Annotated in this window: 51 protein-coding genes, 4 tRNA genes and 2 pseudogenes (1 of these 57 only partly in view); 32 read left to right on the top strand and 25 right to left on the bottom strand. The window is 69.0% G+C overall.

Translation table 11 applies throughout. From position 1 onward, the window contains the following. Positions 1–436: 436 nt before the first annotated feature. Entirely contained in the window at positions 437–1,003 is a 567-nt protein-coding gene (locus EAO78_RS02060; protein WP_122104215.1) for a peptidylprolyl isomerase, read from the bottom strand. 80 nt (positions 1,004–1,083) lie between these two features. On the opposite strand from EAO78_RS02060, the gene EAO78_RS02065 reads away from it, so the two are divergent. Together EAO78_RS02065 and truA are read left to right on the top strand one after the other, a co-directional pair. Continuing rightward, positions 1,084–1,521: a universal stress protein gene (locus EAO78_RS02065; protein ID WP_122104216.1), complete on the top strand. Its 438-nt coding sequence runs from the start codon at positions 1,084–1,086 to the stop codon at positions 1,519–1,521. Beyond that, a complete protein-coding gene (gene truA / locus EAO78_RS02070) occupies positions 1,521–2,405 on the top strand; it encodes a tRNA pseudouridine(38-40) synthase TruA (RefSeq protein WP_122104516.1) in 885 nt (294 codons plus the stop codon). The genes EAO78_RS02065 and truA overlap by 1 nt, the downstream gene beginning before the upstream one ends. Before the next feature lie 29 nt (positions 2,406–2,434). Here the strand turns inward: truA and EAO78_RS02075 are convergent, their stop codons facing one another. After that, entirely contained in the window at positions 2,435–3,004 is a 570-nt protein-coding gene (locus EAO78_RS02075) for an Rrf2 family transcriptional regulator (protein WP_122104217.1), read from the bottom strand. 304 nt (positions 3,005–3,308) lie between these two features. On the opposite strand from EAO78_RS02075, the gene EAO78_RS02080 reads away from it, so the two are divergent. Beyond that, positions 3,309–4,247 (top strand): NAD+ synthase, encoded by a 939-nt coding sequence (locus EAO78_RS02080; protein WP_122104218.1) that lies wholly within the window; start codon positions 3,309–3,311, stop codon positions 4,245–4,247. 28 nt (positions 4,248–4,275) lie between these two features. Here the strand turns inward: EAO78_RS02080 and EAO78_RS02085 are convergent, their stop codons facing one another. Further along, entirely contained in the window at positions 4,276–5,694 is a 1,419-nt protein-coding gene (locus EAO78_RS02085; protein ID WP_122104219.1) for a M28 family metallopeptidase, read from the bottom strand. Between the two features lie 132 nt (positions 5,695–5,826). On the opposite strand from EAO78_RS02085, the gene EAO78_RS02090 reads away from it, so the two are divergent. Continuing rightward, positions 5,827–5,897, top strand: a tRNA-Gly gene (locus EAO78_RS02090). Between the two features lie 595 nt (positions 5,898–6,492). Here EAO78_RS02090 and EAO78_RS02095 read toward each other — a convergent pair. Beyond that, on the bottom strand, positions 6,493–7,809 hold the full coding sequence (locus EAO78_RS02095; RefSeq protein ID WP_122104220.1) for a KaiC domain-containing protein: 1,317 nt from the start codon (positions 7,807–7,809) through the stop codon (positions 6,493–6,495). A gap of 120 nt (positions 7,810–7,929) precedes the next feature. On the opposite strand from EAO78_RS02095, the gene EAO78_RS02100 reads away from it, so the two are divergent. Next, a complete protein-coding gene (locus tag EAO78_RS02100; protein WP_122104221.1) occupies positions 7,930–8,751 on the top strand; it encodes an NAD(+)/NADH kinase in 822 nt (273 codons plus the stop codon). 11 nt (positions 8,752–8,762) lie between these two features. On the opposite strand, the pseudogene EAO78_RS18705 reads toward EAO78_RS02100, so the two are convergent. Further along, positions 8,763–8,897, bottom strand: a pseudogene (locus tag EAO78_RS18705) (RNA-guided endonuclease TnpB family protein); the annotation flags it as partial. 156 nt (positions 8,898–9,053) lie between these two features. Here EAO78_RS18705 and EAO78_RS02110 point away from each other — a divergent pair. The 8 genes from EAO78_RS02110 (at position 9,054) to yciH (ending at position 18,323) form a co-directional block, all read left to right on the top strand. Then, entirely contained in the window at positions 9,054–10,334 is a 1,281-nt protein-coding gene (locus EAO78_RS02110) for an RNA-guided endonuclease InsQ/TnpB family protein (protein WP_122104222.1), read from the top strand. Between the two features lie 350 nt (positions 10,335–10,684). Further along, positions 10,685–10,858: a hypothetical protein gene (locus EAO78_RS17850; RefSeq protein WP_162498044.1), complete on the top strand. Its 174-nt coding sequence runs from the start codon at positions 10,685–10,687 to the stop codon at positions 10,856–10,858. A 95-nt stretch (positions 10,859–10,953) separates the two neighbouring features. Beyond that, positions 10,954–11,631 carry a TVP38/TMEM64 family protein gene (locus EAO78_RS02120; protein WP_122104223.1) on the top strand — a complete coding sequence of 226 codons (678 nt, stop codon included), beginning with the start codon at positions 10,954–10,956 and terminating at the stop codon, positions 11,629–11,631. A 271-nt stretch (positions 11,632–11,902) separates the two neighbouring features. After that, complete coding sequence (locus EAO78_RS02125; protein WP_122104224.1) at positions 11,903–13,231, top strand: dihydroorotase; 1,329 nt, start codon at positions 11,903–11,905, stop codon at positions 13,229–13,231. Positions 13,232–13,403: 172 nt separating this feature from the next. Then, on the top strand, positions 13,404–14,480 hold the full coding sequence (locus tag EAO78_RS02130; RefSeq protein WP_122104517.1) for an AAA family ATPase: 1,077 nt from the start codon (positions 13,404–13,406) through the stop codon (positions 14,478–14,480). A 4-nt stretch (positions 14,481–14,484) separates the two neighbouring features. Continuing rightward, positions 14,485–15,642 (top strand): DUF58 domain-containing protein, encoded by a 1,158-nt coding sequence (locus tag EAO78_RS02135; RefSeq protein ID WP_122104225.1) that lies wholly within the window; start codon positions 14,485–14,487, stop codon positions 15,640–15,642. Continuing rightward, the gene (locus EAO78_RS02140) at positions 15,639–17,900 is read left to right on the top strand and encodes a transglutaminase TgpA family protein (RefSeq protein ID WP_122104226.1); all 2,262 of its coding nucleotides are present in this window, start codon (positions 15,639–15,641) and stop codon (positions 17,898–17,900) included. The genes EAO78_RS02135 and EAO78_RS02140 overlap by 4 nt, the downstream gene beginning before the upstream one ends. A gap of 129 nt (positions 17,901–18,029) precedes the next feature. Continuing rightward, a complete protein-coding gene (yciH, locus tag EAO78_RS02145; RefSeq protein WP_004046732.1) occupies positions 18,030–18,323 on the top strand; it encodes a stress response translation initiation inhibitor YciH in 294 nt (97 codons plus the stop codon). Between the two features lie 113 nt (positions 18,324–18,436). On the opposite strand, the gene EAO78_RS02150 is transcribed toward yciH, so the two are convergent. Further along, positions 18,437–19,270 (bottom strand): geranylgeranylglycerol-phosphate geranylgeranyltransferase, encoded by an 834-nt coding sequence (locus EAO78_RS02150; protein ID WP_122104518.1) that lies wholly within the window; start codon positions 19,268–19,270, stop codon positions 18,437–18,439. 233 nt (positions 19,271–19,503) lie between these two features. Between EAO78_RS02150 and EAO78_RS02155 the strand changes: the two genes are divergently transcribed. Continuing rightward, complete coding sequence (locus EAO78_RS02155; protein WP_122104227.1) at positions 19,504–20,541, top strand: disk-shape morphogenesis protein volactin; 1,038 nt, start codon at positions 19,504–19,506, stop codon at positions 20,539–20,541. 824 nt (positions 20,542–21,365) lie between these two features. Here EAO78_RS02155 and EAO78_RS18710 read toward each other — a convergent pair. Then, positions 21,366–21,779 (bottom strand): annotated as a pseudogene (locus EAO78_RS18710) (multicopper oxidase domain-containing protein); the annotation flags it as partial. Between the two features lie 133 nt (positions 21,780–21,912). Between EAO78_RS18710 and EAO78_RS02165 the strand changes: the two are divergent. The 3 genes from EAO78_RS02165 to EAO78_RS02175 all read left to right on the top strand — a co-directional run bounded on the left by EAO78_RS02165 (position 21,913) and on the right by EAO78_RS02175 (position 24,920). After that, the gene (locus EAO78_RS02165) at positions 21,913–23,223 is read left to right on the top strand and encodes a hypothetical protein (protein WP_379747843.1); all 1,311 of its coding nucleotides are present in this window, start codon (positions 21,913–21,915) and stop codon (positions 23,221–23,223) included. Positions 23,224–23,351: 128 nt separating this feature from the next. After that, the gene (locus EAO78_RS02170) at positions 23,352–23,975 is read left to right on the top strand and encodes a hypothetical protein (protein WP_122104229.1); all 624 of its coding nucleotides are present in this window, start codon (positions 23,352–23,354) and stop codon (positions 23,973–23,975) included. A gap of 243 nt (positions 23,976–24,218) precedes the next feature. After that, entirely contained in the window at positions 24,219–24,920 is a 702-nt protein-coding gene (locus EAO78_RS02175; RefSeq protein WP_136516476.1) for a hypothetical protein, read from the top strand. Between the two features lie 150 nt (positions 24,921–25,070). Here the strand turns inward: EAO78_RS02175 and EAO78_RS02180 are convergent. Together EAO78_RS02180 and trmY are read right to left on the bottom strand one after the other, a co-directional pair. Then, positions 25,071–25,143: transfer RNA gene (locus tag EAO78_RS02180), tRNA-Pro, on the bottom strand. A gap of 83 nt (positions 25,144–25,226) precedes the next feature. Beyond that, a complete protein-coding gene (gene trmY / locus EAO78_RS02185; RefSeq protein ID WP_122104231.1) occupies positions 25,227–25,823 on the bottom strand; it encodes a tRNA (pseudouridine(54)-N(1))-methyltransferase TrmY in 597 nt (198 codons plus the stop codon). Between the two features lie 50 nt (positions 25,824–25,873). On the opposite strand from trmY, the gene EAO78_RS02190 reads away from it, so the two are divergent. After that, on the top strand, positions 25,874–26,086 hold the full coding sequence (locus EAO78_RS02190; RefSeq protein WP_122104232.1) for a hypothetical protein: 213 nt from the start codon (positions 25,874–25,876) through the stop codon (positions 26,084–26,086). Between the two features lie 18 nt (positions 26,087–26,104). Here the strand turns inward: EAO78_RS02190 and pyrF are convergent, their stop codons facing one another. The 6 genes from pyrF to malA form a co-directional block, all read right to left on the bottom strand. Beyond that, entirely contained in the window at positions 26,105–26,935 is an 831-nt protein-coding gene (gene pyrF / locus EAO78_RS02195; protein ID WP_122104233.1) for an orotidine-5'-phosphate decarboxylase, read from the bottom strand. Between the two features lie 234 nt (positions 26,936–27,169). Further along, the gene (gene carB, locus EAO78_RS02200) at positions 27,170–30,394 is read right to left on the bottom strand and encodes a carbamoyl-phosphate synthase large subunit (protein WP_122104234.1); all 3,225 of its coding nucleotides are present in this window, start codon (positions 30,392–30,394) and stop codon (positions 27,170–27,172) included. Positions 30,395–30,636: 242 nt separating this feature from the next. Next, the gene (locus EAO78_RS02205) at positions 30,637–30,843 is read right to left on the bottom strand and encodes a hypothetical protein (RefSeq protein WP_122104235.1); all 207 of its coding nucleotides are present in this window, start codon (positions 30,841–30,843) and stop codon (positions 30,637–30,639) included. Between the two features lie 122 nt (positions 30,844–30,965). After that, positions 30,966–31,499 carry a DUF5815 family protein gene (locus tag EAO78_RS02210; protein WP_122104236.1) on the bottom strand — a complete coding sequence of 178 codons (534 nt, stop codon included), beginning with the start codon at positions 31,497–31,499 and terminating at the stop codon, positions 30,966–30,968. An 85-nt stretch (positions 31,500–31,584) separates the two neighbouring features. Beyond that, on the bottom strand, positions 31,585–33,807 hold the full coding sequence (locus EAO78_RS02215; RefSeq protein WP_122104237.1) for a CDC48 family AAA ATPase: 2,223 nt from the start codon (positions 33,805–33,807) through the stop codon (positions 31,585–31,587). A gap of 220 nt (positions 33,808–34,027) precedes the next feature. Further along, positions 34,028–36,016: an alpha-amylase MalA gene (gene malA, locus EAO78_RS02220; RefSeq protein WP_122104238.1), complete on the bottom strand. Its 1,989-nt coding sequence runs from the start codon at positions 36,014–36,016 to the stop codon at positions 34,028–34,030. 267 nt (positions 36,017–36,283) lie between these two features. Here malA and larC point away from each other — a divergent pair, with 267 nt between their 5' ends. Beyond that, on the top strand, positions 36,284–37,705 hold the full coding sequence (gene larC, locus EAO78_RS02225) for a nickel pincer cofactor biosynthesis protein LarC (RefSeq protein ID WP_122104519.1): 1,422 nt from the start codon (positions 36,284–36,286) through the stop codon (positions 37,703–37,705). A 172-nt stretch (positions 37,706–37,877) separates the two neighbouring features. Continuing rightward, entirely contained in the window at positions 37,878–39,182 is a 1,305-nt protein-coding gene (aspS, locus tag EAO78_RS02230; RefSeq protein ID WP_122104239.1) for an aspartate--tRNA(Asn) ligase, read from the top strand. Positions 39,183–39,226: 44 nt separating this feature from the next. Here aspS and EAO78_RS02235 read toward each other — a convergent pair whose 3' ends face one another. The 7 genes from EAO78_RS02235 to EAO78_RS02265 all read right to left on the bottom strand — a co-directional run bounded on the left by EAO78_RS02235 (position 39,227) and on the right by EAO78_RS02265 (position 45,057). Further along, positions 39,227–40,159: an ATPase gene (locus EAO78_RS02235; RefSeq protein WP_122104240.1), complete on the bottom strand. Its 933-nt coding sequence runs from the start codon at positions 40,157–40,159 to the stop codon at positions 39,227–39,229. Further along, a complete protein-coding gene (locus EAO78_RS02240) occupies positions 40,156–40,479 on the bottom strand; it encodes a DUF5827 family protein (RefSeq protein WP_122104241.1) in 324 nt (107 codons plus the stop codon). The genes EAO78_RS02235 and EAO78_RS02240 overlap by 4 nt, the downstream gene beginning before the upstream one ends. Before the next feature lie 204 nt (positions 40,480–40,683). Further along, complete coding sequence (sod, locus tag EAO78_RS02245; protein ID WP_122104242.1) at positions 40,684–41,283, bottom strand: superoxide dismutase; 600 nt, start codon at positions 41,281–41,283, stop codon at positions 40,684–40,686. A 270-nt stretch (positions 41,284–41,553) separates the two neighbouring features. Continuing rightward, a tRNA-Ser gene (locus EAO78_RS02250) sits at positions 41,554–41,637 on the bottom strand. Positions 41,638–41,702: 65 nt separating this feature from the next. Beyond that, positions 41,703–42,161, bottom strand: a complete 459-nt coding sequence (locus tag EAO78_RS02255) for a PaaI family thioesterase (RefSeq protein WP_122104243.1) — start codon at positions 42,159–42,161, stop codon at positions 41,703–41,705. 248 nt (positions 42,162–42,409) lie between these two features. Then, entirely contained in the window at positions 42,410–43,297 is an 888-nt protein-coding gene (locus EAO78_RS02260; protein ID WP_122104520.1) for a hypothetical protein, read from the bottom strand. Between the two features lie 2 nt (positions 43,298–43,299). Further along, complete coding sequence (locus EAO78_RS02265) at positions 43,300–45,057, bottom strand: sensor histidine kinase (protein WP_122104244.1); 1,758 nt, start codon at positions 45,055–45,057, stop codon at positions 43,300–43,302. Positions 45,058–45,161: 104 nt separating this feature from the next. Between EAO78_RS02265 and EAO78_RS02270 the strand changes: the two genes are divergently transcribed. The 9 genes from EAO78_RS02270 to tgtA all read left to right on the top strand — a co-directional run bounded on the left by EAO78_RS02270 (position 45,162) and on the right by tgtA (position 53,298). Beyond that, complete coding sequence (locus EAO78_RS02270) at positions 45,162–45,881, top strand: lipoyl protein ligase domain-containing protein (RefSeq protein WP_122104245.1); 720 nt, start codon at positions 45,162–45,164, stop codon at positions 45,879–45,881. A gap of 112 nt (positions 45,882–45,993) precedes the next feature. After that, a complete protein-coding gene (locus tag EAO78_RS02275) occupies positions 45,994–46,380 on the top strand; it encodes a 30S ribosomal protein S6e (protein WP_122104246.1) in 387 nt (128 codons plus the stop codon). A 9-nt stretch (positions 46,381–46,389) separates the two neighbouring features. Continuing rightward, positions 46,390–46,857: a DUF7112 family protein gene (locus EAO78_RS02280; protein ID WP_122104247.1), complete on the top strand. Its 468-nt coding sequence runs from the start codon at positions 46,390–46,392 to the stop codon at positions 46,855–46,857. 45 nt (positions 46,858–46,902) lie between these two features. Then, complete coding sequence (gene ahbB, locus EAO78_RS02285; protein ID WP_122104248.1) at positions 46,903–47,988, top strand: siroheme decarboxylase subunit beta; 1,086 nt, start codon at positions 46,903–46,905, stop codon at positions 47,986–47,988. A 25-nt stretch (positions 47,989–48,013) separates the two neighbouring features. Further along, entirely contained in the window at positions 48,014–48,679 is a 666-nt protein-coding gene (locus EAO78_RS02290) for a precorrin-2 dehydrogenase/sirohydrochlorin ferrochelatase family protein (RefSeq protein ID WP_122104249.1), read from the top strand. After that, positions 48,676–50,031, top strand: a complete 1,356-nt coding sequence (gene hemA, locus EAO78_RS02295; protein ID WP_122104250.1) for a glutamyl-tRNA reductase — start codon at positions 48,676–48,678, stop codon at positions 50,029–50,031. Before EAO78_RS02290 ends, hemA begins: the two co-directional genes overlap by 4 nt. Positions 50,032–50,068: 37 nt before the next feature. Next, complete coding sequence (locus tag EAO78_RS02300) at positions 50,069–50,833, top strand: Nif3-like dinuclear metal center hexameric protein (RefSeq protein ID WP_122104251.1); 765 nt, start codon at positions 50,069–50,071, stop codon at positions 50,831–50,833. A 112-nt stretch (positions 50,834–50,945) separates the two neighbouring features. Continuing rightward, a complete protein-coding gene (locus EAO78_RS02305) occupies positions 50,946–51,716 on the top strand; it encodes an SIMPL domain-containing protein (RefSeq protein ID WP_122104252.1) in 771 nt (256 codons plus the stop codon). A 100-nt stretch (positions 51,717–51,816) separates the two neighbouring features. After that, the gene (gene tgtA / locus EAO78_RS02310) at positions 51,817–53,298 is read left to right on the top strand and encodes a tRNA guanosine(15) transglycosylase TgtA (RefSeq protein WP_122104253.1); all 1,482 of its coding nucleotides are present in this window, start codon (positions 51,817–51,819) and stop codon (positions 53,296–53,298) included. Between the two features lie 4 nt (positions 53,299–53,302). Here tgtA and EAO78_RS02315 read toward each other — a convergent pair whose 3' ends face one another. From EAO78_RS02315 to EAO78_RS02325, 3 genes are all read right to left on the bottom strand, one after another. Further along, entirely contained in the window at positions 53,303–53,758 is a 456-nt protein-coding gene (locus EAO78_RS02315) for a pyridoxamine 5'-phosphate oxidase family protein (protein ID WP_122104254.1), read from the bottom strand. 85 nt (positions 53,759–53,843) lie between these two features. Beyond that, entirely contained in the window at positions 53,844–54,803 is a 960-nt protein-coding gene (locus EAO78_RS02320) for a zinc-dependent metalloprotease (protein WP_122104255.1), read from the bottom strand. A 73-nt stretch (positions 54,804–54,876) separates the two neighbouring features. After that, positions 54,877–55,185 (bottom strand): hypothetical protein, encoded by a 309-nt coding sequence (locus EAO78_RS02325; protein ID WP_122104256.1) that lies wholly within the window; start codon positions 55,183–55,185, stop codon positions 54,877–54,879. A 128-nt stretch (positions 55,186–55,313) separates the two neighbouring features. Here EAO78_RS02325 and EAO78_RS02330 point away from each other — a divergent pair, with 128 nt between their 5' ends. The 3 genes from EAO78_RS02330 to EAO78_RS02340 all read left to right on the top strand — a co-directional run. Then, positions 55,314–56,378 carry a M20/M25/M40 family metallo-hydrolase gene (locus EAO78_RS02330; protein WP_122104521.1) on the top strand — a complete coding sequence of 355 codons (1,065 nt, stop codon included), beginning with the start codon at positions 55,314–55,316 and terminating at the stop codon, positions 56,376–56,378. A gap of 119 nt (positions 56,379–56,497) precedes the next feature. Next, positions 56,498–56,572, top strand: a tRNA-Glu gene (locus tag EAO78_RS02335). Positions 56,573–56,739: 167 nt separating this feature from the next. After that, positions 56,740–57,069: the beginning of an outer membrane protein assembly factor BamB family protein gene (locus EAO78_RS02340; protein ID WP_162498045.1), read on the top strand. 1,140 nt of this gene lie beyond the right edge of the window; the window shows 330 of its 1,470 coding nt (coding positions 1–330); its start codon is at positions 56,740–56,742; its stop codon lies off the right edge, out of view.

Consider the following 57,069-nt stretch of genomic DNA (forward strand, 5'->3'; position numbering starts at 1 on the left):
TCTGTTCGATCTTTCACGACTACGCCGATCGGATAAGCTTCGCAAAGTCATGGATAGATCGCTTCCTATCTATTCAAAAGTTATGACTATCACTAGCGCTCTCGTGAACGTCGGGTTCGCTCGCTCACTGGGTTCGCTTCGGGAACCGCTCCTCGAAAACCCTGGAGGGAAAAGCCGACTCCGCCGTCTTCGACGGCTCCGTCGGTGAAACGCCTCGCGGTGCTCGGCGTCTGCTGGCGTCGTCTTCAGTCGATCTGTGAATCCGCTCCTCGACCCGCACGGCTCCGCACCTCACGCCTCCCCAGCCTCGCGGGCTCCTCGCGGCCTCCGGCCGCTCGGAGGCGCGCCACCGCGGATCGGTGCTTCTCTCACCTGTAACGAGCGATCTGGTTAACGGAGAACGGTCGGGAGAACGCGTACGATCCCTTCGGGAGTCCTACTCCTCGACGGTGACCCGGTCGATCGAGACCGTGTCGCGCGGCTCGTCGTTGCGGCCGGTCGGCACCGAGCCGATCTCCTCGACGACGTCCATTCCCTCGATCACCTGGCCGAAGACGGCGTGTTTGCCGTCGAGGTGTGGCGTGGCGTCGAGCGTGATGAAGAACTGCGAGCCGTTGGTGTTCGGCCCGGAGTTGGCCATCGAGAGGATCCCGGGGCCGTCGTGAGTCAGATCGTCGTGGAACTCGTCGTCGAACTGGTAGCCGGGGCCGCCGCGGCCGGACTCGAGCGGGTCGCCGCCCTGGATCATGAAGTCGTCGATGACGCGGTGGAAGACGTTTCCCTCGTACAGCGAGTCGCCGCGGACCTCGCCGCTTTCGGGGTCCTCCCACGTGTTGGTGTCGCGGGCGGGGTCGGCGTCGGCGGCGGGGTCGTGACGGGCCAGCCCGAGGAAGTTCTCGACCGTCCTCGGCGCGCGGTCGGCGAACAGCTCGATGACGACGTCGCCGTGGTTGGTGTGGAGCGTTACCTGCGGATTGTCTGGGTCGTGGACGTCTCGTGCCATGGTCCGAGACAGGACGGCCCGCCGGAAAACGCTACCCATCCGCCGGTAGCGTTTTGCGCCCGGCGGGTCCATCTCCGACCATGTACGACGACATCCTCCTGCCGGTCGCGCCGGGCAGCGCCGCGAACGCCGCGGTGCCGCACGCCCGGAGTCTCGCCGAGCGCTACGGCGCGACGGTCCACGTCGTGAGCGCGGTCGACACGCTCGAACACACGCTCGCGGGTCCGCGCGCCGGCGCGTTCTCGGAGCGGGTCGAGAAGAGCGCGGAGCGACGCGTCGAGACGGTGACCGAGGAACTCGAGGCGGCCGGGATCGACGCCGTCGGCAGCGTGATCCACGGCGAGCCGCTCGCCGTGATCGAGAACGCGATCGAGGACACGGGAGCCGACATCGTGGTGATGCCGACCCACACGCGGACCGGGCTCCGACGCGTCCTCCTCGGGAGCGTCACGGAGAAGGTCGTGCGAACGTCGTCGGTGCCGGTCGTCACGGTTCCGATGGCCGAAAGCGAGGCGTGATCCGGGCGTTCCGGGTCGCGTACGACGGCCGCGAGTTCGCCGGATTTCAGCGACAGCCCCACGCCGAGACGGTCGAGGGAACCCTGCTCGCCGCGCTCTCGGAGCACGGATTACTCGAGCGCGGCGACGGCCCGACCCACGCGACGCCGCCGGGGTACGCCGCCGCGGGTCGGACGGACGCCCGCGTCTCCGCGGTGGCACAGACCGTCGCGTTCGAGGCGCCGGCGTGGCTCACGCCGCGCGCGTTCAACGGGCAGCTCCCCGGTTCGATCCGGGTCTGGGCGGCCGCCGACGTCGAGGCGGGCTTTCACGCCACCCACGACGCGGTCCGGCGGACGTACCGGTACTTCCTGTACGCGCCGTCCGGCGGGTCCGACGCGGACCTGGTCGGATCTCGGGCGACCGCCATCGACGACGACGCGGTTCACGGGGCGCTCGCCCGGCTCTCCGGCGAGCACGACTTCCACAACCTGACCGGCGACGACGACGGAACGGTTCGAGACCTCCGGGCGAGCGCGACCCGAGCGGGCGACTTCCTCGTCATCGAGGCGACCGCGGGCGGGTTCCCGCGGGCGCTCGTCCGTCGCCTCGTCGGAACGGTCGCGGTCGTCGGCCGAGGGACCGCGGCTCCGGAACTCGTCGACCGACTCCTCGCCGCCGATCCGGTCCCCGGCGAGTACGGCGTCGGTCCCGCGCCGCCGGAACCGCTCGTGTTGTGGGACGTCGAATACGACGGCGTCGACTTCGAGACCGACGAGGAGGCCGCCGAGAGCACGGTCGCCGCGTTCGGCGAGCGTCACCGTGACGCCCGACGGGTCGCGGCGGCGACCGGCGCGATCCGGGACCGGATCGAGGGATCCGCCGACGGGTCACTCGGGAGGTAGCGCCGAGCGGATCGGAGCGAGGCGAGCGATCAGTCGCTCGCGGACCGTCCGCCCATCGGGCCGACCGTCGCCTCCGTCGGGTCGGCGACCGTCTCCATCGACTCGACGCGTACCATGAGGGTGTCGCCGTCGACGTCGGCGGCGTCGACCACTCCGGAGACGCGGAGCCCCGAGGCGGGCGTCGGCCCCACCGTCACGCGGTCACCCTTCTCGAAGGGCCGGGCAGAACCGCACAACACGACCTCCGCGCGGCACAGTTCGGGGTTGTTGACGCTGGAGAGCTCGATATCGCGGACGGTGATCCCGTCGACCGGCGACCCGTCGTGAACGACGGGGACCGGCTCGGCGTCCTCCATCCGGTCCAGACCGAGGGTCTCGTAGGCGTTCCGGGTCGGCGTGTACCCTCCGTCCGGGCCCGGAACTCCCTCGACCAACTGGAGCGAGCGGAGGCTCCGCATCCGATTGCGAACGGTTCCGGGATTCCGGTCGATCGCCTCGGCGATCTCCCGCCCACAAACGACGCCGTCCTCGTCGTCGACGAGGTTCACGAGCGAGGTGAGGATCCGCTTCTGACTCGAACTCAACTGTATTGTTGACATGTGCGTTAGGTGGCCAGATTCCTGTATAAACGTTTGGTTATAAACACCTAATACACTTGTATCTGTATTCAATATCGCATAATTCTTTACGAATAGGTTCCATCGTCCGGAAAGCACGAACGTGTGGTTTTCCTCGTCCCACGGAGCGGTTTCCGTCGACCTCGGACGGGAACCCGCCGGCTCGTGATCGACCGGCCGATCGGGGAGCCCTCCGGCGCGTCGGATCCCTCCGATCCGTCGAAGAACGACCTTAAACGATACCCACGGAGCGTATTTATGCCTCCGTTCGGGACGGCGAGACGCCATGGACACCTCCACGCGTGCCGACCCGGAGAGCGGAACGGAGAAGGACGGTGACGGCCCGTACCCGTCCACGCGGGTCGGATCCGACCGCGATTCGAATCCACGTCCCGACGACAGGGGGTCGGCGGCTGCCCCGGCCGCCCCGGGCGATGCCGTCGACCCGGCGGCTGAGCTCGAGGATGCCGTCCCGTTCGTTCGCGAGACGGTCTCGTCGGCGGGCGCGGAGGGCGTCGTGATCAACATGAGCGGCGGGCTCGACTCGACGGTCACCGCCGCGATCGCCGTCGAGGCGCTCGGTACCGACCGGGTCTACGGACTGATCCTTCCGTGTAACAAGATCGGTGCCCATCACGCACGGGACGCCGAGGAGCTCGCGGAGGCGCTCGGGATCGAACACGACACGGTCCACCTCCAGCCGCTTCTCGCGCAGTTCGGGAACGTCGCGCCCGACCGCTTCGGCCTCCACGACGAACCCACGCTCGTCGGGAACGCGATCGCGCGGCTGCGCATGACGCTGGCGTACCTCGCCGCCAACGCGACCGATCGTCTCGTCTGTGGGACGACTAATCGGACCGAGCACCTCCTCGGCTACCTGACGAAGCACGGCGACGGTGCGGCCGATCTGCTTCCCATCGGACACCTCTACAAGACCGAGGTCCGGGCGCTCGCCGAGACGCTCGAGGTTCCCGGGTTCGTCCTCGAGAAGCCGCCGACTCCGGGACTGCTCGCCGGACAGCGCGACGCCGACGACCTCGGAGCCGACTACGACGTGATCGATCCCGCGTTGCGGCTCGCCGTCGACGAAGGGCTGGCGGCCGACGAGGTCACCTCGCGGCTCGACCTCGACCGCGAGGTCGTCGACGACCTCCTCGCGCGGTACCGGACGACCGAACACAAGCGGACGGTGCCCCCGATGCCGAGCGACCGGCGATCGGCGTGATTCGCCCCGTTACTCCCGCTCCGCCGGCTTACTCCCACGCCGCCGGCCACAGGTCGGCCGCGCGCATCCCCTCCTCGAAGTCCGTCTCGCGGAACGCGTCGGCGAGCGCGTCCGGGTCGAGTCGCTCCGGATCGCGGTCGGCCGCCGCGAACTCGGCGACGAGCAGCGCCGTCAACGTCGCGTGTTCGCGCACGTTCCGGTCGTCCACCTTGTCGCGCGTGTCCGCGTGGGTGTGTCCCCACCCGCGGCCGCGCTCGTCGGAGTCGCTGTGGAGCTGGAGCGCCGGCACCCCCCAGCGGACGAACGGCCACTGGTCGGAGAACGGGTGCGGGTCGGACTCCATCGAGATCGGTCGGTTGGTCGCGTCCGACACCGCCGCCGCGACCGACCGCGCCGTCTCCGAGGTGTGTGTCAGCGCGCGGAGGTCGCGGAACCGTCCCGCACCGTCGACGTTGACCACCCCGCGGACCGAGTCGAGACCCGTCGTCTCCGCCAGCCGCTCGGCCCCGAGCAGGCCGACCTCCTCGCAGCCGACCGCGACGACGTCGACGCCGATCGGGAGATCGGCCGCCGAGAGGATCCCTGCGGCGGTCACGACCGTGGCGATCCCGCAGCCGTTGTCGAGCGCCGCCTCCGCGATGTCGTGGCCGTCGTAGTGGGCGAGGAGGAGGAGCCGTTCGTCGGTGTCCGGGCCGGCCCGTCCGATCACGTTCCGCGACTCCGCGGCCCGGAACGACGCCTCCACGCCGAGTTCGACGCTCGCGACCGGACCCTCGGCGTTCGCGGCGTACTCGCGGAGCCAGTCGCCCGTCTCCGCCGAGACGCCGACCGCCGGGGCCGCAGCCGGCTCGCCGAACGTGAGCGAGCCAGTCGGGGGAAGCTGTCCCTCGACGTGGTTGACGAAGACGAACCCGACCGCGCCCGCCGCGAGCGCGTGCCCGAACTTCTCCATGCGATGGACGAACCGTGAGTCCCCGGGAGTGGTCGTCGACGCGACCGCGACGTTCCCGGCCACGTCCGCCTCGTCGATCTCCTCCGGCGTCCCGTATCCCACGTCGACGAGTTCGCCCGTGACCGTCTCGGCCGGCGAGTACGGGAGCGCCAGCGCCTCGAACTCGCGCGTCCGCTCGGTCCCGTCCCGTCCGGGAACGGCGACGCGGAGGTCGGCCCCGCCACGCTCCCACGCCGTCAGCTCGAACGCGTCGGTCCGGACGTCGCGGAGTCCCGCGCGCTCGAAGGCGTCGTCGACGAGTTCCGCCGCCCGCCGTTCCCCGTCGCTGCCGGCCATCCGGCTCCCGATCGCGGTGAGGTCGGTGAGGAAGCGCCAGGGCTCGTCGGCCGCCCACGTTCGCGCGAGTTCGGGCGCGAGTTCTTCGTGCCGCTTCCTCACCCGATCGACCGCGTCCGGGTCCACGCCGTTCGGGTCCGAACGGTCCGAGTCGTCCATGCGAACCCGTTCCGGGCGTCCGGGTTAACCCTGTGGGAATCGGCGGCAGGCGGTGTGGACGCCGTGAGAGCGGTCGCCCGACGGCCAGCAAAACGCTACGTTAAAGTGACGCCGTCGGGTATCTCGAATCGAGCACCGTTGGTCCAGTGGTAGGACATTAGCTTCCCAAGCTAATAGCCCGGGTTCAATTCCCGGACGGTGCATTTCTCGAACGTTGTGAGAGAGGTCTCTGGACGGGAATTGAACCGGAATCAGGCGTGCCCGCTTCGCGGTATTCGACTGGTGGGTCCAATTGCCGAACGGTGGTTCCGTTGAACCCCCAATGGGCGACAGATCTTGGCCCGTTGCGGTCAATATAGGCGAAGAAACGGGCGATCCGTTTTGCGGTGGCGCGCCTCCGAGTACCCGGGAGGGCACGAGGAGCCCGCGAGGGACGTCGCGAACGAAGTGAGCGACGAGGCTGGGGAGGCGTGAGGTGCGGGGTCGTGCGAGGTGGGACTCAAAGGGGCACTCGCGAGGGCGACGCTCGAGGAAGTAAGGACCGCAGGAGCGAACGAAGAGAGCGACGAGGACCGCAGCGAGTCGCGCAAGCCCTCGCGAGTGGGGCTTTGGAGACGGCCACCGCGCCAGCAACGATCCACTCTCGATCAAACGATCCGTCCTACACGCACGCTTCAATCATCGGTTGTTTCAGAGTAGTCTGTGACGGAGAGGACTTCAACGGAGCGTGGTCGGTGTCACACTCCGGCTGTACCCCGTTGGCCGCGCGTACGTGCATGATCCGGCACCGCGGAGTCCTCAGAAGATGTTCGCCTGCCGGTAGACGGAGATCCCCTCGTTCGTGATCTCGTAGGGTTTCGTCTCCCGGGAGTGGTTCGCGTCGCGGATCTTCTGGATCTCGACGGCGAGGCGCGTCTCACGGAAGTCCGACCCGCGGACGTACTGGAGGACGAACACGCCGTCGGTCAGGTACTCGACGAGGCCGTACCGCGAGGCGTACGGCGTCCCGTCGCTCGCCTCGGAGGTGAGAAGCGTCGTCACGCCCGCCTCCTTCAGCAGCCGGGTGAACCCGAACACCTCCGAACGCCGCTTGGCGGGGTGGTCGTACATCATCTCGAGCAGCGAGACGGAGTCGAGGACGAGCCGGTCCGCGCCGAAGTCCGCGATGAGTCGGGTGAGGTCGTTGCGGATCGACGCCAGCGAGTTCGCCATCTCGATGGGGTCGAGGGAGACGACCGCGAGCGTTCCCTCCTCGGCGTACTGCCGGAAGGGCCAGCCCTTCTCCTCGGCGGTCGAGAGGATCGACTCCCGGCTCTGTTCGAGCGTGATGTACACGCCCCGTTCGTCGGACTCCAGCGCCTCGTTGAGGAACTGTAACGAGAACGTGGTCTTCCCGGTCCCCGCGCCGCCGATGACCGTCAAGAGCGACCGGCTCGGGACGCCCCCGAGGATCATCGCGTCGAGCCCCTCGATCCCGACGTCCGTCCGCTCGATGTCGGAGTCGAACTCCTCGGCGTCCGCCTCGTCGAACCCCGTCGGCCCGTCCGCCGTCCCGTCCCCACCGCCGCCGCTTCCACCGCCGAAGGGATCGCCCTCGCCGAAGGAGCCGCCGCCACCTCCGAACGGGTCATTCTCACCGAAGGAGCCGCCGCCACCTCCGAACGGGTCGCCCTCGCCGAAGGAACCGTCTCCCCCGCCGCCGAAGGGATCGTCGCTGACGTCGGAGCCGTCCGCACCACCCCCGCGGCCCGGATCGTCGTTCTCGTCCCCTCCGTCGACCGCCTCGCTTCCGTCGTCACGATCGCTCCCGTCGACCGCCTCGCTTCGATACCCACCGAACGGGTCGCTTTCGGCGGTTTCATCGTCCTCGTTCCCATCGACGTCCTCCGGGAGAGCCGACTCGTCGTCTCGGCCCGTCCCGTCGTCGGCCGTCACTTCGGCTTCGTCGGATTCGTTCCGTCCTCCATCATTGCCGTCGTCCTCGTCGTCGTCCTCGTCGTCGTTCTCGTCGCCGTCCGTCTCGTCGGTACCGTCCCCCTCTGGAGCGTCGTCACCCTCGGATCCCTCGTCGAGTTCCCGCAGCGCGCGCTCGAACCAGTCTTCCTCCTCGCTCATGGTTCGGGGCGTCCGTCCGGGATCGCCATGTACCGGGCAACGGGGGCCGCCGGCTTGAAACTTTCCGGCGGCGGCAACGAGGTCCATACGCTTTTACTCGGGGCGGCGAAACTCGCGAGCATGGAAGTCGGCATCGTGGCGCGGAAGGGAAACCCCGAGGCCGCGTCGGTCGCGGCCGGGATACGCGACGTCGTTCGGGACCGCGGGGAGGACGTCTGGATCGACGAGGAGACCGCGAACGATCTGGACGTCAGGGGGCGCCCCGTCGACGCGCTCGCCGACTGCGATCTGGCGGTCGCGGTCGGCGGCGACGGGACGTTCCTGTTCGTCGCGCGCAACGCGGGCGACACGCCGATCCTCGGCGTCAACCTGGGCGAGGTCGGGTTCCTCAACGCCGTCCCGCCCGAGACCGCGGAGGAGGCGGTTCTCACGGCCGTCGACGGGTTCCGTGAGGAGGCGATGGCCGTCCGGGAGGTCCCCAGACTCGCCGCCCGGACGGACGAGTGGGAGTCCGTCCCCGCGGCCAACGAGGTGGTCGTCCAGGGGGACCGCCGCGGCCCCGGGGGTGGTGTCGACTACGAGCTGCGCGTGGACGGCTCGCCGTACGCGAGCGGGCACGCCGACGGCGTCCTCGTGGCGACGCCGACCGGCTCCACCGCGTACAACCTCTCCGAGCGGGGGCCGCTCGTCCACCCGGACGTCGCCGGCCTGATCGTCAACGAGATGGCTCCCGAGGAGGGAATGCCCCCGCTCGTGGTCGACGTCGACGCGACGGTCTCCGTGACGGTGTCGGACCCCGACGGCGCGGTCGTCGTCAGCGACGGCCGAAACGCCCGAAACCACGACGGTCCGGTCGAGGTGACCGTCGAACGGACCTCGCCGCCGATGCGGATCGCGGGTCCGGAATCCGACTTCTTCGAGGCGCTGAAGAAGCTGTCGTAAACTACCCCACCCTACTCGCTCACGGCTTCGCCGTTCGCTTCGTGGAGGGTGGGGCTTTCGCGTGGACTCCCGTTCTGTCCGCCGTCGACGGCAGGCGAATGCTCGCCGTTCACGCTCAACGTCCCGCGATTCAAGCGCACGTTTACGCGGGGATGAATCGGAGAATCGAGGAGAAAGCCTCGCGCTTTAGCGCGGGGATGAATCCGACAACACCTCCACAGCCCACCGCTCGAAGGCATGGCTGGATATTCCACGCCATCTGAATGGCTACTATTAAGTAGGATTATTGTCATAGGTTACATATGGCAAAACAGGTCGTCACACGCACCTATTCTGCTTCCATTCGGAATCAGTCACGGGTGTCAGACGATCTTGATGCCCTCGGGTTCGCAGCCTCGAAACTCTGGAACGTCGGGCGGTGGACGTGCAGCCGGATTTGGGACGAGATCGGTCACATCCCAAACCACAACGAGCTCACCACCTACCTCAAGAATCACGAACGCTACGATGACCTCCATTCTCAGTCGAGTCAGCGAGTCCTTCAAGAACTCGCTGAAGCGTTCGGTGGGTGGTACGGCAAACGACGCAACGGAGATCTGAGAGCGAACCCGCCCGGCTACCGAAAACGCAACGACGAACATCCGCGTTCGACGGTCACGTTTAAAACCGCCGGCTTCAAGCTCGACACTCAGTACAACCGCGTCCGACTCTCTCAAGGGCCGAACCTCAAAGAGTATTGGTCGGACTTCATCCTCTGCAAATTCCAAACACGGCCTGACGTTGACCTCTCCACTGTGGAGAACGTCCAACAAGTGAAGGCGGTTTGGACAGGCGATGAGTGGGAACTTCGCTTCGTCTGTAAGGTTGAGATTGATGTCTCTGAGTCGCCCGGCGAGAAGACGGTTGGCATTGATCTCGGTATCAACAATTTCGCCGCACTCGCGTACGAAGATGCTCACAGTGAGCTGTACCCACTCAACTGTCTGAAGCAGGATGACTACTACTTCAGCAAGCGGCTCGCGCGGTGTGACGACTCAAACTCTGAGCAGGCTACACGGCTGAATCAAAAGAAATCGAGTCGGCGCACGCACTACTTCCACACGCTCTCGAAACACATCGTCCAGCGGTGTGTTGAGGAAGATGTCGGCACGATAGTGATCGGCGACCTCTCTGGCATCCGCAAGGACGACGAGGACGGTGAGTCGAAGAACTGGGGCAAGCATGGTAACCTCGATCTTCACTCGTGGGCGTTCGACCGCTTCACGGAGCTACTCACCTACAAGGCCGAGACGGAAGGCATCACCGTCGAGGAGGTGTCTGAGCGCAATACGTCGAAATCATGTTCGTGCTGTGGTCGCAAGCGCGATGCAAACCGTGTCGAGCGTGGGTTGTACGTGTGCGAGGAGTGCGGAACGACGGCGAACGCGGACGTGAACGGAGCCGAGAACATTCGACAGAAAGTATCTCCAAGTTCACCGAACCTGTCGGTGAATAGGAGTAACGGCTGGTTGGCACAGCCATCGACGTTCCTGTTTGACACGGAAACTAGCGCATTCGCGCCTCAAGAACAGGTAACATCGTAAACCACAATATCCCAACTCAGCGGCGCGGTGCCGTGGGAATCCTCGCGCTTCAGCGCGGGGAGGATGTCAAAGGTGCGTCTCCGCCCGACGACGTTTGCGCCGAGCGGAGATGCTTCAGGCCGATGTTCTTCGCCGCGTTGTAGTCCGCGTGGGGTGAGTACCCACACTTCAGGCACTCGACGGTGACGGACGTGCTCGCGTACCCGTTCGCGACGGTGGCGACCGTCCCGTTCGCGACCCGCTGAGTCGCCTTCGGTCCGGCGTGGGCGGCACTTCGGGACCGGCTCGGAGTCATTCTCTTCCGTCCGGACCTCCTCGGTGACGCGGCCGTCCGCGTCGTTCCCGGCGTCGTGTTCTGTGCGTGCCTGCTCACCCTCTGGGCGAGCCGGCTCGACGAAACGCAGATCCGTGAATGGCAGCGACGGACCCTCCCCGCGGAGTTCCGCGGGACCTTCCTCGAGGAGAGCGACTTCGAAGGGCGACAGCTCGAGAGTGACGACCGGGAGGGGACGACCCGGGAGTGACGACCCTGCAGCGACGGCTCGGTCGACACGTCCACGGGTCGCGTTCACCCCGTCGGTCCCACAAGGCGTTTATCGGGGGGCTTCGTCTCCCCGGCGTGAACCGCCGGTATCTCCTCGAGGGTGTCGTCGTCGCGGCCGCGGTGGTCCTCGCGTGGACCGCGTCGCCGGCGGCAGCGCTCTCGATACTCGAGTGGCTCGCCGCCGATCCGCTCCGGTTCGGGGTCGCGATCGTCGCGCTGGCGGCGATCCGGCCGTTCCTGGCGTGGCCGACGACGCTACTCGCGGTCGCAGCCGGGTTCGGATACGGCTGGGCCGGCGTCCCGGTCGGCGCCGTCCTGCTCACCACGACGGCAGTCCCGCCCTACTGGCTCGCCCGAGCCGGGCGCGTCCGGCTCGTGAACGACTCCCGGGCCGTCGAGCGCGTTTCCGCGGCCGGCGGCCGTCTCGTCGCCGACGCCGGGGGGCTCCGGGCGGTCGCCGGGACTCGGTTCCTGCCCGTCCCCGCCGACGCGGTCTCGGTGACCGCCGGCGTGTCGGGCGTGACCCCGCGCGTGTTCCTCCTCGGGACCGCGATCGGCGAGTTTCCCTGGGTCGTCGCCGGTGTCGCCGTCGGCGTCTCCGCCGACCGGCTCGTGAGCGAGGAGTTGTCCGTCGCCGATCCGACCCTGTTCGTCGCGTTCGGGCTGATCGGCGCGCTCCTGCTCGCGCGTCCGCTGTATCGAGCGGTCCGAAACGACTCGGGGGACTACGATGACGACGTGCCGGGGATCTGAACGCGCGGTCGGTTCCGCCGAAACTTCCGGAGGAGAACACGCCGACCCGAGTGTGATCGGTACCCGCCAGGAAGCGCGAACGGCGCGAGCGTCCGGAGCCAGCCGACGGCGTGGCCGACGAGGGAGGGGAGGAGAAGGGAGGGAAGGGGAGGGGAGGATCGTGGTGGAACGGGTCCCGCGCGAATCAAAGGTTTCGTCGGCGGGGAGGACCACCGCGTCGCGGTCGGACGGGACCACTACGGTTTAACCGGCGCGCCCCGAGCGCGTAGGCATGCTCATCACGGGTGCGGAACTGGCCGACGGACGGGTCCGGGACGTTCGGGCTCGGGACGGAACGATCGTCGCGGTCGGGGAGGGGCTCGATCCGACCGCCGGGGAGCGCGTCGTCGACGGACGCGGGAGACACCTGCTTCCCGGCGCGATCGACGTCCACGTCCACTTCCGGGAGCCGGGCGGAAGCCACAAGGAGACGTGGGAGACCGGCTCGAGGAGCGCGGCCGCGGGCGGAGTGACGACCGTGGTCGACCAGCCGAACACCTCGCCGCCGACCGTCGACGGCGACGCCTTCGACGGGAAGGCCGACCTCGCGGCCGCCTCGCACGTCGACTACGGGATCAACGGCGGCGTCGTCCCCGAGTGGGACCCGGACGCGCTGTTCGACCGACCGCTTCTCGCGCTCGGCGAAGTGTTCCTCGCGGACTCCACCGGCGAGATGGGGATCGACGCCGACCTGTTCGCGGAGGCGGTCGAGGCGGCCACGGCCCACGACGTGCCGGTGACGGTTCACGCCGAGGACGCGACCCTGTTCGACGAGTCGGCGCTCTCGGGCGACCTCGGAGGGGCCGGCACCGCCGCGAACGCGGACGCGTGGTCGGCCTACCGCACCGCCGAGGCGGAGGCGGCGGCCGTCGAGCGCGCCCTGGCGGTCGGCGACGACGCCGGCGGGCGGATCCACGTCGCACACACCTCGACGCCGGAGGGGATCGACGCGGTCGCCGAGGCGGCCGACGCGGGGGCGGACGCCACCTGCGAGGTCACCCCGCACCACCTCTTCCTGTCGCGGGAGAACGCCGGACGGCTCGGTACGTTCGGACGGATGAACCCGCCGCTCCGGTCGGAGGAGCGACGGTCCGGCGTCTTCGAGCGGCTTCGCGACGGCGACGTCGACGTGGTCGCCACCGACCACGCGCCCCACACGGTCGACGAGAAGCGAACCGGGCTCGCGGACGCGCCGAGCGGGGTTCCGGGCGTCGAGACGATGTACCCGCTGCTCCTGGAGTCGGTCCGGACCGGCGAGCTGTCGCTCGAGCGCGTCCGCGACGTGATCGCCGCCAATCCGGCCTCGATATTCGGGCTCGATCGGAAGGGCCGGATCGCGGAGGGAGCCGACGCCGACTTCGTCCTCGTCGATCTCACGAGCCCGCGGGAGGTCGAGGCGGGCGCGCTTCACTCGAAGTGTGGCTGGACGCCGTTCGAGGGCTCCCGCGGGGTGTTCCCCGAGCTGACCGTCGTTCGCGGGGAGCCGGTGTACGAACGGGACCCGATCACCGGCGCGGAGGAGTTCGGCGACCCGATAGGTCGGAACGTCCGGGAACGGTAGCGGGGCCGTCCGGAACGACGACCGATTCGAAATCGGAACGATCCTGCGGCGGAACGCCTATGCCGTTCCTGGCCATAGGATCGTCTACGAGACATATCATGCGTCGTGTTCACATGGATCGATACAGTTGGTACTCGACGGCCACCGCGACCGCGGAGGGGTCCGAACGCCGATGAACGACTCGGGGGATCGAACCGACGCGACGGAGTCGATCGATCGAACCGACGGCAGCGGATCGGCCGGGCGGACCGACGGCAGCGGATCGACCGACCCGGTGGGATCGGTCGAGGCGACGACGAGGGAGGACGCTCTCACCGACCGCCCGGCGCTGGACGTCGACGCCGCGGCCGACCTGGTGGACCGGCTCGTCGAGAACGTCGAATCGGTGATAGTCGGGAAACGCGACGCGGTCGAGCACGTCCTCGTCACGGTGCTCGCGCGCGGACACCTGCTCGTCGAGGACGTTCCCGGCGTCGGCAAGACCACCCTCGCGAAGGCGGTCGCTCGCTCCGTCGACGCCTCGTTCAAACGGGTCCAGTTCACGCCGGACCTCCTCCCGTCGGACGTCACCGGCGTGAACGTGTTCAACCAGCGGACCGACGAGTTCGACTTCCGGCCCGGTCCGGTGTTCGCGAACTTCGTGCTCGGCGACGAGATCAACCGCGCCCCGCCGAAGACGCAGTCGGCGCTGCTCGAGGCGATGGAGGAACGACAGGTGACGACGGACGGCGTCACCCGGACGCTCCCGGACCCGTTCTGTGTGATCGCGACGCAGAACGACGTGGAGCCCGGCCGGACCTACGAACTCCCGGTCGCGGAGATCGACCGCTTCACGAAGAAGATCCGGCTCGGCTACCCGGACGTCGAGGCCGAGGCGGCGATCCTCGACCGAACCGTCGGCGACCATCCCATCGAGTCGGTCGAGCCCGTCGCGACCCTCGAGGACGTCCGCCGGGCTCGCGCGACCGTCGCGGCCGTCGAGGTCAGAGAGCCCGTCCGGACCTACGTCGCCCGATTGGCCGAACACACGCGTCGGAACGCGGCGCTCGGCGTCAGCCCGCGGGGGAGCCTCGCGCTGTTGCGAACCGCACAGGTGCGCGCCGTCCTCAACGGCCGAGGCTACGCCATCCCCGACGACGTCCAGGCCGAGGCCCCGACGGTGCTCTCCCACCGGATCCGAACGGACGCCGGCGCGGCCGACGGAGCCGACGTCGTCGCGGATGCGCTCGACCGCGTCCCGGTGGAGTGAGCGCATGTCCTCCGCCTCGCTCACCCGCCGCGGCCGGGTCGTCCTCGCGGTCTGTATCGTCGGCGCGGTCATGGCCGTCGCGGCCGGGGGGCGATCGCTCAACGCCGTCGTCCTTCCGGGTGCCGTCGCGCTCGCCGCGGGCTACGTTCAGATGTCGCGGTTGACTCCACCGGGGTCCCGTCGTTCGGGCCTCGAGGAGGGGTTCGTCGGCGAGGAGCGTGAGGTCCGGATCGATTTCGACGGCGGCACGCCGGGCACGCCCGTCGATCGGCCGTTCGTCGCGAGCGTCAGGGACCGGCTCGATGAAGGGTTGGGCGGCGTGTTCGACTCGGGCGAGGCGGTCCGGACCGCGGTGGGCGAGGAGCCCGCCACGTATCGTCTCCGCCTTCTCGAACGGGGCGATCGGCGGCTCGGACCGATCGAGCTGTCGGCGACGGACGTGCTCGGCCTCTTCGAGCGGCGACTGGTCGTCGACGATCGCGATCGGGTCGTCGTCTACCCGGCGATCCACGCGATCCCCGCGTGGTTCAGACGCGGGCTGTACGCCGACGAGACGCTCGGCACCAGCCGCCAACGCGAGGAGTTCGACCGGCTTCGCGAGTACGCGCGCGGCGACTCGCTCCGGGACGTCCACTGGCCGGCGACGGCGAAACACGACGAGATCGTCGTCAAGGAGTTCGCCGCCGAGACCGACCATCGGCGCGTGTCGATCGCGGGCGGGACGCGCTACTCGGCGGACGCCGACGCGGCCGACGTGCTCGCGAGCGCGACCGCGAGCCTCGCCTGCTCGCTTCTCGACGACGGCGTGCCGGTCGACGTGTGGCTTCCGGCCGGCGAGGTCACGGTCGAACCCGGCCCTCGCGGGCGCCGTGAGCTCCTCGAGCTCGCCGCACGCACCGGACCGGGCTCGATCGACGACGGCGACGAGGCCGACGTCCGGATCGTCGCCGAGCGCGACGACGCGCGGATCCGGACCGAGGACCGAAGCGTCCGGTTCTCGGAGATGAAGGCGGCGGCTCGCTCCCCGGCCCGCGGCGGCTCCCCGGTCGCCCGGGAGGAGGCCGGACGGGACGAAGCCGAAGGCGGGCCGACTGCGGCGGTCAGCGACGGCGGTCACGGGACGAACCCGCACAGCGCGAACTCGGAGGGACCCGGTCGATGACGGACCGCTCGGCGGCCGGGTCGACTGGAACGCCCCGCGGCATCGGGCCGTTCGGCGTGGTCCCCGCCGGCCTCTCGGAACCCGCCGCTCTCGGGGTCCTCCTCGCGTTTCTCGCGTACATGAGCGCCTTCGCCTCGATCACGAACGTGGTCGGGGGGACGACGAGGCTGGTGGCGGTCGTCGCGGTCGCGGCCGTCTGTGGGGCGGCGCTCGCGCGGCTCGTCGCCCCGCGGACCGCGATCCGATTGACCGCGGGGCTCCTTCTCGTCGGCCTGTTCGGGTACTACCTCGCGATCCCCGGGAGCCGGATCGCGCTCGGATCGCTCGTGACCGTCGCGCTCGACGTCGTCTCGCTCCTGACCGGGCTCTCCGTGCTCCGGCTCGTGTTGATCGACGTGTGGGTTCTCGTGGTCGTTCCCGTCCCGACGTTCCTCGTGGCGTACCTCGCGGGACGGGGACGCCACGTCGCCGCCGCCACGGTGGCGGGCGGGACGCTCGGCTTCCTCGTGCTCACCGGAGACGCGGGTGACGCGGTGACGCTGGCCGGCGTGATCGGCGTCGCGGTCGCGGTCGGGCTCTCGACCGTGTCGGTTCCCGGCGGGCTTCGGAGCCACGGCGAGACCCTCGCCGCGGTGCTCGCGGTCATGGTGCTCGCGAGCGCGACGGTGACCGTGGTGCCGGCGGGCGCGGCCCAGCCCTGGGCGGTCGACCGCGGCGCGCCCGGGATCGAGTCCACGGTCGTCGGCGACGACGAACTCGAGATCGTGGGGACGACCAGGCTCTCCCCGGAGGTGCGGTTCACGATGGAGAGTCCGGTCGAGCGGAACTGGCACGTCGGCTCCTACGACACCTACACCGGCGACGGATGGGTTCGTTCGGGCGAGGAGCGCCCGCTCGACGGCACCCTCTCGGGTCCCCCGGGCGAGACGACGACGGTCGAGTCGACGTTCACGGCCGAGACGGAGCTCGAGACGCTCCCGGCGCCGTGGCAGGCGGTCGGGGTCGGCGGCGTCGTCGGGGGGGCGGCACAGGTCGACGAGCGCGGGACGATCCACCCGAGTTCTCCGGTTCTGCCGGGCGACCAGGTCGCCGTGGAGAGCCGCGTCCTCGACGCGTCGCCGTCGGAGCTCCGGAACGCGAGCACCGACTACGACCCGGCCATCGAGGAGCGGTACACCCAGCTCCCCGAGAGCACGCCCGACCGCGTCGGGGAACGGACCGCGGAGATACTCGCGGAGGCGGACGCCGAGAACCCCTACGACCAGTCGGCGGCGATCGAGTCGTACCTGATCGAGGAGTACGACTACTCGCTGACGATAGACCGGCCCGACGGCGACATCGCCGACGCGTTCCTCTTCGAGATGACGGCCGGCTACTGTACGTACTTCGCGACCACCATGGTCGCGATGTTGCGCTCGCAGGGGGTTCCGGCACGGCTCGCGACCGGCTACTCCAGCGGCCAGCAGGTGAGCGGCGACGAGTACGTCGTCCGGGGACAGGACGCACACGCCTGGGTGATGGTGTACTTCCCCGAACACGGCTGGGTCGAGTTCGACCCGACTCCGAGCGCCGAACGCGATCTGGCCCGCGACATCCGGCTGGCGGAGGCGCGCTCGGACGGGGCCGAGAACGTCGACACGCAGGACTCCGGGTTCGATATCAGTCCGAGCGTCCAGGAGGAGCCGAACGAGCTTCCGGAACCCGACGACACGAACGGAACCGAATTCGATTCGAACGGGTCGGACACGGAACTGAACGGCTCGGACTCGACCGTGAACGACTCGGTACCCGAGGAGCTCCGACCGGACGGTCCGTCGACGGCGACCGGGTCCGACGGGGACGGACCGTCGCTCCCCTCGCGGGAGGTTCTCGGCTACTGGCTGTTCGTCGTGGTCGTCGCGACCGCGGGCGCGCGGCACGTCGGCGTGACGGACCGGGCGTACCACGCGGCGCGTCTCAGGCTGCCGAGCCGCTCCCGGACGCCGCGTGCCGACGCGGAGCGCGCCTTCGAGGACCTCGAGCGGATCCTCTCGCGGCGGTACCGCGCGCGACGTGCGGGCGAGACGCCGCGGGCGTACCTCGACGGACTCCGGGCGCGCGGCGTCGACGACCGGGTCCACGCGGTCGGGGAGGTCTACGAGCGGGCGGCGTACGCGGGCGAAGTGACTCGCGAGGAGGCCGACGAGGCGAGACGGACCGTACGCCGGCTCGCGCTGGAGTCGAACCCGCTCGTCGGCGGGCTGTTCGAGCGGACGTGATCCGGTCGCTCGAACCGACATGATCCGCCCGTTCGTGTGATCCTTCCGCGGGAACCGTTCGCGATTCGGCTTGATCCGGGACGGGTGCCGACACTATTTAATACGGGCATCCTGTACTCTCAGACTGTAATGTCGGAAGTCTGCTCGACGTGCGGGCTGCCCCAGGAACTCTGCGTCTGCGAGGACGTCGCGAAGGAGTCCCAGCAGATCAGCATCCGCATCGACGAGCGCAGGTACGGTAAGGAGGTAACGGTCATCGAAGGGTTCGACCCGAAGGACGTGGACATGAGTTCGCTGTCCTCGGACCTGAAATCGAAGTTCGCCTGCGGCGGCACCGTCGAGGACGGCGCCATCGAGCTCCAGGGGAACCACTCGGGTCGCGTGGAGGACTTCCTCCGCGATAAGGGATTCAACGTCGCGTGACCGTCACCTGACCGCCCGTCGTCGAGCGCGTATCTCGTCGTTTTTCAAGACTCGCGAGCCGTGCGGCCGTTCGGTGGGTCACGTCGCACGCCTTCGGGTGAACGATCGCGTCCTCACACGACCAGAACGAGCCGCCCGACGACGAACGCGGCCGCCGCGAGGAACGTCCCGTACTTGAAGTGTCCCTGTGCGGCGGCCGGGTCGGCGAAGGACTCGTACGTGGCGTAGAGCATGACCGCGTCCGCGACCGCGACGAGGACGAGGTACGTCGCCCCGAACGTCCCGAGCAGGTACGGGAGCGGGCTGACGCCGACCGCGACCGCGAGGGTGGCGACGCCGACCCACAGCGACCGTCGTGCGCCGATCGCGACGGGCAGCGTCCGGAGTCCCTCCTCGCGGTCGCCCGCGAGGTCCTCGACGTCCTTGATGACCTCGCGGGTGAACGTCGAGAGCGCCGCCAGCACGGCCAACACCAGCGGGGCGTCGAGGCTCCCGACGGCCGCCCCCCCGAAGAGGAACGTCGAGCCGACGAGGTAGGAGACGAGCGCGTTCCCGAACCCGGGCGTCCCCTTGAACACCGTCGTGTAGGTGACGAGCGCGACGAGGTTGACCGCGGCGATGGCGAGCGCCGCGAGCGGGAGGAGGGCGGCGAACCCGATCGCGAGGCCGAAGAGCGCCGCCGAGAGGACGAGCGCGCCGCGCGGGGAGACGGCCCCGCGCGGGATCGGGCGGTCGGGACGGTTGATCGCGTCGATCTCGCGGTCGAAGTAGTCGTTTATCGCGTTGCCGGCGGCGACCGCGACCGCGGTGGTCGCGACCGCCAGCGCCGTCGGAACGGTCGCCCCCCCGATCCCGGCGACGAACGCGCCCGTGCCCGTCAACACCCCGGCGGCGACGCAGTTCGCCGGCCGCGCCAGCTCCAGTCCCCCGCGTAGCGTGTCTTGCAACTCGTTTCCGTTCACCGGCGCGCGCGACATAAACGACGCGGGATCGGTCGGAGCGACGATGTGGGATCAGCGAGAATGACGACGCGAGACCGACCGGTACGGCGGCGTAGGACCGACCGGGTCGACGATGCGGGACCGACCGGGTCGTCGGTGACACGGGAGGAACGCCGAAGGGTTCGATCCGCTTTCACGTCTCACTAACGTTTATGCCATGAGCCATGGAACGTGCGCACATGGCTAAAGGCCTGGACGTCGGTACGATGAACATCCTCTCGGGTCGACAGGAAGGCTCCGAGACGGTGTTCGTACAGCAGCGCAACTCGTTCGTCGAGATCGAGTACAGCGACATGGCCGAGCAGATGCTCTCCCGAAGCGAGGTCCTCCACATCCGCAAGGACGACAAGGTGTACGTCGTCGGCGACGACGCCCTCAACTTCGCGAACATCTTCAACAAGGAGACGCGTCGACCGATGCAACACGGGATCCTCTCGAGCGACGAGTCCTCGGCGATCCCGATGATCAAGCTCATCACCGAGCAGGTGGTCGGCGAGCCCTCGAAGCCCAACGAGCGGCTGTTCTACTCCAGCCCGGCGGACCCGATCGACTCGCCGCTCACGACGCTGTATCACGAGAAGACGCTCGAGTCGATGCTCGGCGACATGGGGTACGACCCCGAGCCGATCAACGAGGGGATGGCCGTCATCTACTCCGAGCTCGCGGACAACAACTTCACCGGCCTCGGGATCAGCTTCGGCGCGGGGATGACGAACGTCTGTCTGGCGTACTACGCCGTGCCCGTGATGAAGTTCTCCATCGCCCGCGGGGGCGACTGGGTAGACGAGCAGACCGCCCAGGCGACGGGGACGCCCGTCGACAAGGTCACGAGCATCAAGGAGGACGACTTCGAGCTCGACTTCCGGACGGACGTCGGCGGCGTCGAGGGCGCGCTCGCGATCTACTACGAGAACCTGCTCGATTACGTGATCGAGAACATCACCCGCGAGGTCGACGAGGAGGACGTCGAGGAGGGCCTCGACGTGCCCGTCGTCGTCACGGGCGGTACCTCGAGTCCGAACGGCTTCGAGGACCTCTTCGCCGACCACCTCTCGGACGCGAACATCCCGTTCTCGATAAGCGGGGTCCGCTCGCCCGACGAGCCGATGTACAGCGTCGCGAGCGGCGCGCTGGTCGCCGCCCGCTCCGAGGAGGGCGCGGACGAGGACGCCGGGTCCGCCGAGGCGGCCGAGGCGGCTCCCGAGTCCGAGGACTGATCGAACCAAGCCGGGACGGTCCTTATCGGCTCGAGACGGTCCCCACCGGCCGATCCGTCACCGTCCCGACCCTCGCGAGCGTCCGGAATCCCGCGAGTGACGTGGCGGCCACGACCTCCCCACTCCTCGGCAAGATCCGTATTAACACGAACAATTATGAAGGATAGGTGAATAGGAGTGAGCGTGGCATCCGTAGTACACGACTGATCCGCGATCGGACCCCGGGCCGGCGGGCACGATTCCCCCCGGGGACGAGGACCACGAGACGGAGGGCACGGAGGAGGAACTACCGACGGCGGCCGAGGCGGTCGCGCGCTCGGCCGCGACGTTCGACCCGACCGACACCCGGCGGATCCCGAACGGGACCGACGAGTGGAACGGGTACGCGGGGTCGCTCCACGTCGAGGAGTGACCGCGACCGGCGGCTTTTATTCGACCCGGACCGTAGCGCCGCGTGGCCGATGACGATCGACCGCTCCGAGTCGGACTCGGCACCCGACGACGACGAGCCCTATGAGTACCGAGGCCATCGACCCCCGTAGCTCGATATCCCCTTCGACGGGCCGGCGTGACCCGCGTTTCTCACCCACCGACGCCCATCCTGCCGGAATCCATCGTTCCCGCCCGAAAGCCACCGCTAGTCGGTCGAAGACCGGGAGAAGTGAGCCGGGGCGACATCGGATCGGACGAGCGTCAGCGATGACGAAACGGTCGGGGTCGTCCATCGGACGTCCGAGTCGAGCCACGAAGAAACGTGCGACGTCCGCGCCGTCGACACTCCACGTCCGGTCTCGCCGCCTCGCCGGTCGACGTTGAAGACGACGTACGTGGTGGTCCATCGCGGGCACCGCGCAGTGGTAGGTGAACAGCCCGGGGTACGCCGCGCGGAACCGTACCTCCGCCGCATCGTCGCCCGGAACGAGCGTCGTGTCGACGGCCCCGCCGCCGGGGCCGTACACCGCGTGGAAGTCCACGTTGTGGAGGTCGCTGTTGTCGTCGGCCGGCACCTCGAACCGGAGGTTCACGATGTCCCCCCGCCGCACGCGGATCATCGGTCCGGGAACCTGTCCCTCGAAGGTCATGTACTTGAACGTCACGCCGGGCTCGATCTCCGCGACCAACTCCCTCGTGCGGAGCGTCACGCCGTGCTCGCGCGGTTCGTCCCAGTCCACCGGCGCCGGCACGTCGGTCCGATCCGCCGCGATCCGGTCGACGTCCACGTCGCGTGCGGGGTCGAGTTCCATCGATGAACCGAAGAACTACCGTTGGCGGGAGGGGAACATGTTCGGTGGTCCTGTCAGGTGTATGGAGAACGTACCCTAGCACATGGGTGCCATCCCGGGTAATATCGAAACGGACCAACAGCCCCCGATGACGGTCCCATTACGGCATTTCGTCGTCGGTCTCGTCTTTCTCGTAGCGGGGATCGGACTCGGGATCGGCTTACACCTGAACGTCGTTCCGGGACTGGGACGGCTCGCGCACGTTCATCTCCTCTTAGCCGGGTGGATCTGTATCACGATCATGGGAGCGATGACACAGTTCGTCCCCGTCTGGTCGGGTGTGACGTTACACTCGCGACGTCTCGCGAACGTTCAGTTAGGGCTGGTCGTCGTCGGTCTCACCGGGTTCGTTGGCGCGTTTCTCCTGCTCGAGACGACGTGGTTGATCCCGTTCGGGGCGCTCATGCTCGTCGGCTTCTGGACCTTCGCGTACAACATCGTCCGAACCTTCGGTGCGGTCAAGGAGTACGACGTCACCGAACGACGCTTCCTCGGTACGCTCGGATTCCTCCTCGCGTTGACCGTTCTCGGCCTTCTCCTCGCGATCGATTTCACGATACCGACGCTCTCGCGGATCGGGGTGAGCCGACCTGAAGTCGTGAGAGCCCACGCGACGCTCGCGGTCTTCGGTGCCGTTCTGACGACGGTGTACGGAGCGTTGTACCAGCTCGGAACGATGTTCACGCGGACGGAACTGCACGGGATCGATCACCGGCTTCGGGCCGTCGAAGAGGTCGCGCATCCGACCGGCGTGGTCGTGCTCGCTGTCGGTCGGCTCACGACCAACGCCCCCGCGGCACGGATCGGCGGGCTGTTGGTTCTGTTCGCCGCGTCGGCGTTCTGTCTCGTCTTGGCACGGAAACTGTACGAGATGCGAGTCGAATGGACCCCGATGCACACGCGGTACATCGTCGCGGTGGGCGCACTCGTGCTGTGGATCGTCGTCTCGGTGCCGGCCTGGGTATCCGACCCGTTGGCTCGGGGACATCTGCTCGGTGCGGCGAACGCCGGCCACCTACTGCTGTTGGGAGCGATCGGGTTCGTCGTGGTAGGGACGCTTTACCACATCATTCCCTTCGTTATCTGGGTCAACCGATACAGCGATCTGTTGGGACTGGAGGACGTTCCGATGATCGACGACCTCTACGACGACCGGATCGCTGCGATAGACGGGGTGCTGCTCGGAGGGGGTAGCGCACTGATCGTGGGTACGAACCTGCTGGAAGTCGTCGGAACGCCGGCGCTCCTCGGCGGGGTACTAGTGGGTGTCGGCGTCGTGGCGTTCGTGTTCAACATGGCCCTCGTGTTGGTCCGTCACAGCCCCCACTCGATCGATCGGATCGTGCTGGGGTCGTTCTCGCCACGTCGAGCGCGCAGTCTCAAGGAGGCGGACGACTGACGTTTCCCGTCGGAAAAACACGGGGCTCATCCGTTCGAACACGAGCGCCGATCGCACTCGAACGACGAGGGCTACATCCGAACATGTACGGGAGCAGGAGTACCCCTCACGACCTCGAACGGACGGACATGCCCGGCTTTCCGTCCCCCTTCGGATCCGATGACGGCGATCTGTTCGACGGCTACGACGAGTTCGTGTCGGACCACCTCCCGAGACCGGGCGAGTTCCTCGAGTCCCACCACCTACTCACCGGAACGGACCACGTCGCGTTTCACCGACTCACACGCGACTGCTTCGAGGAACGAAAAGTGTACGATATGACGTTCAACTACAACCTCGCCCGGCTGAACCTCGACACGCGTCACGAAAACGCCGGCTACCGTTACGCCGTCGAACGCGACGACGCAGACGACGCCGTCGGATCGGACGATATCGACCGCGTGCTCCGTGCGGAGTTCACGCCGACGACCCCGTTCTGTCCACAGACCCACACGCTGACGATCGGGTCGTTCCGGGCGTGGAACGGTCTCGCCGACGGACACGAATACGAACTCGTTCGCGTCCGTGCAGCGCCGATGCACCATCAGAGCGGGGCGATCAACGAGCAACTCGCCGAACTCGAACGGACCTATCTGGAGACGGGCGACGTGACCGCCGACCCGGAGGGCGGTACCGAGATCGGGTCGAACCCGATGGAACGGTCGATGGAGAACGACGGACCGAGCCGTGGATCGACGGACGCCCCGTTCTGAAGGAGGTTAGCCGGTCGGGACGACGGCCACCGCGTAGTCGGTGACGCGATCCGCGGTCTCGCTCCGAATCCGTCCATCCTCGTCCTCACACGTCCGTCTCCGACAGCGGCGGGGACGAGACAACGGTGTCGTTCGCCCGGTTGGAGGAACGCGTGTTCCCGGGACTGACTCACCGGGGTTCGGACCCAGGTGATGAACATGTTCGGGAAACGGAACGCGGGAGACGGGGGGCGAACTCGGGGTATGGATCGACCACGGCTCACGACGCTTTTGATCTGGTCAGCCGTGGGGACGTACCTGCTCGTCGCGCTCGGTGCGACCGCTGCCACGGACGCCGGCTCCGCGGTCGTCGCGGTTCACCACGCCTCCGCCGTGGTCGTCGGCGTCCTGCTCGCCGTTACGGCTCTTCTCGCCCATCGAACGCCGGTCTCGCGCGGCGTCCGGGTCGGAACGGCCGCGGTGCTGATCGCGTATCTCGCACGGGCCGGCATCGGACTCGCGGACCGAACCGACGTCGTTCCGTTCGACGGGAGGATCCACCTCCCGGGCGGGATCGCGGTCTTCACCGTTCTCCTCGTGACGCTCGCGGTCAGAGTGGAGAGGAACGCGGGCGTGTGGACCGACGACCGCGCGCCGAGCGGTCGTACAGTGCATTCCGTCGACTGCCAGATAGGCCTCAGTGACGCTCGACGCGAGCGCCGTCCCGACCGCCGAACCGTCGCTTTCGGCGGTTGCCTCCTCCGGCGACGGTTCGACGTCGTCCATGTCGTCGAGCCGGCGAGTCACCTCCAAGCAGCCGCGGCAGCGAAACTCGCCGTCGACGTCGGCCGTCCTGACGGGAGGATCAGGGACCGGGAGATCACAGAGTCGACAGTCGGCCATCAGCCGTGGTCGTTCGGCCACCCGGGAGTCGTTATCCACGAACGTGTTCGGGTCTGGTGTTGAAATCCGTCGAGTCACTCTCGTCCGGACGGATCGCGATCGTCTCCCGGAGGAACGCCCTCCGCTCGTCTCGCTGGCTCCCCTTCGTTTCGCTCGCGAGGACGTGGTTACGGCCACTCGAAAGCCGTCGCTTAGGTAGTGAAATGCGGGAAGTGGGCCGGCACGAATTTGAATCGTGGTTACGGCCACCCGAAGGCCGAAGGATACCAAGCTACCCCACCGGCCCGCATCACAAGGGAGGCCGTTCGTTCTTTTAATCCTTCCGAAAACGGGGTGATCGGGTGACCACGATCGACGGGAGACCGAAACTCAATACGACGTGTATCCGTCCGTATCGAGCCAGTTGTGGACGACCGAGACGGTGTGGTCGGCGTGGAGACGCTCGGGACCGACGCGAAGCCGCCGAGCGCACGCGTCCGCGAGGAGCGACGACTCCGTTTCCGAGAAGTCGTGATGGTCCGAGAGGACGAACACCGGATCGTCCGGCGGCTCCGCGTCGACGAGTGGCGCACCCTCCTCGTGGAGCTGGACGAGCGTTCCGGCGGCGGCGAGTCGCTCGAGCGTTGCCGACAGCCCCATCCGACGCAACTCGACGCCGGGGGAGACGTCCGCGGGCATGTGGCCGATCGCGTCCTCGCGGGCGGCGAGCGCGTCACGGACTCGAGCGGCGACGTTCCGCTCGTCCGGATGGAGGTGGCGGAGGGTCGCGGCGTCGAACGTGACGGTGAGCTCGTCGGCACAGACGAGGTGGACCCTGGCGTCCTCGCGGATGCCGTGTGAGAGGAAGACGCCCGTCGACACGCACCGACAGAGGAGGTCGAGCCGGCCCGCGCCGGGGATGTCGGAGAGGGAGATCGCGTCCGGGTCGGTGGGCGCGTCGTGGCCGACGACGACGAACTGGCGCATACGCCTCGGTCCGCCCGAACCGTCATAAGCGACGCGACCGACGGTCGGACGTGAGCGTCACCGGACTCTGTCAGATCTGTGAGAACGCCCCGGCCCGACACGCCTGCCGGTACTGCGGACGACAGGTCTGTAAGGACCACTGGAACGATACGGTCGGCACGTGTACCGGCTGTGCGGAGGTCGGCGGCGGCGACGCCGACCGCAACACCGACCGCGACCGCTTCGACGGGGACGATCCTCCGGAGAGGTTCCGAGTCGACTGAGATCGACGCGACGAGCGACTACCGGTGTCGATTCAGTCGCCGTTTGAGCCGCTTCGCCGAATCGCCGGCGGCCCCGAAGTACGTCGCCTCGTCGTCGGGACGGGTCGCCTCCTCGCCGGCGAAGATGATCCCCCGCGAGGAGTTCACCAGTCCCACGTCGACGTCGATGTCCGGATACGCCGCGAGCCCGTGTTCGACCGCCGCCTCGGCGTCGCCGCCCTGCGCGCCGACGCCGGGAACCAGAAACGGGACCTCCGGGACGATCTCCCTGACCGCCGCGAGCTCGTCGGGCGTCGTCGCGCCGACGACGAGGCCGACGTTGCCGTTCGCGTTCCAGACGTCCGCGAGCGCGGCGACGCGTTCGTACACCGGCTCGCCGGAGGCGAGCTCGAGGTCCTGGAGGTCGCTTCCGCCGGGATTCGACGTTCGGCAGAGCACGAACACGCCCTTCTCCTCCCTATCGAGGAACGGCTGGAGCGAATCGCGACCCATGTACGGGTTCACCGTGATCGCGTCGACCCACTCCAGCACCTCGGCGTACTTCCGGGTGGTGTTGCCGATGTCGGCGCGTTTGGCGTCGAGAAGCACCGGTACGTCCTTGCCGGCCGCGTAGGCGACGGTCTCTCTAAGCGCGCGCCAGCCGTCGGCGTCCTCGTAGAAGGCCGCGTTCGGTTTGTAGCAGGCGGCGTGCTCGTGGGTCGCGTCGATGACGCGTCGGTTGAACGCCCAGCGCGGGAGGTCGGCGTCGGAGAGGAACGCCGGGATCCGGTCCGGATCCGGATCGAGTCCGACCGACACGACGCTGTCGACCCGTTCGATCCGGTCCGCGAGCCGCTCGAAGAAGCGCATACCCGGAGTGGGACGGCGTCCAGACTAAACGTTGTGTTCCGTTCCGGCCGGTCCCGTGGCGGTTCCCGTCCCCCGGAGACGATAGGACGATTCAAACGACATGACGCGCCACACTCGCCGTGACCTGAGGACCGACCCACGGTGGTCAAGGCGGGTGTGTGGCGAGCCGTCGTGGGATGCCGTGCAAGATAGAAACGCCACCTGTTCGCTAGCGTTCGTGGCGCTCGAGCGGCGCTACTCGCCCCAGTTCTCGACGCGCTTCGGACGGTCGGACACCGCCATCACGTCGAGGTCGTCGCCCGCGTGGTCGATCGCCTCGAGCGCCGCGTTCGCGCTCGCGTGCGTCGAGAAGTAGGTTATCTCCTCCTCGACGGCCACCTCCAACAGTTCGCGCTGGCGCGAGACGATGAGGTCGATCTCGCCGCGACGCGCCGCCTCGATGAGGTCGGTCGCCGTGGACAACTGGAAGTGCTCGGAGAAGCCCTCGACGAGCGCCTCGCCCTCGTCCGTGTCGGGATCGGGGAACTCCTCCGCGGAGAGGTCGACCACGGCGGTACCCGACTCGGGGATCGGCTTGCCGGTCGCGTCCTGGGCCTTGTCGTACGCCCTCCCGAACGAGCGAGCGGTGCCCATGACCTCGCCCGTCGACTTCATTTCGGGGCCGAGCCGGGGGTCGGAGCCCGGCAAGCGGTCGAACGGAAGGACGACCTCCTTCACGCTCAGATGCTCCGGGACCTGCTCGTCGACGTCGAGATCGGCGAGCGTGAGGTCGTCGGTCATCACCTTCGCCGCGAGCTTCGCGATCGGGACGCCCGTCGCCTTCGAGACGAACGGAACGGTCCGCGAGGAGCGAGGGTTCGCCTCGAGGACGTACACCTCGGCGATCGTCTCGGGATCGTGAACGCCCGTGACCGCGAGCTGAACGTTGAGCAGTCCGACCGTGTCGAGTGCGCGAGCGATGTCCTCGGTCACCTCGCGAACCCGTTCGAGCGTGTCGTCGTCGAGCGAGCGCGGCGGGATCATACACGCGGAGTCCCCCGAGTGGACGCCCGCGCTCTCGACGTGCTCCATCACGCCGCCGATGAGGACGTCCTCGCCGTCCGCGACCGCGTCGACGTCGAGTTCGACCGCGTCGTCGAGGAACTCGTCGATCAGGATCGGCTTGTCCGGGGAGACCCGGACCGCCTCCTCGATGTACTCCTCCAGTTCGGCGTCGTCGTCGACGACCCGCATCGCACGTCCGCCGAGGACGTAGGAGGGGCGCACGAGTACGGGGTAGCCGATCCGGTGGGCCAGATCGAGCGCCTCCTGTCGGCTCGTGGCCGTGCCGCCCTCGGGCTGTGCGACCCCGATCTCGTCCATCAGGACGTTGAACCGGTCGCGGTCCTCGGCCAGATCCATCGCCTCGACGCTGGTCCCCATGACCTCACAGTCGAGGCCGCGACGCTCGATCTCGTCCTTCAGCGGCTCGCCCACGTTGACGGAGGTTTGGCCGCCGAACTGGACCATCACGCCGTCCGCGCCCGTCGTCTCGATCACGTCGGCGATCTCCTCGGCGGAGATCGGTTCGAAGAAGAGCCCGTCGGAGGTGTCGTAGTCGGTCGAGACGGTCTCGGGGTTGTTGTTGACGACGTGGGCGTCGATCCCGAGTTCGCGGAGCGCGCGGACCGCGTGGACCGCACAGTAGTCGAACTCGACGCCCTGCCCGATCCGGATCGGGCCGCCGCCGACGACGACCACGCTCTCGACGTCCGGATCGACGCGGACCTCGTTCGACGCGCCGGCCGTGTCGGCACCCGCCAGGAACTCGGGGAGCCGCGCGGAGTAGTAGTACGGGGTCGACGCCTCGAACTCGCCCGCACAGGTGTCGACCTGTTTGAAGGTCCGGTCGGGGACCGCGGATTCAACCTCTCCGACCGCCGCCTTCGCGCCGCCGTCACCCGCGACCGCAGCGATCTCGGCGTTCGTCCGGCCGGCCATCGCGGCCGCCGTGAAGTCGCCCTCGGCGGCCGCCGCGGTCGCGTCGGCGACGTTCTCGAACCGCTCGACGTACCACCGGTGGATGTCGGTGAGTTCGACCACGTCGTCGACGCCGTAGCCGCGGTCGAACGCCTCGAACATCGCGTACGGGCGGTCGGGGCTGGGCCGCTCGAGGTACTCCGTCTCGAGTTCCTCGTCCGACACCGCCTCGAAGTCGACGGCGGGATCGTACTCCGAGGAGCGCAGCGCCTTCGTGAGGCTCTCCTCGAACGTCCGGCCGATCGACATCGCCTCGCCGGTCGACTTCATCGCCGTCCCGAGCTCGAAGTCGACGTCGTCGAACTTGTCGATGGGCCAGCGCGGCACCTTCGTCACCACGTAGTCGATGGCGGGCTCGAAGGCGGCCGTCGTCTCGCCGGTGATCTCGTTGTCGATCTCGTGGAGCCGCTTGCCCAGCGCGACCTTCGCGGTGACGCGGGCGATCGGGTAGCCGGTCGCCTTCGACGCGAGCGCCGAGGAGCGCGACACCCGCGGGTTCACTTCCACGACGCGGTACTCCCCGCCGGGGGTGCCGTCGTCGTGCCACGCGAACTGGATGTTACAGCCGCCCTGAATGCCCAGGTCGCGGATGACCTCGAGCGCCGCGTCCCGCATCTCCTGGTGGCCGTCGTCCGGAATGACCTGCGATGGAGTGACGACCGTCGACTCGCCCGTGTGGATCCCCATCGGGTCGATGTTCTCCATGTTACAGATGATGATACACGAGTCGTCGGCGTCGCGCATCACCTCGTACTCGAGCTCGACCCAGCCGGCGATCGATTCGGTGATCAGCACCTCGCTGTTCCGCGAGAGCCGAAGTCCCTTGCGGACGCGCTCGACGAGTTCGTCGAACTCGTGGACGACGCCCGATCCTGACCCGCCGAGGGTGTAGGTGGTCCGGGCGATGACGGGGAGGCCGCCGACCGCGTCGACGGCCTCCTCCACGCGGTCGACGAGGTCCGCCTCGGTCAGCGCGGCGACCGACTCGTCCTCGTCGAGCGAGATGGTCGTCGACTTCGGAACGGGCTGACCGAGGTCCTCCATCCGCTGCCGGAAGAGGTCGCGGTCCTCCGTCGCGTAGATGGTGTCGAGCGGCGTGCCCATCACGTCGACGTCGTACTCCTCGAGGATGCCCTGTTCGGCGAGCTCGGCGGTGACGTTGAGCCCGGTCTGGCCGCCCAGTCCGGCGATGACGCCGTCTGGCTCCTCGATCCGGATGACCTCCGCGATCGCCTCGGGCGTGATCGGTTCGATGTACACTCGATCGGCAGTCTCGGGATCGGTCATGATCGTCGCCGGGTTCGAGTTCACGAGGACGACTCGTGCGCCCTCCTCCTGAAGCGCGCGACACGCCTGCGCCCCGGAGTAGTCGAACTCCGCCGCCTGTCCGATCTGGATCGGCCCGCTACCGATGAGCAGTATGGTGCGGTCCTCGCTCATTATCGCGACGGAGTACGCTCATCGTAATAAGGTCGACGATAAAGTACGAATCTCGCAGGTGATTTGCGATTTTCGCAAGACACACGTCCACACGAGACATGGTATCGGCTCGAACGTCCGCGGCTATCGGTCGTCGTCGGACGGCGCGTTCCGCAGCGCAACGGCTCGTACGCGACGCTGCTCGTGACTACCGCTCCCGGCCGTTCCGGTAGCCGGGATCGCCGGTGAGCGCGGGTCGACCGCTACGTGTTCAACTCGTAGCGGTACGGTCTCCCGGCGATAACGTCCACTTCGCCGCGTTTCGCCCACCGTCCCAACACGGTCGCGACGCGATGCGGGCTGTCGATCCCCTCGGTCTCCTCCAAGAGCGACAGGATCTCCCGCGCCGTCAGCGGCTCCTCGGCGTCGGCGAGCACACCGCGGATCCGCTCGTACTCGTGGGTGTGCATGTGTCTTACGTACGGCCGCCGAGGGTATAGGCTTCAGTGAGACAGGAGTCGGACGCATGTCCGACACACGGGGTCGCTACCGGCCGATCCGGGATGAATCGATGATGCGGTCCCGGCGGGGATCAGGCGTATGGATCCTCGGCCTCGAGGTCGCGTTCCGCACGGTACTGGTCGACGAACGTCCCGACGTCGAACTCCATCATCTCCCGTTCGAACCGCGAGAGGGCGTCGTCGTCCTCGGCGTGACTCACCGCGTGCTCCATCAGCTCGACGACGAGTTCGACGATGACCTCGTGGAGTCGACGGGAGTCGAAGTCCGCCACCCACACCATCGCGTAGCCGACCTCGCCGTCGCCGCTGGCGTCGTGTGTGACGACGGACTCGGGGAACTCCTCCAGTACGACCCCGAGGAGGTGGGGCGTGTCGAACTCGGGCATCTCCTCGCTCGTCGTCTCGATCGCCTCCCGGAGGACGTCGACGAGGAAGTCGGGGAGGAAGCGCTCGGGCGGGTGGACGTCCATCACGACCGCGTGTGTCTCGCCGCAGTCGCACTCGAACTCCCGCATTCCGAGGTCCAACTCGCCGAGGCCGACGGTCTCGCCACACGGCAGCTCCAGCGTGTGGTCGTCGTCGCCGGGGACGCGCGGCTGGGCCATGAAGCGTCTTGGCCGTTGCGGAGGTTAAAAGGCGCGGAAACGGACCCGACCCCGGTAACGACGCGGCCGCGTACCGCGACGATCGCTACTGGAACCCGACTCGACCGCCGGTGTCGCGGAGGGCGTCGCGGCCGCCCCCCTTGAACTCGCGTTCGACCTCCTCGTAGTAGGACATGATGTCCTCGGTGATGGTCGGCCGGACCGACTCCATCGCCCGCCGGAAGTGTTTCATCTCGACCTCCTCGGCGTCGTCGTCGTCGCGGAGCGCCTCGATGGCGGCCTCTCGGGCGATGCCCTCGAGGTCGGAGCCGACGTAGCCGTCCGTGATCTCCGCGACCTCGCGCAGGCTCACGTCGGGCGCGAGCGGGGTGTCGTCCGTGTGGATCTCGAGGATCCGCTCGCGACCCTCCTGGTCGGGCTGACCGATCATCACGAGCCGGTCGAACCGGCCGGACCGGATCAGCGCGGGGTCGATCATGTCCGGTCGGTTGGTCGCGCCGATCACCATGACGTCGCCCATCTCCTCCAATCCGTCGAGCTCGGTCAACAGCTGGTTGACGACCCGCTCGGAGACGTTGTTACCCATCTCCTGGCCGCGCGAGGGCGCGAGGCTGTCGAGCTCGTCGAAGAAGATCACCGTCGGGCTCACCTGCCGGGCCTTCCGGAAGGTCTGGCGGATCGCCTTCTCCGACTCGCCGACCCACTTCGAGAGCAGTTGCGGACCGCGGACCGAGATGAAGTTCGCGTTCGTCTCGTTGGCGACCGCCTTCGCCATCAGCGTCTTTCCGGTCCCCGGCGGTCCGTACAACAGCACGCCCTTCGGCGCCTCCACTCCCATCCGTTCGAACTTCTCCGGGGACGTGAGCGGCCACTCGACGGACTCCTGGACCTGTTGTTTCGCGTCGGTCAGGCCGCCGACGTCCTCCCAGGAGACCTTCGGCAACTCGACGAGGACCTCCCGCATCGCGGAGGGTTCGACCTCCGTGAGCGCGCCCGAGAAGTCGTCGCGTTTGACGATCATCCGGTCGATGAGGCTCGGAGGGACCTCCTCCTCGTCCAGGTCGATCTCGGGGAGGTACCGGCGGAGCGCCTTCATCGCCGCCTCCTTCGTGAGGCTCTCCACGTCGGCGCCGACGAATCCGTGCGTCTCGTCGGCGAGGTGGTCGAGCGAGACGTCGTCCGAGAGCGGCATGCCGCGGGTGTGGATCTGGAGGATCTCCTTGCGGCCGACCTCGTCGGGGACGCCGATCTCGATCTCGCGGTCGAACCGCCCCGGCCGACGGAGCGCGGGGTCGACGCTGTCGACGCGGTTGGTCGCGCCGATCACGACCACCTGTCCGCGGGTCTCCAGGCCGTCCATCATCGTCAGCAGCTGGGCGACGACGCGGCGCTCGACCTCGCCCGTCACGTCCTCGCGTTTCGGCGCGATGGAGTCGAGCTCGTCGATGAAGACGATCGAGGGCGACTCCTCCTTGGCGTCCTCGAAGATCTCGCGGAGCTGCTGTTCGGACTCGCCGTAGTACTTCGAGATGATCTCCGGGCCGGCGATCGAGAAGAACGACGCCGAGGTCTCGTTGGCGACCGCCTTCGCGAGCAGGGTCTTCCCCGTTCCCGGCGGGCCGTGAAGCAGGACGCCCTGCGGGGGCTCGATCCCGAGCTTCGAGAAGATCTGCGGGTGTTTCATCGGGAGCTCGACCATCTCGCGGACGCGCTGGATCTCGCTTTGAAGCCCGCCGATGTCCTCGTAGGTGATCCCGCTTCCGGTCTTCTCGAACCCGGATATCGGCTCCTCGCGGAGTTCGACCTCCGTGTCCTCGGTGATCAGACAGACGCCGTCGGGCTCCGTCTCGACCGCGATGAGCGGGATCGCCTGGCCCGGCGAGCGCATGAACGGGTGGTTCGTCGAGGACATCACGGGCACGATGTCGCGCTCGACGACCGGGCGCTTGAGGATCTGGCGTTTCACCATGCCGGCCGCGTCCGACCCGAACTGGACGGACGCCTCTTCGGGCGGGGCCAAGACGAGCTTGTCGGCCTTCTCCGCTTCGGCCTTCCGGATCGTGACGCGCTCGCCGATGCCGACGTCGGCGTTCTGACGCGTGAACCCGTCGACGCGGACCGTGTCGGTGTTCCAGTCCTGTCGGTCGGCACGCCACACCTTCGCGGCGGTCGTCTCAGCACCCTCGATCTCGATGATGTCTCCGGGCGAGAGCTTGAGGTGGAGCAGGGTGTCGGGGTCGAGCCGCGCGATACCTCGGCCCGAGTCGTTCGGGTACGCCTTCGCCACTTCGAGTTGGACTTCGTTCATGGTTCCTCGCGGGGGATAGCCGTACCTGCACTCGGTTCGGGAATAAGCCTGTTGCTCCGAGGGATCGATCCCGCCGGCCGGGCGATCGATGGCCCGCCCGAGATGCAGTGTGTCATCTTATCTCATGGTAAGCCGTCCTCGTTTAAAACCCCGTCGCCACCGTGCGTTTTCGCCGGGGAAGCGGGTTTCCGTTTGAGCGGCGCGCCGTCGATCCGGTCGCTCAATCCGCCGTCTCGAAGACCGCGACGTCCTCGACGGTCAGTCCGCCCTCCGCCGCCCGCGACTCGCCGGAGACGAGGTCGGTCGCGTCGACCGTCTCGTCGATCCCGACGGTGACGGGTTCGGACCCGAAGTTGAGCAGCACGACGTAGCTCGCGTCCTCGCCCTCACGGCCGAAGGCGACGACGTCGTCGGCGTCGGCCTCGCCGGCCGTCTCGTACTCGACGCGAACGAGGTCGCCGTGGAATCCGAGCGCCGGATGCTCGTCGTGGAGCGCGAGCAGGTCGTCGTAGTGTGACCGCACGTCCTCGCGGGCGTGGTCCCACGCGAGCGGGTCGCGGTTGCCCCGCTGTCCCAGCTCCTGGCCGCCGTAGAGCATCGGGATCCCGGGGAGGGTGAACAGCGCGCCGGCGGCGGCCTTCGCGGCGGCGTCGCCGCACTCGACGACGTATCGCGTCTCGTCGTGGTTCTCTAGATACAGCATGAACGCCGCGTGGTCGGGGAAGCCGGAACTCGTCCGCCCCTCGATCGCGTCGAGGACCGCGTCGGCCGGCTCGTGGCCGCGACCGACCTGCCGGAGGGTGAAATACAGCGTGGTGTCGAAGTGGACGTCGAACATCCCCTCGTGGAAGTCGGCGATGTACGGGATCGTCTCGTCGAGAAGCAGGAACTCGGGGTCGCGCGCCTTGAGCCGCTCCCTCAGTTCCTTCCAGAACGACTCCGGCACCGCCCACGCCATGTCACACCGGAAGCCGTCGGCGACCGCCGCCCACGTGTCGGCCGCGTCGAGGAGGTATCGACGGACCTCGAGGCTGGCGAAATCGAAGTTGGCGATCAGCTCCCAGTCGAAGTAGGTGCCCGGCTCGCCGGACTCCTGCCACTCGTAGCGGTCGCGGTACGGCGAGTCCGGGTTCCCGTAGGCGTCCTGGAACCACTCGTGATCGCGCGCGGAGTGGTTCAGGACGAGGTCGAAGAGCACCCGCATCCCGCGGTCGTGGGCCGCGTCGACGAACGCCTCGTAGTCCTCGCGGTCGCCGAGGTCGTCGGCGATGGAGAGGAAGTCCGTGATGTTGTACCCGTGGGGCGCGCCGTCGTGTTGGAGCACCGGCGTGAGCCACAGCGTGTCAACGCCGAGGTCGTCGAGGTAGTCGAGCCGCTTCTCGAGCGCCTCGAAGGTGGTCTCGGCCTCGTCGTCGTCGGCCGCGTATCCGCGAACGTAGATCTCGTAGAGCGTGGCGTCCTTCGCCCACGCCGGCGGCTCGTTGAGTCGCGTGACGCCGACGTCCTCGCCGTCGCCGAGCCGCTCGACGCTGACCGCGTCGGCGACGCTGTAGCTCGCGCCGACGGCGACCCCGTGGACCCGGACTCGATCGTCGATCGCCGCGAGCGGGATCCGAAGCTCGCGGTCGCCGACCGTCACGTCGCCGCGGGTCACGCCGTCGCGGTCGTCGAGGAGGAACTCCACGTCGAGGTCCCCCGCGTCCCGTGCCGACTCCGGATGCGGCGTCGGCGTCGCGCGAACGATCGCCTCGTCGCCAGCGATCTCCGCGTCGAGCCGGACTCGGGGACGGCCGTCCTCGCTCCCGGCGGGCTCGGTGCGCGCGCCCGACCCGGAGCCGGAGGCGAAGCCGCTTCGTCCCCCGCTCCCGCGAGCAGAGCCGCTCTGGCCACTGTAGCCACTATAGCCGCTGTAGCCGCTTCTCCCGGCGATTCCGGCGGTTCCGGCACCCTCGCCGGTGGGCCTGTGGTCGCCCGGAAAGACCCGGACTGTCAGGTGATGACGTTCCTCGGGGGTCGCAAGCGTGACCCTGTACCGTCCGGGCGTGTCCGGAACGAACTCCTCGACCGCCTCGTCGCCGACGGCCGCCTCGCTCGCGATCGGGGCCTCGGTGACCGACCACCGGTAGGTGGCCTCGGGGTCCGGGTCACGGGGCGCTAACTGTACCACGTCGCCGACGGCGACGAACTGTGGGGGGCCTGGATGGTCCATCGTTACTTCCCGACTCGGCCACTTCGGGCTTAGGTGTTCGGAAATCACAGCCGGTAGACATACTGAACGTCCCTGATCGATGGAGTCGCCGAGAATGGCTCGCTTCGGTGTTTCATCCCCGTTCACGGATCCGTCGTCGTTCTCGAGATCTGATTGATACCGGGTGTAGTGGGGTTCGATCCGTTTCGAACGGCGAACCGGTCACCGGCCGCCGCCGGCGGCGTCGAGTGGAACGGCTCTTTATTCGTCGACCGCGTTCGTGTTCCCATGCGTACGCTCGCTTTCGACGGTCGGACCGGCGCGGCCGGCGACATGATCTGTGCCGCGCTGATCGCGGCCGGTGCCGACGCCGCAGCGCTCGATCCGGTCGAGGAACGGCTCCCCGTCCGCTACGAGGTCGGCGAGACGACGAGAAACGGGATCCGGGCGACGACCGTCGACGTGTTCCTCGAGGAGGAGCGGGACGACACCGACGTTCACGGCCACGACCACGACCACGATCACGCCCACGACGACCACGATCACGCCCACGACGACCACGATCACGCCCACGACGACCACGATCACGCCCACGACGACCACGATCACGGCCACACCCACGCCGAGGGGGCCGGCGTCCACCGGACCTACCCGGAGGTCGTCGACGTCGTCGGGTCGATGGATCTGCCCACGGCGGTCGAGACGACAGCGCTCGACGCCTTCGAACTGCTCGGCCGCGCCGAGGCGTCGACCCACGGCACCGACCTCGAGGACACGGCGTTCCACGAGGTGGGCGCTGACGACGCGGTCGCCGACGTCGTCGGCGCGGCGCTGCTCCTCGACGACCTCGACGTCGACCGCGTCGTCACCACGCCTCTGGCGGCGGGCGGCGGCGGGGTCGAGATGAGCCACGGCGTCTACCCGATCCCGGCTCCGGCAGTCGTCGGGATCGCCGAACGCGCCGGGCTCACTCTGGTCGGCGGCCCGATCGACCGCGAGCTCCTGACGCCGACCGGCGCCGCGATCCTCGGCGCGGTCGCCGAGGGCGTCGACGCGCTTCCGGAGCTTCGCGTCGACGGCGCGGGCTACGGTGCCGGCGACGCGACGTTCGACCGCCACCCGAACGTGATCCGCGCCGTCGTCGGCGAGGGCGGCGGAGGCGGTGACGGCGAGGAGGAGGAAACGCCGGTCGGCGAGCACGGCTCCGAGGGGCTCGTTCACGACGAGATAGCGGTCCTCGAGACCAACCTCGACGACGCCGCGCCGGAGGTGCTCGGCGGCCTCCAGGAGTCGCTCGCGGAGGCGGGCGCCCGCGACGTGACGATCGTGCCGACGACGATGAAGAAGTCGCGACCGGGTCACCTCGTGAAGGTGGTCTGTAAGCCGGCGGACGCGGCGGCGGTGGCCGAGCGGCTCGCCCGGGAGACCGGCACCCTCGGCGTGCGGCAGGGCGGCGCGAGTCACCGGTGGATCGCCGAACGGTCCTTCGAGACCGCGACGCTTCGGATCGACGGAACCGACCACGAGGTGGCGGTGAAGGTGGCTTCGACCGCGGACGGTGAGGTCTACGACGTGAGCGCCGAGTACGACGAGGCGGCCGTGGTCGCCGCCGAGACGGGAGTGCCGGTCCGTGACGTGCTCCAACGGGCGGAGGCGAGGATCCGCGACGAACTCGCCGACCTCGACACGGACGCCGACGCGGGCGAGTGAGTTGGGCGGGTCGGCGAGGAACGGGCGGATCGACGACGCGGTCGGCCGGGTTCGCGGGAGGCGTCCCGGATCCGCGAGTACGACGGGGTCACCGGCGCGAGGACGCCGGACCGCCGACGCGAAGACGACAGGCCTATGACCGACGCCCGGCCACTCGGAGGTAAGCTAACCTATGATCGAGCGTATCCACACGTCGGAGGTCGACCCGGACGCGGACGAGGTCGCGATCGCGGGCCACGTCCACGAGATCCGGGACCTCGGCGGACTGGTGTTCCTCATCGTGCGCGACCGGGAGGGACTCATCCAGGTCGTCTTCAAGGAGGAGCGCGAGCCGGAGCTGTTCGAGGCCGTTCAGGACGCGGGATCCGAGGACGTCGTCCGGATCGTCGGCGAACCCCTCGAGAGCGACCAGGCCCCCGGCGGGGTCGAACTCGCGCCGACCGCGTACGAGGTGCTCGACGAGGCGAACTCGCCGCTCCCGCTGGAGATATCCAAGGACGTCGACGTCGACCTCTCGACCCGGCTCGACAACCGCGCGCTCGACCTCCGCAAGCCGGAGACGCTCGCGGTGTTCTCGCTGCGCTCGAAGCTGATGACCGCGATGGAGGACTGGTTCGACGAGGAGGGGTTCGTCGACATCAAGACGCCGCTGATCTCGAAGGGCGGGGCGGAGGGCGGCGCGGAGCTGTTCCCGATCCTCTACTACGACCGCGACGCGTTCCTCTCCCAGAGCCCGCAGCTCTACAAGCAGATCCTGATGGCGGCCGGCTACGAGGCCGTCTACGAGACCGGCACCGCGTTCCGCGCCGAGGACTTCGCGACCTCCCGACACGTCTCCGAGATCGCGATGTTCGACGTCGAGCTGGCCTACATCGACGACCACCACGACGTGATGGACGTCCAGGAGGAGTCGCTCCGACACGCGGTCCGGACGGTCGCCGAGGAGGCCGAACGCGAACTCGATCTGCTCGACGTCGACCTGACGGTCCCCGAGGAGGACTTCCCGCGGATCACCTTCGACGAGGCGCTCGACCTGCTCGAGACCGAGTTCGGCCACTTCCCCGAGGACCCGACCGACCTCGACACCAAGGGCGAGAAGCTGCTCGGCGAGCACTTCTCCGAGCAGGGCCACCCCGCCTTCTTCGTCGTCGGCTACCCCGACGAGAAGTTCTACTACATGCAGGACGTCGAGGGCGACGACATCGCCTCCCGGAAGTTCGACCTCATCTACGAGGGGCAGGAGCTGTCCTCGGGCGGCCAGCGCGAGCACGACGTCGACCGCATGGTCGAGGTCATGGAGGCGGAGGGCGTCGAGCAGGCGAACTTCGAGTTCTACATCGAGGCGCTGAGCTTCGGGACGCCCCCGCACGGCGGGTACGGGCTCGGGATCGACCGGCTCGTCCAGCAGGTCGCGGGTCTGGACAACATCAAGGAGGCGATCATGTTCCCGCGCGACCCGAACCGGCTGGAGCCGTAGGACCCGAGTTCGCTCGCGGTCCGAGCTCTTTTATCGAATCTCCGTCACGCCGACGCCGCGTCGAGAAGCGCCTCGTACGCCGGCTCGTACCGATCCGCCACGATCGTCGGGTCGCCGCGTTCCTCGCCGGCTACCGCCGGCAGGGGTACCGTCGAGAGCGGTTCGATCATCCCCGTCACCGTCCCCGTGTGCTCCTCGAGGCTTCCCTCCCGGGGACTCCCGGAGGCGACCGCGCGGGCCCTGCGGTACCGGTCGCCGGCGTAGATCCGCGCCCGCCCCGGCTCCACGACGGCCACGGCGTCGTACTCGGCGGACAGCGGCGCGGCGACGTCCCCGTAGGACTCGACGACGACCGGGACCGTCGCGCCGTCGACGCGATCCGCGAGCCGTTCGAAGGCGGGGAGGTACGTCTCGGCGGTCACCGCGTCGAGTTCGGTCACGTCGTCGACGCGGGTCGCCTCGGAGAGCGGGAGGCGTGCCCGAAGCGACTCCGGGATCAGCCCCGCGTCCGCGGCCGGGCCGTTGAGCACGAACCGCGATCCGGTATCGTCGCCGGCGGGGGCGACCCGGTCACAGAGGAAGGTCCGATCCGACTCCCCGAGCATGCCCGTCCGGCCGGGCGTCGGCCGCCACAGGCGGTGGAGCGGATTGATCGACTCCGGAGTGACGGCCCCGTGGCCGGCCACGTCGTCGCCGGCGGCCCTCTCGTCTCCGGCGGCGAGCGCGCGCGTGCTCGCGGCCGCGAGCTTCCGGGCGTCCTTGCCGTACAGCCGCCCGGAACCGGTAGCGATCCGAACGTCGTCGTGGTCGAACCAGTAGTCGTTGCCGGCGCGGGGTTTCACGCCCACCGCGTCGCCGGTTCGCGCCGCGAGCGTCGCGAGCAATCCGGTCGAGAAGGTCGTCTTTCCGGCGTCGACGCGCGCGCCGCCGGCGACGAGCAGGGTCGGAGGATCCCCTCCGGACGGTCCCGCGCTCACCGTCCCTCCACGTCGTCGCCGGCGGCGTCGGCGGCGTCGGTGGCGTCACCCGCGTCCTCGGCGAGCCCGTAGTAACCGGGGGCGTCGTCGGTCGGGGGCTCGGCGACGACCATGTCGTCGCCGTGGACCATCACCCACGGGATCGCCCAGTCGATCAGCACGGCCTCGGTGTCGGCGTCGATCTCGGCGTCGGGATCGAGTCCCTGGAGCAGCCGCCCGATCTCCGGGATCGTGTACAGCAGGTCCGGCTCGAACAGTTCGGCCGGCTCGTAGAAGTCACACGGGAACGTCTCCTCGAAGGCGGATCTCGGTTCCGGCATGTCCGACGCGTAGGGGTGCGGTTCCGTAAACGCTGGCGATGTCCGCCGAGCCCGACGCGCCCGTCGCGTTCGACCGCTTCGACGTGTCCGCCGAACCGTCGCGGCGTTCGGCTGCCTTCATCCCGGTCGGACGGCCGTCGCTGGCGGACGTGGCGGCGCGAAAAAACGTCGGGATTCGACGCGCGAGTCGCGCGTTCCGGCGGGTTACTCGAACAGCTCGACGGCCTGCTCGTAGCGGGCGGACGGCTCCTCCCAGTCGACGACCTCGAAGAAGTTGTCGACGAACTCGCCGCGGGCCGGGCCGTAGTCGTGGTAGTAGGAGTGCTCCCAGACGTCCAGCGCGAGGATCGGGTGGCCGCCCCAGATCGCTCCCTGGTCGTGCTTGTCGACCACGACGTTGCGGAGCTGGTTCGAGAACGTGTCGTACACGAGGAGCGCCCAGCCGCCCGCCGCGGAGGCCGCCGCCTCGAACTCGCCCTTCCAGGCCTCGTACGAGCCGAAGTCCTCCTCGATGCGGTCGGCGAGGTCGCCCTCGGGCTCGTCGCCGCCCTCCGGCGACATGTTCTGCCAGAACAGGTCGTGGAGGATGTGACCCGAGGAGTTGTGGGTCACGTTGCGGATCGCGCCGCCCGACGAGGAGAAGTCGCCCTCCTCGCGGTTGGCCTCGAGCGTCTCCTCGGCCGAGTTCCAGCCGTTTACGTACCCCTGATGGTGGGTGTCGTGGTGCCATTCGAGCACCTGCTCGGAGATGTGCGGTTCAAGGGCGTCGTAATCGTACGGAAGCGGATCGAGTTCGTAGCTCATGACTGTATCACCTGTCTCTAACATGAACAGGAAACCTGTTAAAGATGATGCGGTACCTGATACCACACGTCACTGGACGAGAGTGTTACCGGGATCCCCGAACGTGAACGGTGTGATCGCGGTTCAGGCCGGAATGACCGACCGGTGGAGGGAAACGGGACGGCAGGGACGAAACCACGACGTAATCACTCCTAGTTACAAACGGTTCGGGAGACCGGCGGGTGGTGATGGCACGACACTCGCCCGGTGGGACCCTGCACCGCGTTCGGACGGTGGGACTGGGATTCGAACCCAGGAAGCCGTGAGGCTACCGGTTTTCAAGACCGGCGCAATGGGCCACTCTGCCATCCCACCTCGATATCACGTGTCGTGACCCCCCGACTAAGGGGTGTCGGTGTGGGGCGATTCCGGCGGACCGTTCACCGGAAGAGCCGGAACGACCCCTGGCCGACGACGACCTCCGAGGAGCCGTTCTCGGTCGTGCTCGTCACCGACATCTCGCTGACGCCGATGGAGCCGCCCGACCGGACGACCGTGGCCTCCGCCTCGAGGTCGCCGTTCGCGGGCCGGAGGTAGTTCGTGTTGAGGTTCACCGTCGCCACGCCGCCCGAGAGCGGGTCCTCGAACGCGGTCCGCTGGGCGAGCCCGCCAGCGGTGTCGATCAGCGTCGCCGCGACGCCGCCGTGGATCGTCCGCCCGTCGGCGTTCGTCAGCTTCCGATCGAACGGGATCGACAGCACCATTCGCCCGCGCTCGACGACGTCGACCGACGTGTTCAGCCACGAGAGATACCCGTGCTCCTCCTCGATCCGGCGTTCGATGAGCGACACCGCCTCCGCGGGAAGCGGCTCCATGTCCGCGACGTCCTCTTCGTCCATGTCCCGAGGTCGCCGCCGACCGGTTTGTATCCCGGGGATCCTCACAAACCATCCGTCGATTCATCCGTGATGCCGCGGCAGTCACACCGTGACCTGACGAGCCGTCCGCGGCGGTCGAGGCCGGCGTCCGACACGCCGCCGCGGAGCGGGACAGCGAGTGTCGGCTGTTCGCCAGACGTGCCTCACCGTTCCGATCGTCGGCCGCCGAGTTCCCTCCCCTCGACCGTCCAATGCCGGCCGTCGAACGCTCATCCGACGCCGAGTCGGATCGGATCGTCGCTCCGCTCGATCCCGACGGTGACGGCGTCGCCGACCGCGAACTCGTGGTCCGGATGGACGACCTTCGCGCCGTAGTCGCCGTCGCGGGCCGCGAACAGCGACAGCCCAGTGACGCGCGTTCCGTTCACGGTCACGTCGATCGGCTTCCACTCGATCCCCCGGTCGGTCGCGCTGCCGACGCGGGTTCCCCACAACGAGACGGTCCCGTCGGGGTCGACGGCCGTGAACGAGCCGCCGCCCGCGTAGTGAGCCAGCCCGCCGTCGAGGGGAACGCCCTCGTCGCTCGCGATCGCCGCGAACCGCTGGCCGGGAGCCGGGTGAGTCGGCGCGTCCAACACGACGTGGCTCGGTCCGCGCTCGACGACGGTCCCGGTTCCGTCCCAGGGAACGCTCGCGACGCTCACGTCCACGTCGACCGGGAGCGACCCGCTCGCTCGAAGCGCGTTCGTCCCCGGCGACCGGAAGCCGAGATGGACGTGGTCGTCGACCCACCGGCCGAAGAAGCCGGAACGCGTCATCGGTCCCAGCGAGTCGCCGACGGCGACGCGATCGCCCGGATCCACGCTCGGGATCACGTGAAGGACGCGCGCGACGGTTCCCGGTTCCGCACCCGTTCGGCGGCACCACTCCTCGTCGAGGTCGACGACGATCAGATGGTCCTTCGACGCGGCGTACGATCGGTCCGGACAGCCGACGGTGTGCGTCTCCCGGACGACGCCGGAAACGGGTGAGACCCCTTCCTCGCCGACCGGATAGAGATCGATCGCGCGTCCGGCGTCGTGTGCCGGATACGGGGAGTTGAACCGTGAGAATCGACGGTACCGGGAGACGATCCCGGACGGGAGTCGGATCGACATCGTCACTCCGCGACCTCGATCCCGTCGATCTCGAAACACGCGCCGCCGGTCGGGCCGTCGACGGCCCGGACGGACCAACCGTGCGCCTCGACCACGTCGCCGACGATCGCGAGCCCGAGTCCGGTCCCGTCTCCGAGCGAGACGCCGCGTTCGAAGACGCGCTCTCGGTCCTCGTCCGGGATCCCGGGACCGTCGTCGGCGATCCGGAGAGTGACGTGGCCGTCCATTCGTTCGATCCCGACGCTGACGGTCACGCCATCGCCAGCGTGTGCCACGCTGTCGTCGGCCTGTGGCCGACTGCTCGTGGAACCGTGTTCCACGCTGTCGCCAGGCCCCGTCCGGTTGCCCGTGGAACCGTGTTCCACGCTGTTCCGAAACAGGTTCGCGACGAGCTGACGGAGCCGGTCTTCGTCGGCCAGCACCGTCTCGTCGGCGTCCTCGACGACCAGCGTCGCCGATCCGGTCTCGAGGCGCGACCAGACCGTCCGGACCGCCGCCTCGATCGAAACCGGCTTCACGGCGTCGACCGCCTTCCCGGCGGTCGCGAGCGAGAGGAGTCCCTCGATCAGCTCGTCCATCCGTTCGTGGGCGTCCGCGGCCCGTTCCAGCGCGTCGGCGTCGCCGTGACGCGCCAGCTCGACGGCCGCGGTCGCGGCCGCGAGCGGATTCCGGAGGTCGTGGCTGACGACGCCCGCGAAGTCCTCGAGCCGTTCGTTCTGGCGTTCGAGTTGCGCCTCTCTTCGCTCCAACGCCGCCTGCCGACGCTCCCGTGCCGTCACGTCCCGCAGGAGGAAGACGTGGCCGCGGTCCGTCCCGCGAGGATCGGTGATCGGGTCCTCCTGGATGTCGAACTGCCGGCCGTCGATGGTTATCGGATGCTCGTCGCCGGATTCCAAGCGGGGAAACGCCGTCGACAGCGATTCACCGACCGCGTCGTCGGAGAGGATCCGCTCCGCGGCGGGATTGAGATCACGGATCCGTCCGTCGGAGCCGGCCACGATCACCGGGTCCTGCATGACCTCGACCGCCGTGTCCCGCGCGACGACCGCGGCGTCGAGGGTTCCGAGCCAGAACACCACGCCGTAGAGGAACACGCCGTGGACGACGAACGCCGCCGGCGTCCAATCGACCGTCGAGTAGCTCCCGAAGTCGACGATCGTCGCGACCCCGGCGAGAAGCGGGAACAGCGTTCCGAGGAGGGCGACGAACGTCTGGAGTCGGTACCGGTTTCCGGTCCGGCGGTAGAGGTCGACGATCACGAGCGTGCCTCCGGCGTACAACCCGTAGGCGTACAGGACGAAGGCGAGCCCCGCCGGACCGATCCCGGTCTCCACGAGCGTGAACGGGCCCTCGACGATCGGTTCGAAGGACACCCGTGCCAGCCCGTGCGTCCGGCTCGACCACGCCAGAAGTACCCAGAGGAACGCCGGCGTCGCGAGCCCGATCAGCCGGCGCTCGGTCCGCCACTCGTCCACCCCGGCGTACGCGAACGCGAAGGCGATCCAGAGGACGGGCATCGTGGCGAGAAAGGGGGTCGCGATCTGGAGCGCCCCGATCATCACGAGCGGATCGGCGCTCGTGACTCTGATCGCGTACAGGAGAGCGAGGACGCCCGCACAGCCCAGGTAGAGCGAGACCTCGAGTCCGCCCGGCTCGTCGCGCTCAGTCCACGCGACGCGACCGAGGAGGAGTCCGATGACCCCGGCGAGCAGACAGGCGAGGAGGTACGCCTGAACCGGCAGTACGGACGGGTCGCTCATCGATACCGGAACGAATCGCAGGACCGGCAAAACGTTTGCGCCGTTCCGGTACCCGTCCGGTCCCGGGCGCAAGCCGTTTGGCCGTCGACCCCCTCCCGGGAACCATGCAGGTGCTCCGGGGCCGTGACGCGTCCCCCCGGATCGACCGCGACCACACGGCTCGGCTTCTCGACGATGCGGCCGAGGGTCGGCCCGGCGTTCGGGTCTGGGCACCCCCCGGGCAGATCGCGTTCGGGCGGCGTGACGCGCGGGAGCCGGGATACGGTCGGGCTCGTCGGGCCGCCGCGACGGCGGGGTTCGCTCCGATCCGGCGCGACGTCGGCGGCCGGGCGGTCGCGTACACCGGCGACACCCTCGCGTTCGCGCTCGCGATCCCGATCGACGACGATCGGGGGAGCATCGACGAGCGCTACGCGACGGTCACTCGCGCAGTTCGATCGGCACTCGAGGCGAGTGGAGCCGGGATCTCGTCCGGCGAGCCGCCGGATTCGTTCTGTCCGGGCGACCACTCCCTCCGGGTCGGCGGCGGGGAGTCGGAGGGCGGAAAACTGGCAGGGATCGCCCAGCGGGTTCGTTCCGACGCCGCGCTCGTCGCGGGCTGTGTCGTGGTCTCACGGCACGATGCACGCGGGATCGCGACCGTCCTCGATCCGGTGTACGACGCTCTCGACGTCCCGTTCGACCCGGGCTCGGTCGGGAGCGTCGAAGCGGCCGACGGATCGAGCGACGTCGGCCGGATCGCTCGAGCGGTCGAGCGCGCGCTGGTCGAGCAGGCTCCCGGCGACTCTCGACGGATCGAGCGCGTGGGGATCGAGCCCTGGTGACCCATCGGTGGAAGAAGGCGGCACCCAGGTGGGACCGAGACGACGATTCCTCGGGCTTTCGGCGTGTCGTGCTTTCGACGTGCTTTTTATTCGCGGGCGTCTCGGTCCGCCCATGGCCGAATTCAAAGTCGTCGTCGCCGATCCCGAGACCGGCGAGACGTTCCAGCGAGAGGTCGACGGACAGGACGCGAACCGGTTCCTCGGTCGAGACGTGGGCGACGAGATCGGCGGGGACGCCGTCGGTCTCTCCGAGTTCACCGTCGAGATCACCGGCGGCTCCGACGAGACGGGTCGTCCGATGCGCGAGGACGTGTCCGGGACCCGCCTGAAGGAGCTGCTCCTCGAGGGCGGCGTCGGGTTCCAGCCCTCGCGCGAGGGCGAGCGCAAGCGGATCACCGTCCGCGGTCGCGAGATCGCCGACGACGTGGCCCAGATCAACGTCTCCGTCGTCGACGGCGAGGGCGACGTCGCCGCCGCGTTCGAGGACGACGACGAGTAATTCCCCTTCATGGTCCGGGTTCCCTCCGACGACGATAGCGTCGCGTCCGTTCGCGTCGACGTCGCCCGCAGCGGCGGCACCCGGCGCCCCTGCGTCCGTCTCCCGGACGACGACGACCTCGATCGTCGTGTCGAGTCGGGGTCGTGTGCGTCGCTCTCACTCGCGCGTGGAGACTTGATCCGGGTCGTCATCGACCGCGAGGAGTACCACGCGCGGATCGTCGCGGACGCGACGGGACGGTTGATGCGCGGCGCGTTCGACTCCCGGCGGCTGGCACGGACGCCCGGAGACGGGGAGAACCGGCTGGTCGAGTGGCTCGCCGAACACGACCGTGAACCGGGGGACAGCGTCGTCCTCGACGTGGTCGTCCCCGGCGACCAGTACGGGCTCCGGATCCCCGGAGAGCGGACCGTCTACGACGCCCGTCGCGGCCCCCGGTCGTCGCTCGCGGACATCGCCGAGGACCTCGACGGCTGAGTGCGGGCCGGATCCCTTATTCTCTCGCGACCCCGATCCCCGGACATGAAGGAGGTCGACGCGGACCTGACGGCGCTCGACCGGGGCATCATCAACGCGTTTCAGGGAGGATTTCCCGTGACGACGCGCCCGTTCGAGCCCGCCGCGGCCGCGCTTCGCGAGCACGGCCTGGCGGTCACCGGCCCCGAGCTCCGCGAGCGGGTCCGGGAGCTCGACGAGTCGGGCGTGCTCTCGCGGTTCGGCGCGCTCGTCAACGCCGAGGAGATCGGCGGCGCGGCGTCGCTCGTCGCGATGCACGCGCCGGAGGACCGCTACGAGGAGATCGCGGAAACGGTCAACGACTTCACCGCGGTGGCACACAACTACGAGCGGGAGCACCCCCACCTCAACATGTGGTTCGTCGTGAGCGTCGCCGACCACCCCGACCCCGACAAGGACGGGAACGACCGGGTGGAGGAGGTGCTCGCCGATATCGAGGCCGCCACCGGCCAGGAGACGTACAACCTCCCCAAACTCCGGGAGTTCCACGTCGGCGCGAGGTTCCTCGTCGACGGTCCGGTCGCCGACGGCGACGTGGACCTCTCGAGGGTGGCCCCCGACGTCGAGCCGTCCGGTCGGTCGACGCTGACCCCGGACGAGCGCGACCTCGTCGTCGAGATCCAGGGCGGGCTGCCGATCACCGAGACGCCGTACGCTGACGTGGCGGCCGCGCTCGACGCCGACGTCGACTGGGTGATCGAGACGATAGAGCGGTTCCGACTCGAGGGGAAGGTCCGCCGGGTCGGCGTCATCCCCAACCACTACGCGCTCGGGTACACCGAGAACGGGATGACCGTCTGGGACGTGCCCGAGGAGGTCTTGGCGGAGGTCGGACCCGTCGTGGCCGACCTCGAGTTCGTCACCCACTGTTACCAGCGTCCCCGCCACGCCGGCGTCTGGGAGTACAACTTCTTCGCGATGACTCACGGCCGAACCGAGGCCGAAAGCGAACGTCGGGTCGCGGAGGTGAGAGAGACGATGGCGGACTACTGGGACGTCGGCTCCGACGACTGGGACACGCTGTTCTCGACGCGGATCCTGAAGAAGACCGGGATCCGGATCGCCGAGCGCGCCGACAGCAACACGACGTGAGACCCGTGTTCACGAGGGTCATTCGATGATTCCACTGTATCACGACCTCTCCGACGAGACCGTTCTCGTCGTCGGCGGCGGGGCAGTCGGCCGGCGAAAGGCGCTCCGTTTCGCCGAGGAGGCACGCGTCGTCGTCGTCGTCAGTCCGGCGTTCGACGACCGCCTGTGCGAGGCGGTCGCCGAGGGCGACGCCTCGGTCGAACTGGTCCGGGCCGCCCCGGACGCGGCGACGGTTCCGGAGTGGATCGACCGCGTCGCCCCCGCGCTCGTGGTCGCCGCGACCGACGACCGGGCGGTGAACGCGGCCGCGGAGGCGACGGCGCTCGATGCGGGCGTCCTCGTGAACCGAACCGACGTCTCCGGCAACCGCGACCCGGGAAGCGTCGTCGTTCCGGCGACGGTCGCGGACGACCCGGTTCGGGTGGCGGTCTCCACGGGCGGGCGGAGCCCCGCGCTCTCGAAGGCGCTCCGCGAGCGGATCGGCGCGGAGATCGAGGGAGCGGGCGCGATGGCCGAGCTCTCCGGAGAGCTTCGCGAAGAGCTCTCGGAGGCCGGCGTCGACCCGATGCTTCGACGGGAGGCGATCCGTCGAGTCGTGCGGTCCGAGGGGGTTTGGAAGGGTTTACAAAAGGGGAGATCCAACGCTCGCAGAGAGGCAGAAAACGTGATCGAGGAGGTCGTCGACCGATGAAGGAGCCGGGTGCCATCACGGGCGTGAGCGTCGCCCACGGTGCCGCGACGATCGACGAGATCGAGTCGGCGGGCGGCGAGAGCGTTCGAGGAACCGTCTCGGACCTCCTCGCGCGCGACGGGGTCGAGGAGGCGTTCGCCGTCCGGACCTGCAACCGCGCGGAGGCGTACGTCGTCACCGACCGGACCACCGAGGGCCGTGAGGCGCTCGAGTCGTTCGCGCCGTCGGTTCGCGGGGCGGCCGTTCGGCGGCTCGACCACGAGGGGAGTCTGGAACACCTGATGCGGGTCGCTTCCGGGCTCGAATCGCTCGTGCTCGGCGAGGACCAGATCATCGGCCAGATGCGTGAGGCCTACGAGGAGTCACGGTCGGCCGGCGGGATCGGCCCGGTCCTGGAGGACGCCGTCACGAAGGCGCTTCACGTCGGCGAGCGCGCCCGCACGGAGACGGCGATCAACGAGGGCGTCGTCTCGCTCGGCTCCGCGGCGGTCCGACTCGCGGCCGGCGAGATCGACCTGACCGACGGCACCGCGGTCGTCGTCGGGGCCGGCGAGATGGGCACGCTCGCGGCGCGGACGCTCGACGACACCGCCGTCTCGGAGATCGTCGTCGCGAACCGGACGGTGCCGAACGCGGCGTTCGTCGCCGAGGAGGTGGACACCGAGTCGTCGGTCGTCCACCTGAGCGACCTGCCGGCCGTGGTTCCCGAGGCCGACCTCGTGATCACGGCGACCGGCAGCCCGGAGCCCGTGCTCGATCCGACGGCCTTCACGGATGCGGACCGGGTCGTCTGTATCGACATCGCCCAGCCGCGCGACGTCGACCCCGAGACCGGCGACCTGTCGGGCGTCTCCCTGTACGACATCGACGCCCTGGAGGACGTCACCCGCAGGACCCGAGAACGACGGGAGACGGAGGCACGCGAGGTCGAGTCGATCATCGACGAGGAGCTGGACCGGATCCTCCGGTCGTACAAGCGGAAGCGCGCCGACGACGCCATCTCCGCGATGTACGCCGGCGCGGACCGGGTCAAGGCCCGCGAGCTCGACCGCGCGCTCACGAAGCTCGACGCACAGGGGGGACTGACCGACGAGCAGCGCGAGACGGTCGAGGCGATGGCGGACGCGCTGGTCGGCCAGCTGCTCGCGGCTCCGACCCGGTCGCTCCGGGACGCGGCCGGGGAGGACGACTGGGAGACGATCCGGACGGCCCTCGAGCTGTTCGACCCCGAGTTCGACGCGCCCCCGGAGACGCCGGGGGAACGCGGATCCGCCGACGACGCCTCGAAGGCGCCGTCCGGCGCGCCGTTCGGCGCGATCCCCGACTCGGCGACCGAGGAGCTCGACGACTGACGGGAACGCTTTTCGTTCGGAGTCCGTACTGACGCGCATGGAGCTTCAGACCTTCGTCGACCGGCTGGACGACCGACTCGACACCGACGCGTACGCCGACGTCGACGCCAGCGCGAACGGCCTCCAGGTCGGTCCGGACGCGGGTTCGATCGAGCACGTCGCGTTCGCGGTCGACGCCGCGACGGCGACGATCGACCAGGCGGCCGACGCCGGCGCGGACGCCCTCGTCACCCACCACGGAGTCTCGTGGGGCGGGATCGACCACGTGACCGGTAGGACGTACGACCGGATCGCCGCGCTCGTCGAGAACGACCTCGCACTGTACGTCTCACACCTCCCGCTGGACGGACACGCGGAACTCGGCAACGCTGCCGGCGTCGCGGAGGCGATCGGACTCGCGGATCGGGAGCCGTTCGGGGCGCTCGGCCCGGTCACGATCGGGACGCTCGGCGGGACGGGCGAGCCGCTCCCGCCCGAGACGATCCGCGACCGGCTCGACGGGTTCGAGGGGAGCACGGGCGGCACTCGCGTCCTCGAGTTCGGACCGGACCGGATCGAGCGGGTCGCGGTCGTCACCGGCTCCGGGGCCGACTGGCTCGACGAGGCGGCCGCGGCGGGCGCGGACGCGCTCGTCACCGGCGAGGGGAAACAGCAGGTCTACCACGACGCCCGGGAGGCCGGAGTCACGGTGTTCCTCGCGGGCCACTACGCGACGGAGACGTTCGGGGTTCGGTCCCTCCAGTCGCTCGCCGAGGAGTGGGGACCGGAGACGACGTACGTGAGCCATCCCACGGGGCTCTGAGGCGGTCTCTACGAGGACGTCTCGGCGGTTCGACGATTCGAGGGGAGCGATCGGACAAACGGTTCTTTGTGTATTCGCTACGTTATAGCCCTCTCCCGGCGTTCCCGACTGTATGACACGACGGAAACGGCTCGTCGCCGGCGTCGGGGTAGCGCTCCTCGTCCTCCTGGCCGGCTGTTCGGGAGTCACGGGAACGTTGGGCGACACCGACTCGGACGGACCGGAGATGACGGAGGCCGACGACCTCGAGCGGTCCATCGAGGTGGCCGCGAACGGCGAGGCGTCCGCGGAGCCCGATCGCGCGACCGTGTTCGTCGCGGTCGAGTCGACCGCGGCCGACGCGGGAGCCGTCCGCAACGACCTCGCCGAGAGCGACGACGCGCTCCGGAACGCCCTCTACGACTGGGGGCTGAGCGAGGACGACGTCCGCACCGAGCGCTACGACATCCGGCAGACGCGCGAGACGCGCCCGGACGCGAACCGCAGCGAGTACGTCGGCGTCCACGTCTACGCCGTGAGCGCCGACGACGTGGACGCGGTAGGCGAGGTCATCGACGTCGCGGTCGACGCCGGCGCGGACGGCGTCCAGCAGGTCCGGTTCGGGCTCTCGGACGAACGCCAGGACGAGCTCCGCGAGGAGGCGCTCGGCGACGCGATGGACGACGCCCACGCCGAGGCCGACACGCTCGCCGCCAACGCCGACCTCGAGGTGACGGGCGTTTACACCGTCTCGACGACGAACGTCCGAACCAGCCCGTACACGAGTACGGCCCTCGCGGCCGAGGCCGACGACGCCGCGGGCGGGGCCGGAACCGGGATCGAGGTCGGCGACGTCGACGTCAGCGTCACGGTCCGGGTCGTGTTCGGCGCGGAACGGGCGTAGGCGAACGTCGACTGGGCAGTAGTCGGGTAGTCGTCGGCGCGGAGGTATCCGCTTCCCGCCCGAACGCAACCCTTACCGCCCGGCTACCCGCAGTCCGGGTATGCGCGATCACTTCGAGATACGGGACCACGACGCCGCCGGGCGGATCGGTCGGCTCGAGGTCCCCCGCGCCGGCGTGACCGTCGAGACGCCGGCGCTTCTGCCCGTCGTCAACCCCAACGTGCTCACGGTCGAGCCGGAGCGGCTCCGGACCGAGTTCGGCGCGGAGATGCTGATCACGAACTCCTACATCATCCGGAGCACCGACCGGATCCGCGACCGCGTGCTCGAGGAGGGCCTCCACGACTTCCTCGGGTTCGACGGCGCGATCATGACCGACTCGGGGTCGTTCCAGCTCGCCGAGTACGGCGACATCGACGTCACCACGGCGGAGATCCTCGAGTTCCAGCGCCGGATCGGCAGCGACGTGGCGACGCCCGTGGACGTGCCCACCCCGCCGGACGTCGACCGCGACCGCGCCGAGCGCGAGCTCGAGACGACCGAGCGGGCGCTCGCGGACGCGGAATCCGCCGACACCGGCGAGATGCTCGTCAACGCCCCCGTCCAGGGGTCGACGTACCCCGACCTCCGGGAGGCGGCCGGCCGCCACGCCGCGGGAACCGACCTCGACGTGTTCCCGGTCGGCGCGATGGTTCCCCTCATGAACGGCTACCGCTACGACGACGTCGTCGAGGCGGTGACGGCCGCGAAGCACGGGCTCGACCCGGACTGTCCGGTCCACCTGTTCGGCGCGGGCCACCCGATGACCCTCGCGCTCGCGGTCGCGATGGGCTGTGACCTGTTCGACTCGGCCGCCTACGCGCTGATGGCGCGTGACGGCCGCTACCTCACGGTGTCGGGGACCGAGCACCTCGAGGAGCTGTCGTACTTCCCGTGTTCGTGTCCGGTGTGTTCGGCGCACACGCCCGCGGACCTCCGCGAGGGCGACGACGACCGAGCCGAGCGGCTGCTCGCCGAGCACAACCTCCACGTCACCTTCGAGGAGGTCCGTCGGATCAAAGCCGCCATCCGCGACGGCTCGCTCCTCGAGCTGGTCGATCGGCGCGCCCGCGGGCACCCGGCGATGCTCGACGGGTACCGCGCCCTGCTCGACCACGCGGACCAGCTCGAGGCGACCGACCCCGTCTCGAAGGACGCCTTCTTCTACACCTCCCACGAGTCCGCGCGTCGTCCGGAGGTCGGCCGCCACCACGACCGCCTCGCGCGTCTCGATACCCCCGAGGACCTGCTTCTCACGGAGTCGAAGCCGCCCTCGAGCCACGACCACGACGCGGTCTGGCGGGTGAAGCCGCCGTTCGGCCCCTTCCCGCGGGCGCTCTCGGAGACGTATCCGCTCACCGCCGAGACCCCCGACCGGGTCGACGCCGCGGCCCAGACCGCGGCCGCCGAGGGCGTTCGCCGGCTCGCCGAGGCCAACCCCGGGACCGGGATCACGCTCGGTCACGACGGGTGGGCGGCGACGGCGCTCGACCGCGTCCCCGACCGCGTCGAGGTCGACGACCTCCGTGACATCGGGCGGTAGGCGCTCAGTCCGTCCGGTCCGGCCCCGCGGGCATCCGTCCGGTGAAGTCCCACGAGTGGAGCCGCTCCGGGTCGATCCGAACGTGGACCTCCTCGCGGTCCGGCCGCAGGAGCCGGTCGCCGAGCTCGTTGTCGGTTCCGCCGAGGTACCGCTCCAGGAGCGACCGGAGGATTCGCTTGTCCTCGTCGGCGGTCACGGTCGCCCGGCCGCGGCCGCGGACGCCCATGTACGGCGGGTCGTTCGTCGATATCTCGAACGAGACGCGGTCGTCGGACTCGAGGAACCCGACCACGTCGGCGTCCGCGCCGGTCGCACAGTGGATCGCCCCGTCCCACCGGAACCACAGCGACACCATCCAGGGATCGCCCGCGGGCGTCCGACACCCGATGCGGACCGGGATCCGCGCGTCCGCGAGGAACTCGTCGACGCGCGGCCGGTCCCACGGGCCGGTGAGGTTCATGTGATCCATCCGGGCGGAATCGGCCTAAAACCACCGTCCGGTTCGACGGGTCGGCGCGGTCGACTCACGACTCGCATTCGCACCGTCACGGGTCGACCCGCGCCAGCCACGCGTCCGGGTCGTCTATCTCCCCGTCCGTCGGGAGGTGCTCCGGGCGCTCCCACACCGCGCTCGCGGCGGCCAGCCCGCGCTCGTCCGCGACCCGTTCGAAGAAGGCGGCCCCGCGCTCGTACTGCCGGCGTTTGAGCCCGAGCCCGAGGAGACGCCGGGCGATCCGCGTCACCGGCCCGCCGCCGCCTCGCCGCTCGTCGACCTTTCGGCGCAGGTCGGCGTACTCGTCGTCGAAGGCGCGGTCCATCAACAGCTCCGCGTACCCCTCGACCGCGGTCATGGCGGTCTGAAGCTCGACGAACGCGTCGGGGTCGAGTCCGCTCGCGCTCAGGCCGTCGATGCCGCGTTCGACGCGCGACTCCAGATATCCCGACAGCCACGGGGCCGCGCCGAACTCCGCTGCGTGGGTCACCTCGTGGAAGGCGATCCAGCGGCGGAACCGCGGGTACGCCACGTCGAGGTCCGCGGCGACCGCGACGACGTTCGGGTGAACGAAGTAGAGTCCGTGGTCGGCGTCGGGCTCGTCGGCCAACAGGAGGGGGTCGTACTGGCCGAGCACGTTTCGCGCGAGGAATCCCAGCACGAACGCCATCGATCCGGTGTTGACGACCCGCGAGAGTCCCGGCATCGCCGGGGTCGCCGCCGACTCGATCGGCCCCATCACGTTCCGGAACGTCTCGAGGTTCGCGTCGATCCAGTGGTGTCGGTTCTGGACCTCGATGGCGTCCGGGACCGCGAAGTCGACGCCGGCGACCTCCCGGAGCCGGTCGCGCGCGTCCCGCACGTCCGTCGCGTAGCCCCGCCGGTCGGCGGGCGTCAGATCGAGCGTCCCCGGCGCCGTGCTCGCCCTCGCGGCCTCCCCGGCCTTCGCCCAGTCGACGACGCCGGTCCCGGACGCCTCGGAGACCGCACGGAGGCTTCGGAGGATGTCCATGTGGACGGGAGGCGCGCCGCCCTCAAGTCCCTTGTGTCGGCCGACCCTTCCCGGCCCGTGTCCACTCGACTCCTCACGTCCCGAGCTCGTCGATCTCCGTGGCGTCCTCGAGGCCGTCGTCGCCGAGCAACCGCGCGGCCGCGACGCCGAGGGCCGCGAGGAGCGCGACGACCGCCAGGGCCAGGCCGACCGATCTCGCCGAGAGCCCACAACACGAGAACGAACCGCCGCTCGCGTCGGCGGCGGTCGCGTCGGCGTCTACCTCCCCGTCCTCGTCGGTCCCGTCGTCGGACCGCCAGCCTCCGAGGAGGCCGTTCTCACCGATCCGGATCGCTCCCTCGTCCAGGTGGACCTCGAGCAGCGTGAGTGACTTGTCGCTCATGGGAGACCCTTCTCGCGCCCAGCGCTTAACCGTGGCGTCGGGTGCAGGACCGAGACGGAAGCGAACCCGTCCCCGTCGTTCGCGGGCGGAACCGCGACCTTCTTTTCTTCCGACACGAACGGGAACCCATGGACGAGTCTCGCCGAGCGTTCCTCGACGACCTGCTCGCGACGCCGAGCCCATCGGGGTTCGAGACGGCGGCCCAGCGCGTCTGGATCGACTACGTCTCGGCGTTCGCCGACGACGTCACCACCGACGCGTACGGCAACGCCGTCGCGGTCCACGAGGGCGATCCGGACGCGCCGACGGTCGCCCTGGCCGGCCACGCCGACGAGATCGGATTCATCGTCCGGGACGTCCTCGAGGAGGGTTTCCTCCGGATCGCGCCGGTCGGCGGCTCCGACCGCACCGTCTCGAAGGGCCAGCACGTGACGGTCCACGCCGACGAGCCCGTCCAGGGCGTCATCGGACAGACCGCGATCCACCTCCGGGACCCCGCTGACGACGAGTACGAGGCGATCGAGGGGCAGTTCGTCGACGTGGGAGCGACCGACGTCGAGGAGGCTCGCGAACACGTCTCGGTCGGCGACCCGGTCACCTTCTCGAGCGGGGTCGAGGAGCTCGTCGGCTCCCGGATCGCCGCCCGCGGGATCGACGACCGGACCGGGATCTGGGTCGCCGCCGAGGCGCTGCGCCGCGCCGCCGCGGCCGACGTCGACGCCACCGTCTACGCGGTCTCGACCGTCCAGGAGGAGGTGGGACTCCAGGGCGCGCGAATGGTCGGGTACGACCTCGCGGCGGTCGACGCCTTCGTCGCCGTCGACGTGACCCACGCGACGGACAATCCCGACGTGGACCCCGAACACCGCGGACCCGTCGAACTCGGGTCCGGCCCGGTCGTCGCCCGCGGCAGCGCGAACCACCCGGTCCTCGTCGACCTCGCGCGTGACGCCGCGGACGACGCCGGCATCGACGTCCAGTTCCAGGCGGCCGGGACGCGGACCGGCACGGACGCCGACGCGTTCTACACCGCCCGCGGCGGGGTCCCGTCGCTCACCGTCTCCATCCCGAACCGGTACATGCACACGCCCGTCGAGGTCGTCGACCTCGAGGACCTGGATCGCGTCGCCGACCTGCTCGCGGCCGTCGCCGACGCGGCCGAGGGCGTCGACTCGTTCGCGGTCGATCTCTGAGGGCGCAAGCGGCGTGATCGGCCGTCTCGATCGCGACAAACCGAGACACGGCGGGGTCGAAACGGAACTGTTTTACTGTGGAACTCCCTACCCGAAATTGCGACGGAACGCGGACGCACGCTCTGGTGGTGTAGTCCGGCCAATCATCTTGCCCTCTCACGGCAAGGACCAGGGTTCAAATCCCTGCCGGAGCATCCAACCCCGTCGCGTTTTCCCGATACAGCCACGAACCAGCAGCGACGGCTCGACGCGTTCGACGACCCGAAACCGTCGCCCTCCGGGGAGTTTATTGTGCCTGCCCGTTATGTTCGGATAATTGATGTCCCGACCGTCCGTTTCTCGACGGGACGCGCTTCGACTGATGACGACGACCGTCGCGGGCGGAGCGTTGGCGTCCGCCGGGACCGTGGCTCCGGTCACAGCGCAGGAATCGACCGATCTCGACGGGTTCTCGTGGCCGACGTTGAACGGTGGACGGCGGCTCGCCGGCGCGACGGCCATCGAGGGTATCGAGTCGACCTCCGAGTCGGCGTACTCGCTCGGCGGAAACGACCGGACGACGGTGCCGGTCGTCGACGACGGGACGGCGTACGCGGGCAGCGACGGCGACCTCGTCGCCGCCGACCTGGCGTCCGGTGCCGGCGAATGGGCGTTCAGGGGCGAGGAACCGTTCATGGCTTCGCCGGCGGTC

This window comes from Halobellus captivus, from assembly GCF_003697845.1.
Taxonomy (GTDB): Archaea; Halobacteriota; Halobacteria; order Halobacteriales; family Haloferacaceae; genus Halorubrum; species Halorubrum glutamatedens.

Coding starts and splice junctions, on each gene's coding strand:
- EAO78_RS02060 (WP_122104215.1), bottom strand. CDS start 1,003: ATGGCACGAGACGTCCACGACCCAGACAATCCGCAGGTAACGCTCCAC.
- EAO78_RS02065 (WP_122104216.1), top strand. CDS start 1,084: ATGTACGACGACATCCTCCTGCCGGTCGCGCCGGGCAGCGCCGCGAAC.
- EAO78_RS02075 (WP_122104217.1), bottom strand. CDS start 3,004: ATGTCAACAATACAGTTGAGTTCGAGTCAGAAGCGGATCCTCACCTCG.
- EAO78_RS02080 (WP_122104218.1), top strand. CDS start 3,309: ATGGACACCTCCACGCGTGCCGACCCGGAGAGCGGAACGGAGAAGGAC.
- EAO78_RS02085 (WP_122104219.1), bottom strand. CDS start 5,694: ATGGACGACTCGGACCGTTCGGACCCGAACGGCGTGGACCCGGACGCG.
- EAO78_RS02095 (WP_122104220.1), bottom strand. CDS start 7,809: ATGAGCGAGGAGGAAGACTGGTTCGAGCGCGCGCTGCGGGAACTCGAC.
- EAO78_RS02100 (WP_122104221.1), top strand. CDS start 7,930: ATGGAAGTCGGCATCGTGGCGCGGAAGGGAAACCCCGAGGCCGCGTCG.
- EAO78_RS02110 (WP_122104222.1), top strand. CDS start 9,054: ATGGCAAAACAGGTCGTCACACGCACCTATTCTGCTTCCATTCGGAAT.
- EAO78_RS02125 (WP_122104224.1), top strand. CDS start 11,903: ATGCTCATCACGGGTGCGGAACTGGCCGACGGACGGGTCCGGGACGTT.
- EAO78_RS02130 (WP_122104517.1), top strand. CDS start 13,404: ATGAACGACTCGGGGGATCGAACCGACGCGACGGAGTCGATCGATCGA.
- EAO78_RS02135 (WP_122104225.1), top strand. CDS start 14,485: ATGTCCTCCGCCTCGCTCACCCGCCGCGGCCGGGTCGTCCTCGCGGTC.
- EAO78_RS02140 (WP_122104226.1), top strand. CDS start 15,639: ATGACGGACCGCTCGGCGGCCGGGTCGACTGGAACGCCCCGCGGCATC.
- yciH (WP_004046732.1), top strand. CDS start 18,030: ATGTCGGAAGTCTGCTCGACGTGCGGGCTGCCCCAGGAACTCTGCGTC.
- EAO78_RS02155 (WP_122104227.1), top strand. CDS start 19,504: ATGGCTAAAGGCCTGGACGTCGGTACGATGAACATCCTCTCGGGTCGA.
- EAO78_RS02165 (WP_379747843.1), top strand. CDS start 21,913: ATGACGGTCCCATTACGGCATTTCGTCGTCGGTCTCGTCTTTCTCGTA.
- EAO78_RS02170 (WP_122104229.1), top strand. CDS start 23,352: ATGCCCGGCTTTCCGTCCCCCTTCGGATCCGATGACGGCGATCTGTTC.
- EAO78_RS02175 (WP_136516476.1), top strand. CDS start 24,219: ATGGATCGACCACGGCTCACGACGCTTTTGATCTGGTCAGCCGTGGGG.
- trmY (WP_122104231.1), bottom strand. CDS start 25,823: ATGCGCCAGTTCGTCGTCGTCGGCCACGACGCGCCCACCGACCCGGAC.
- pyrF (WP_122104233.1), bottom strand. CDS start 26,935: ATGCGCTTCTTCGAGCGGCTCGCGGACCGGATCGAACGGGTCGACAGC.
- carB (WP_122104234.1), bottom strand. CDS start 30,394: ATGAGCGAGGACCGCACCATACTGCTCATCGGTAGCGGGCCGATCCAG.
- EAO78_RS02205 (WP_122104235.1), bottom strand. CDS start 30,843: ATGCACACCCACGAGTACGAGCGGATCCGCGGTGTGCTCGCCGACGCC.
- EAO78_RS02210 (WP_122104236.1), bottom strand. CDS start 31,499: ATGGCCCAGCCGCGCGTCCCCGGCGACGACGACCACACGCTGGAGCTG.
- EAO78_RS02215 (WP_122104237.1), bottom strand. CDS start 33,807: ATGAACGAAGTCCAACTCGAAGTGGCGAAGGCGTACCCGAACGACTCG.
- malA (WP_122104238.1), bottom strand. CDS start 36,016: ATGGACCATCCAGGCCCCCCACAGTTCGTCGCCGTCGGCGACGTGGTA.
- larC (WP_122104519.1), top strand. CDS start 36,284: ATGCGTACGCTCGCTTTCGACGGTCGGACCGGCGCGGCCGGCGACATG.
- aspS (WP_122104239.1), top strand. CDS start 37,878: ATGATCGAGCGTATCCACACGTCGGAGGTCGACCCGGACGCGGACGAG.
- EAO78_RS02240 (WP_122104241.1), bottom strand. CDS start 40,479: ATGCCGGAACCGAGATCCGCCTTCGAGGAGACGTTCCCGTGTGACTTC.
- sod (WP_122104242.1), bottom strand. CDS start 41,283: ATGAGCTACGAACTCGATCCGCTTCCGTACGATTACGACGCCCTTGAA.
- EAO78_RS02255 (WP_122104243.1), bottom strand. CDS start 42,161: ATGGACGAAGAGGACGTCGCGGACATGGAGCCGCTTCCCGCGGAGGCG.
- EAO78_RS02260 (WP_122104520.1), bottom strand. CDS start 43,297: ATGTCGATCCGACTCCCGTCCGGGATCGTCTCCCGGTACCGTCGATTC.
- EAO78_RS02265 (WP_122104244.1), bottom strand. CDS start 45,057: ATGAGCGACCCGTCCGTACTGCCGGTTCAGGCGTACCTCCTCGCCTGT.
- EAO78_RS02270 (WP_122104245.1), top strand. CDS start 45,162: ATGCAGGTGCTCCGGGGCCGTGACGCGTCCCCCCGGATCGACCGCGAC.
- EAO78_RS02275 (WP_122104246.1), top strand. CDS start 45,994: ATGGCCGAATTCAAAGTCGTCGTCGCCGATCCCGAGACCGGCGAGACG.
- EAO78_RS02280 (WP_122104247.1), top strand. CDS start 46,390: ATGGTCCGGGTTCCCTCCGACGACGATAGCGTCGCGTCCGTTCGCGTC.
- ahbB (WP_122104248.1), top strand. CDS start 46,903: ATGAAGGAGGTCGACGCGGACCTGACGGCGCTCGACCGGGGCATCATC.
- EAO78_RS02290 (WP_122104249.1), top strand. CDS start 48,014: ATGATTCCACTGTATCACGACCTCTCCGACGAGACCGTTCTCGTCGTC.
- hemA (WP_122104250.1), top strand. CDS start 48,676: ATGAAGGAGCCGGGTGCCATCACGGGCGTGAGCGTCGCCCACGGTGCC.
- EAO78_RS02300 (WP_122104251.1), top strand. CDS start 50,069: ATGGAGCTTCAGACCTTCGTCGACCGGCTGGACGACCGACTCGACACC.
- EAO78_RS02305 (WP_122104252.1), top strand. CDS start 50,946: ATGACACGACGGAAACGGCTCGTCGCCGGCGTCGGGGTAGCGCTCCTC.
- tgtA (WP_122104253.1), top strand. CDS start 51,817: ATGCGCGATCACTTCGAGATACGGGACCACGACGCCGCCGGGCGGATC.
- EAO78_RS02315 (WP_122104254.1), bottom strand. CDS start 53,758: ATGAACCTCACCGGCCCGTGGGACCGGCCGCGCGTCGACGAGTTCCTC.
- EAO78_RS02320 (WP_122104255.1), bottom strand. CDS start 54,803: ATGGACATCCTCCGAAGCCTCCGTGCGGTCTCCGAGGCGTCCGGGACC.
- EAO78_RS02325 (WP_122104256.1), bottom strand. CDS start 55,185: ATGAGCGACAAGTCACTCACGCTGCTCGAGGTCCACCTGGACGAGGGA.
- EAO78_RS02330 (WP_122104521.1), top strand. CDS start 55,314: ATGGACGAGTCTCGCCGAGCGTTCCTCGACGACCTGCTCGCGACGCCG.